Below are 57,177 nucleotides of genomic sequence, written 5' to 3' on the forward strand. Positions count from 1 at the left end.
TGGACCTGTCCCGCTTTCGTGCCGCCCCAAGTGCTCGTTTAAGCCACTTTCCGTTCGAAGGCGACGGGGCTTTTCCAGCCCAGTGCTGAGTGGCGTCGCCGTGGGTTGTAGAAGCCGTTGATGTATTCAAAGATCGCCATCTCAGCTTGCCGCCGTGTTTCCCATGACCTGCGCCAAATGAGTTCAGCTTTGATGGTTTTGAAGAAGGTCTCGACGACAGCATTGTCGTAACAATTGCCCTTGCCAGACATCGACACCTTGAAGCCTTGCTGGCGCAGAAGTTTCTGGTAGTCGTGCGAACAATATTGCGACCCGCGATCCGTATGGTGGATGCAGCTCTTGGGCGGTGCCCTGAACGCAATTGCCATCTTCAAAGCCCGTATTGCCAAGTCTCGTTTCATACGGTTGCTGACCGCCCAGCCGATCACGCGCCTTGAATGCAGGTCGAGGATGACAGCCAAATACAGCCATCCCTCACGCGTCCAGACATAGCTGATGTCACCGGCCCATTTCTGGTTCGGTTGGTCAGCCATAAAATCCCGGTCCAGCAGGTTTGGCGCAATATTGAACTTGTGATCACTGTCTGTCGTCACCTTGTGTTTACGGGTTCGCACCACGGATATGCCGTTCTGGCGCATCAAACGACCCACACGGCGGTGACCGATATTCAGGCCGATCTCCTTCAGTTCTTCTGTCATGCGCGGCCTGCCATAGCTGCCCAGGCTGAGACGGGATTGTTCTTTGATGTGCGCCAAGGTGACCAGATCAGACCGCTGTCTGCGGCTGGCAGGACGGCTTCGGAATGCTCGCAAACCGCGCGAACTGACACCGACAACGTGACACAAGCGGTTCACGGGGAAGTGGCTCCGGTGTTCCTCGACAAACCTAAATCTCATTGCTTTAGGCCCGCAAAGAACTGGGTGGCCTTTTTTAGGATTTCCCTCTCCTCCTTGAGAAGACGGTTCTCGCGCCGAAGTCGCTCATTCTCTTGGGCGAGGCTCAAATCCTCTTTCGACACCACGTCTGTGCCTCGGTGCGCGGTGATCCATTTGTTAAGCGTCGACATGCCAACACCCAGATCGTCAGCCACCTGCTTGCGCGTCAGCCCACTCGTCAGTGCGATACGCACCGCATCCTGGCGGAATTCGTCCGTCCGTTTCAGTCCCATAGTTCATCTCCTTTGTTGCAGTAAATGCTATCAAAGGAGCGGCATCAAACTGCGACAGGTCCAAAGAGAGTCGACAGCCGACAAAGCAGCCTGTCACAAAAAGCTTGCTGAAGGTGTCACGGACGTGACACAATTACAGTCACACGCGGAGTCATGCCGCGGTCGAACGCGTTTTTTCGTTTACTCTCTGGAGGTTGAGGCCTTTTTCTTGGGCCCCTACCGCCGGAGCCAATTTTCTAAGATATTTTAGTACTTACGAGTTAGCCCCTTCGGGGGCTTTTGTCGGTCTCTATATAGAGTAACAGATTTCCCAATAGGTGCCGCTGGCTTGGCTATGTTGGTTATCTGCACAAACGCTGCGATAAATCCGTTCTCAAAGGACTGGGCATAGACTTTCGTAGCCGGTGCCATTGGTCCACCGCTCCACTGCAGAAATTGCGAAAGTCCATCACAGCGGAATGTCCGCCGATTCATGACACACAAAGGCCCCGCGTTGATCACTCTAGATCCTCCCAGCGAGGCAGCGTGTGCACATGAGTTAATTCGGAGTAAAAGTTAACAGACCGCCACGCTACAGATGCTGGAGAGCCACGCGCAGCGGACCTGCGCCCCCGCCACCGTCGAAACCAGCGCGGGAGCAGGGGGCCGCGCAAGACAGCAACTGAAAGCAACGCTACCCGCCATATAGCGCAGCGGCGGTGCCGGACATCAACGCGACCTGATGCGGCGCGTCCTGCGCCGCCTTGGCGGCATCGTCGCGCGATTGGCTGAGATTTGCTCTCGCCAGAAAACATAGATGCCGGAACTCAGAATAATACCGATCCCCAACCAAGTCAGCGCATCCGGGAAATCTGAGAAAAACAGGTACCCCATGGCGGTGGCGCCGATAATCTCAAGATACTGGAACGGCGCCAGCATACCCGCTTCGGCTTTGCGAAAGGCTTCTGCGATCAGGATAAAGCTCGCCGCGGCGAGAGCGCCTGACGCGGCGATCACAGCCCATGCCCAGCTTGGCAGCGTGGTAAATGCGGGTTCGATATGCCCGGTAACGCCAAGGAACAAAGAAACTGCAACGATACCAATACAGGCGTAGAAAGTGGCACCGCATTGGACAGTAAGGCTCGATCTGGTTCCGCTGGCTTTGCGCAGCACGATCATGTTCAGTGCATAGCAGAGCGCGCCCAGCAGGGGCAGCAATGCGGCCAGGCCCAACTCGCTACCGGGCCGGATGATGATAAGCACCCCAAACAGCCCAACCAACACCGCGATCAGCCGACGTGGCCCGACCCGCTCGCCCAGCAGGGGGCCGACCAGCGCCGTTAAAAGCAACGGTTCTGCAAAAAAGATCGCAATGGCCGTGGCGATCGGCATCACAGAGAACGCCCAAGTCAGGCTCGTAAGTGTCACCATCACCAGCCCACCAGAAAGCGCAACAATTGGCGAGAACATGGGCCCCCGCAGGCGGCTGCGCATCAAAAAGGCGATTGGGGCAAGACAGAGACCCTGAGCCAGCAAGCGGACAGTGGTCACCTCAATGGCAGACATATACCCGGTGAGTATTTTGGCTATCGTATCCCCCACCGGCAAAAGCAGCATTGCGATTGCCATGCAGATCATGCCGTTTGCCGAGCTATTCTCAAAAATCCGAGGACGCCGCGGCGTGGTTTGAACATAGTTCATAGTCATCACTCCGGAAGCAGTTGGCCCATATAACGTTGGGCGAGTGATGTCCGGGCGTGCAGGACATGGTGTGAGGTTGAGGATAGATGCGTATCGGCAAGCGACGCCATCGCATAACGCATATGGATCAATTAGGGGGGCGGGCAGGCATAAGTCAATGTGCGATTAGGCGGCTCTGCCGGGGCGATCTGGACATGCGCGATACCGCGTCAGCCGGATTGCCCGCAAGCCGTCAAGCGGCAACAGTAAACGATCCCAGCAAGTGAAAACAAACGCCAATCAGATGAGAGAAAACGCGCAGGCATACACCACCGGATTGACCACAGCGCATTGAAAGTAGTTACATCAACTAAAGTTTGCGCCCCCGGCGGATCACTTTACGTCGTACACCAAATTGTCAGCCGAGGTTAATATGAGTGACACAGCCGCAGAGCCTGCAAAAAATCCCGCTGGAAAGATTGCGCTCATCACGATCATTCTGCTCTTGCTGGCAGTGCTCATCTACACATTGACTGACCGGATGGCGCCGTCTTCTTCGCGGGGCATCGTCTCGGCGCATGTGGTGCAGATCGCCCCCCGCGTCTCGGGCGAAGTTCTGCGGGTCCAGGTGCAAGATGACGCGGTGGTGCAGGCGGGGGATCCGCTGTTTCAGATTGACCCACGGCCCTTCGAGTTGGCGGTGAAACAGGCCGAAGCCAATCTGACCTCGACGGTGCAGAATATCGACGCCTCCGGTGCCTCATTGGTTGCCGCACAGGCTGCTGTGACCCAAGCACGGTCTGCGTTGGAGACAACGCGTTTGCAGGCCGATCGCACCTTTCGCCTTGAGGAACGCGGCCTTGCCACCACGGCGCAGGGCGACACGGCGCGGGGGCAAGTGGCTGACGCTGAAGCACGGCTCGCCTCGGCTGAGGCAAATCTGGAAAGTGCGCGGACGCAACTGGGCTCTCAGGGGCAAGACAACCCGGCGATCTTGGCCGCTCAGGCGCAATTGGAACGGGCGCAGTATGATCTGGCATCCACCCAGATACGCGCGCCGCATTACGGTGTCGTGACAAATGTGCTGCTTGCCGAGGGCCAGTTCGTCGGCGCGGGCAACCCGGCGCTGACCTTTATCGACGCCGATGCCGCATGGGTCACCGTTGACCTGCGGGAAAACCAACTGCAAGAGATCGACGCAGGCGATGAAGTGGGGCTGCTCTTTGACGCGGTGCCGGGAGAGATTTTGGAAGGACGCGTACAAAGCATCGCTTGGGGCATCAATCCGGGGCGCAATGTTCAGGGCGGGCTGGTCGTCAACCAGCCCAGCAACCGTTGGTTTGAACCGGCACGCCGCATCCCGGTGCGGATCGAACTGCTGGGTGGGATGGAGCAATGGCCCCACAAAGTGCGTGTCGGCGGCAAGGTCAACGCGGTGATCTATGCTGAGGGGCGGGGCAATCCGATTGCATGGTTTGCAGGCGCCCTTCAGCGCGTCAAATCCATCACCAGCTATCTGCATTAAGGCCAGCAGATGTATGTCACCCCGCGCCCCGACGTTAACGAAGACCCGCTTTATGCCGTGCGGCTGGGGCTGACAGGAATGCTCGCCTTTGCCGCGATACCGATCTTGAATCCTGCGCTGCCTCCCATCATCGCAGCGCTTCCTTTGGGGCTGATCGCCGCGCAGCGCAAAGCGTTCAATCCGGTGAAGGTCTTCGCCGGGCCGATCGTGATGATCATTATGGTCTATGTCATGACGTGGTTTGTCGAACAATTACGCCCGGTGCCGGTGGTCTATATCGGGGCGATCTGGCTGATCTATTTCATGGCCTTCCGCATGATCCTAAAAACCGGCGCGCAGGTTGGCATGCTGATCATTGTCGTGGCGCTTTTGATGTCGATCATGGGGATGCATGGCACCGCCACGCTGGAAGCGATGCGCGATGGTTTTGCGCAGGCGTCGCTGGTTGCGCTCGTGGTCGGGCCGTTCGTCTATATCCTTTTGCCCGCCCGCACGCGCGAGGTCCATGTCGATAATCCTATACCAAGCGGAGGAAATCTTGAAATCGGTGCCGCCATCCGGGCAACCGTGCTGATGGGGCTGAGCTTTTGGCTTTATTCGGTGATGCAACCCTCAGATATGATGATGGCGATGATCGCGGCGATGGTCGTGGTCTTTCCCTCTCGGCAAAGGGTATGGGACGAGGCGTTCCAGCGGGTTCGCGCGACGGTTTACGGCGTGGCGATGGCGCTCCTTGTGCTGGGGCTGTTTACCCTCTCGTCCCATTTGCCGATCATACTGGGGCTGATCTTTCTGGCTGGTCTCTTCTTCGGCTCGAAGATGCTGAATGGGCGTCACCCCAGCATGGTCTATCAATACGGGTTTTCGGTGACGCTTGCTTTGGTTGCAGGTGCGCTGTCGACCCAAGACCCTGCCTATGCCAGCTTCACTCGGATCGTATTGACACTGACCGGTGCGTTCACGGCAGCGTTTTTAGTGGCCTTGCTTGATGCCGCGACAGGCTGGCACGCCGATCCCGAAGTCCCGTCCACTGCGGCGCAAAATCCTAAGTCTGCCTGAGGGCCGGGACAACGCGATCGGTCGTGTCAGCTCGGGCGTAGCTCACCCAACAATCACAGCCCAAGCGCCGCCAAATACCGTCGCCCACCCCAAGCCACGGACGACCTGAGCACTCGCTAGCGTCCGGGCTGAGGTCACTGCAATCGCTACCCCGGCACCGTGTAGAAGCGCGGTGGATACCACAAAGCCCGCGCCGAATGTCGCCGCGCTCGCCGCGCCCAACTCGCCGCCATGGGCGACACCGTGGAACAGGGCAAAAATACCGACGATTCCCATGGCCGCGGAGGTCGGCAGGCGCATGGACAGCGCGACCACGAGGCCCATTGCAAAGACCGAAGCCAAAATCATCGGCTCGACGAATGGCAAAGAGAAGCCTGCGAGTGCAGCTGCGAACCCGACCACCATAGCGCCGACGAAGGAGGCGGGCAGGGCCCAGACAGCCCGGCCCCCGAGCACGGCTGCCCAAAGCCCCACCGCGACCATGACAAGAAGGTGATCAAGGCCGAAGAGCGGGTGCGAAAGCCCGGCTGCGAAGGATCCGTGCTGCGCCGGCGGCAGATGCGCAAAAGCCGGGGTGGCGAGCATTGTCAGCGGGGCGATTGTGAAAAGGCGTTTCATGGTTTGCTCCTATCTGCGGGTAATCGATGAGTATAAATCCCTATCGGATCGAAAAATTTTGCTGTGGCCGGCGCGGTTGCGGTCAATTCGCGCCGTCCCGGATCAATCGTGAGGATGCGCATGGGCGTGGCTATGGGTATGTTCGTGGCCGTCATCGTGGGCGTGATGGTGCGGGGCCATGGGGCCGGGGTCTTTGGGGATATGCCCCCCCGCGGCATAGGTTTTGCGCATCTCGCGTACCCAGTCGCACAGTTGCTCTACCGTCTCGGGCCGTTTGCGGGATAGGGCGAGCACCGGGCCGCCCTCACGCGCGTTGGTCGCGTCTGAGACCATTTTTTCGACATCCACATCGACATGCTCGCCCAGATCAATCTTGTTGATCACCAAAAGGTCGGCGCCGCTGATGCCCGGACCGCCCTTGCGCGCCACATCGCCACCGCCTGCCACGTCGAGGACAAAGAGCTGCGCGTCCACCAGCGCGGGGGAGAATGTCGCGGTGAGGTTGTCGCCCCCGCTTTCCACCAAGACGATGTCGAGCGGCGCGAAATCGCGCTCCATATCCTCAACCGCAATGAGGTTCATCGTGACGTCATCGCGGATCGCCGTATGCGGGCAAGAGCCTGTCTCAACCGCGCGAATGCGCTCTTCGGGCAGGACACCGGCGGATTTCAAAAACCGCGCGTCTTCGTCGGTGTAAATGTCGTTGGTGATCACCCCTAGCCGGAGTTCATCGCGCAGATGACGGCAGATTGCGGCAATGACAGAGCTTTTGCCCGTGCCAACCGGGCCAGCAACACCCAAGCGCAAAGCGCGGGTTTGGGGCGCGTTCATATCATTCATGTCCGGGTCTCCTTATTAAATAGCCCATGGGGCGCCGAGAGTGTTCAATCCGTCGTGCAACAGGCCCCGCAACGCGAGGCTGTCGGGAGCCACAGCCGAAATCGCAACGCCGGGGCCAGCGAGCGGCGCGCAGACTGCGCTCAGGTCATAGGGCTGCGCGGGGGGAGGGGTGTCGCTCCAATCAGGGTTCACCACGATAACCGAGCCGACGGCCCGATTGCCGCTGAGCACGGCGGCTCCGTCCCAACCCCGTGTCGCGGGGCCGAAGCTCAGCCGTTGGTCATAGAGCGCACGGTTGTCGCGGGTGATCCGCAGGCGGCTGCTGAAGTCACCGGGTTCTTCGCCATGCCGGCCCAAGAGCATCTCTTCGCGCAACACCAGCCGTGCGTCAGCGGCAAGGTTGATCCGCACGTCATGCAGGTGGTGGCAGCGATGCGCCGCGATAATCGGCTCGGCCCACCAAACGAATGTCGCACCGGCTTCGACATTGACGGTGATCGTCATACGCGACTGTTCGCCTCCCACGCCGGGGAGCACCAGCATGGCAGACACCTCTTGCAGCAACAGGGTGCTGCCTTGGCCCACCCGAACATCCAACGCATAGGCGTCACCGCCCAAGGGCCCCGCCGTGCCAGCGGCAAGGGCTACGCGTGCAATGTCTGTCCGGCGATGGGTGAGAGGTTCGGCGCCTTTTGGGTTGCTTTTGCGTAGAACCAGCGGCCCGTCCGAGCGCAGCACATCGGCGTGGCTGCTTCTGCCCGAAAACACGGTGCTGAGACGCGCTTGGGCGAACATCGCACCTGTGGCGAGCTTATCAGGATCACGAAGCGAAGAGTCGTACATCGGACCTCCTGTGATGTTCGGCGGCGATATCTGCCAAAGGGGATCCGGGGGAGGGGAGATCGGCGGCAGGCTCATGAGCAAAACTCGCAGCATAGGCCGCCAGTTCGTCGAGCCGCCCGGTCATACGCGCTAGGATCGCATGGACATTGAACGGGTCGACAGGCATCAGCTTGGCTGCCGCGGCGGCTGCGCCGGAATTGTTTTCGTGCAAGATAGCGAGGGCGGCTGCGGTAGGATGAAGGCCAAGTGCAGCGGCTGCTATGCCCATCACCAGCGGCTGATGCGGGGCAGCCCCCAACTGCACAAAATCCTCATGGGGATGGATGCTTTGCATGGCGCGGCGCAACTGACGACCCAGATCGCGAGAGACTTTGCGCAACTCGGGCGCGGGGATGCGCGCGTCAAGCTCGGCCTCCAATTCCGGCAGATCCGACAAATCCCCTTGGATCGCCCGGGCGCAGACCGCAGCGGTAAAGGCAGCCGCGACGAGACCCGCAGTCTCCGCGCGACCGATCAGGAAAGCCTCAAGATCGGCCATATCACGCACCCGACGCGCCCGCACCGCAGGCTCCAACCCGCCGGAATGGGCGTAGCCGCCAGCTGGCAGACGACCATCCGCGAGCAGCAAAAGCGCCGCTTGTTGCCCTGCTATGCGGTCCAGCATCAGAACAGGAAGTAGCGCTGCGCCATAGGCACTTCGCTGGCCGGTTCATGGTCCGCGATCTCTCCGTCGATCTTGACCGAATAGGTATCGGGGTCGACTTCGATCCGGGGCAGGGCGGTGTTTTCGGGCATGTCCTCCTTACCGCGTCCGCGGGTGTTCTCAATGGCGACGAACTTGCGGTTGGTGTTGATCCGGTCCGCAATGCCGTCGTCAATCGCCGCTTGCGAGACAAAGGCCAGGGAGGTCGCGCCGGAGGCGGGGGAGTGAACGTTGTATCCGGTCCGCTCCATCACCGGTTGCGGTGTCGGGATAGAGGCATTGGGATCACCCAAAGCCGCCGTGGCCACCATGCCGCCGGTAAAGACCGTATGCGGGCGCACGCCAAAGAGGGCGGGTTGCCACATGACGATATCCGCCTTCTTGCCAACCTCGATCGAGCCGATCTCGCGCTCCATCCCATGGGCGACGGCGGGGCAGATCGTATATTTCGCCACATAGCGCCGGGCGCGCATGTTGTCGGCGCGGGTGTCACCGGGGGCCGCGCCGCGCAGTTTCTTCATCTCATGCGCGGTCTGCCAAGTGCGCATGACCGTCTCACCAATCCGCCCCATCGCCTGTGCATCCGACGACATGATCGATATCGCGCCCATGTCTTGCAGGATATCTTCGGCGGCGATGGTGCCCGCGCGCACCCGGCTTTCAGCAAAGGCCAGATCATTCGGCACCTGCGGGTTCAGGTGGTGCGCCACCATGACCATATCGAGATGCTCGGCCACGGTGTTATGGGTGAAAGGCCGCGTGGGGTTGGTCGAGGCGGGCAGCACGTTACGCTCCCCTGCGATGGAGATAATGTCAGGCGCGTGACCGCCGCCAGCGCCTTCGGTGTGGAAGGCATGAAAGGTGCGGCCATCGACGGCTTTCAGCAGGTCTTCGACAAAGCCCGCCTCGTTCAGCGTGTCCGAGTGGATCGCCACCTGCACGCCGGATTCTTCAGCCACCGACAGGCAGGCATTAATCGCGGCAGGGGTGGCGCCCCAGTCCTCATGTACCTTGAAGCCACCAACACCGCCGCGCAACTGTTCCCACATGGCTTCTTTCGACATGGTGTTACCGCGTCCGAGGAACAGCACATTGACTGGCCAAGGGTCGAAACCTTCGAGCATCCGCTCCATCCACCACGCCCCCGGCGTCGCGAGCGTCGCCTTGGAGCCTTCTGTCGGGCCAGTGCCGCCGCCGGTGACAGTGGTAACACCCGCCGCCAGTGCCACCTGCAACATCTGCGGGCCGACGAAATGTACGTGTGTGTCGATGGCGCCCGCCGTGGCGATCAGGCCGTTGCCCGCCATGACTTCTGTCGAAGGGCCGATGACCAGCGCGGGGTCCACACCGTCCATCGTGTCGGGGTTGCCGGATTTGCCGATGCCGACGATGCGCCCGTCACGTACCCCGATATCGGCTTTGATCACGCCCCAATGGTCGAGGATAACGGCCCCCGTAATCACCAGATCAGGCGTGCCATCCGCGCGGGTGTGTGAGGATTGCCCCATCGACTCGCGGATCGACTTGCCGCCGCCAAAGACGGATTCATCACCGCCGCCAGAGCGGTCTTCCTCGACCTCAATCGTCAGGCAGGTATCGGCCAGCCGGATGCGGTCCCCCTTGGTCGGGCCGTATGAGGCGACATATTCGCGGCGATCAATTCTTTGCATTGTCGAGCTCCCCTTTGCACAGTCCGCGCAGACCCAGAACAATGCGCTTGCCTTGAATGGGCACCAAATTCACCTCCGCCACGGCACCGGGTTCAAACCGCTCGGCTCCGCCCGACAGCACCGCAAGGCGTTTGCCCCAAGCGGCATCTCGGTCAAATTCCAGCGCGGCATTCACCTCAGCGAAATGGAAATGCGAGCCGATTTGGATCGGGCGGTCCGATGTGTTGGCGACGCGGATCGTCGTGACCTCTAGCCCGTCGTTGATAATGACATCGCCCTCGCCATAGAGGATCTCGCCCGGAATGATCGGATCAGCGTCATGGTCGAGCGCGTCTTCCGTCTGCCGCCGGGGCGCTTGGCGTGTGCCGCCGCCGGGCCGGCGCGGCTCACTGGGGCCACTTGGGCCGGAGGATTTCGTGCGTTCGTCGGATTCCGCGCTTGTCAGATCATAATCGCGGCCGGGGTCATCCGTCTCGTGACTGGGCCGCTCAGAACTGGCGTTGTCAGACACAAGCTGCGCGAAGGGGTTGAGCTTTTTGGTCATCGGATCGGCTCCATCACTGTCACGAGTTTGGTGCCATCGGGAAAGGTGGCCTCGACCTGAATTTGGGCGATCATCTCAGGCACGCCCTCCATCACGTCATCGCGGCTCAGCACATTACGACCGGATTCCATGAGATCGGTCACCGTCTCGCCGTCTCGCGCCCCTTCGAGGAGGTAGGAGGTCAACAACGCGGTGGCTTCGGGGAGGTTCAGTTTCAGGCCGCGTTCCCTGCGCTCCAGCGCAAGCTTTCCGGCCGTATAGATCATAAGACGCTCTTGTTCGTGCAAGCTGAGTAACATCCGTACCCTCCAAAAACATAAGCTATGCAGCGATACTTGAAATTTTAGACGGCAAAGTCACGCATTATTAAAGGGCAGCGAGGCTTACCTTTGCGGTCGTCAAATCAGGTTTTTGTCAGTTTTATCTGTAACTTAAGCGCTAAGTCACCTGCGCCAATAAGCCGTGCTCATCTGCTGACCCTTGCCGAGGCCAAGCGGGCCCTTAAAGTGGTCGCGCAACGCCTTGGCAGTTGCAAACTCCCCCGCGAAAAAGCCGTAGCCCACGCCAGGGTTGGTCAACTCCCGTGCAACGTCTAACACGCTGTCATCAAAGGTATTCGGTGTCAGACGATGCAGGCGCAGCCTGCTCGGTGGGAGGTAGTCTTCGGCGCGCAGACTGTCGGGCAGGGCCAGCACAACGTCGCCTTTGGTGTCCTGCGGCAGCTTTGCCAGCAGTTGCGCCACTATGGGCAAGCCTGTGCCGTCTGCAGCGATGAAATAAGAAGACGCTTGGGGAAGCGCGCTGAGCCCTACCGGACCCATGGCCCCTATCTTCTGCCCTGCGCGTGCTTCTTGCGCCCACCGAGATATCAGTCCAGCACCGTGACGCACCACGTCGATGTCGACCTCCTCGCGTTCCGGGCGGATGTTTTTGAGTGTCACATAACGGGCATGAAGGGCATCGGCACCCTTGGGCCAAACGGGCGCACCATTGGCCCCCATCACTGGCCAGACCGGCCTGCGGGTTGGATCACAGGGCAGGACCAGCCTTAGGTGTAGCCCCTGTGCTGCGAGCTTGTCGATGTCTGGATAGTGCAGGGTGACGCGTTGCATCCCTTCGAACAGCAGTGTGCTGCGGCGCACGGTGAGCAGACGGAAATTGCTGGGTGCAACCCCAGCCTTTTGCGCAACCCCCTGCCAGCGGATCGTTTCCGCAAGCGCCGGGTCAATCGCCGCGATGTGATGCACCAGACCCTCTTTAGAGAACTGCATCGCATTGTCATTCGGGGCCTGAAGCCGCACATCCAATGCCTGCGCGTGTAGGGCGAATTCGATCCGGTAGCCGTCTTGCTCAAACACATGCCGATCCGCCTTGGTGCGAAAGGCCATGCCGTGATCGTCCCTCAAATGCGACAGGATTTTCGCGGTCACGTCCTGAGGTGCATCAAGGGAGATAGTGGTTTGGGCTGTGGCAGTCATCGGGCGCTTTCTGACGAGGGGACGGAAAACGCGGCGCGCGAGGGACGCGCCGCGTTGAGGCTCACCAGCTATGGGATAGCTTTACCGTGACTTCACGGCCTGGGCTGTAGAAGTCAGCATAGGAACCACCATAGGCAGTGTGCTTTTCGTCAAAGAGGTTGGTGACACTGGCAGACAGCGCGGTCCGTTCAGTTAGGTCGTAATTCACCGCCGCATCCACCACGACAAAGCTGCCGGTCTCGCCCGAAGCATTGGTGTCGCTGTAGTAATAGCCCCCGTTAAACCGCGCACCGAGACCAACAGTCAGATCACCGCGCCCTAGGTTCTCCCACGTCCGGCTGGCCCAGATCGAGGCGATATGCTCAGGCACCAGACCGGGGCGATTGCCAACATTGCCAGAGGTGCCGTTCTCTTTGATCTCGGCATCAAGGTAGCTGTAAGCGCCGGTGAAGGTATATGCCCCGACCTCGGCCTTGGCCTCCAGATCAATCCCGCGCACGCCGATCTCGCCAATGGTTTCAGGCTGGTTGGTCGCCGGGTTGGTGCGGGTGATGTTGGACTTCGACAGGTCATAGACCGAGGCGGTCAGCAGTGCGTTGCTGCCCATCGGTTGCCATTTGCCGCCCAGTTCAAACTGCTCGCCCTCTTCCGGCTCCACGCCAAGGCCCGCCGGCACGGCGGATTGCGCGTAGTTGCCAAAGACAGCGATATTCGGCGTGATCTTATAGGTCAGGCCAAACCGCCCTGTGGTCTCGCTGATCTCGCCTGACTGAACCGTGGCGGCAAGGTTGTTGGTCTCGGTCACATCGATCCAATCGTGACGCAGCCCAAAGGAGGCGATGATCTGTTCGTTCCAGTTAAACATTTGCTGGAGGTAGAGCGCCTTGCCTTCGGTCTCGGTGTCGAGATCGGCATACATCGGCACGCTTATCGGGCGGCCTGTCGGCGTCGGGTTGTCAATATCCACCGAGGGAGCCGCGCCGTAGAAGCGTTGGTCGGACTCGTCGGACCAAGAGAATTCAACCCCCGCTGTCGTGGTGCTGGCCGCGCCGCCGACAAAGCCTTCATAGGTCAGATGCAGGTCTGAGATGAAACTCTCGGCGGTGCCGTCGCTGGCGAAATAGGCACGGTCTACGGTGGTATCATTTGGCGAGTAATCGCTGACATAGGCGTAGCCGAAATCATCAGCGCTGTCGCTGTAGCGCAGCGAGCCTTCGAAGCTCAGCCCGCCGCCGAAATCATGGGCGCCCAACACGGAGACGGTGGTCCGCTCCGTTCCGCGGTAGTTGTAGTCCGGCTCGCCATAGAAAACATCCTCGCGGCTATAGTCCCCGCCCGAGGGGAAACCGCCGCTGCCCGGCACGGAATCGCGGTTCAGATGGTCGATGATAACGGTTAGTTCCGACGCGTCAGAGGGCCGCCATGTCAGCCCGCCCATGGCAAAGGCCTCGTCATTCTCAGCCGTTGGATATTCCAACTCGCCATCGCGCATGAGGCCCGTAAAACGGTAGCTTAGCGTACCTTCTTCATCCAATGTGTCGCCAAAATCGACGCCGGTTTCTACGCTGCCGTAGGAATCGAGCGAGGTATAGACAGAGCCAAACCGCTCTGCGCGGGGACGTTTGGTGACATAGTTGACCGAGCCGCCGGGGTCGGACAGGCCGAAGGTGGCAGAGGATGCTCCTTTGATCACTTCAACCCGTTCAAAGGCAAAAGGCTCCTCACGCACCGCGCCGAAATTCGCGCCGAGTGTTAGCCCATCGCGGTAGGTATAGGCTTCAAAGCCACGCAGGATGAAATAGTCAAAACGGTCGTCCGCGCCATAGCTGTCGGTGGAGGCCCCGGCGGTGTAATTCAACACCTGCTCGACGCTGTCTGCCCCCCGCGCTTCGATCTCGCGGCTGGTGATGACCGAAACGCTGGCTGGAATGTTGATGATCTCGCCCGAGAGCTTGCCGCCGCTGCTCAGCTCGCTTGCCACCACAGTCTGTGCATCCGACGCGCCGGAGGTGCGTGCGCTCGCCTGCAAGATCACATCATCCAGCTGATAGGCTTCTTGCGCCGAAAGCACGCCCGGCACCAAGGCCGTGCAGCACATCAATGCTGTTCTCAAAGGGCTGTGTCCGAAATGGCGCGATAGCGTGGGGGAAAGGGGCATAGGGGTCTCCATAATAACCTAGTGAATCAGTCGGGAATCACTTACAGCCTCAGTTCGAGAGGTGCCAGTATAAACCTTACAAATTTACTAGGTTAATTAAGAGGCCGCTCTAGCTATTTGTTTCTGTGCGGCTTTATGGCGTCCAATAGGGATCATCGCAGGCGTTTGAGAGACCGGGTCCATCACAATGCGGCAGGACAGGCCAAAGACAGTGCGCACCAATTCCTCGGTCAAGACCTGCTCTGGCCTTCCCTCTGCGCGGATACCGCCACTGCCCACTGCGATCAGATGATCGGCGTAACGCGCAGCGAGGTTAAGATCGTGCAGCACCATGACCACCGTGGTCCCCTGCGCGGCATTCAGATCAACCAGCAGGTCCAAAACTTCGATCTGATGCGCCACATCAAGAAAGGTTGTCGGCTCGTCCAGCAACAGCAAATCAGTCTCCTGCGCCAAGGCCATCGCGATCCAGACACGCTGTCTCTGCCCGCCGGACAGGGTATCGAGATCCCGGTCAGCGAGGCCCTCGGTCCCCGTCGCCTTTAGCGCGCGAGACACGGCGCGATCATCCTCTCGCGACCAGCGCGAAAACAGACCCTGATGGGGATGCCGACCGCGCCCGACAAGATCGGCCACGGTGATGCCTTCGGGCACGATTGGCGACTGCGGCAAAAGCCCCATGACCTGCGCCAATTGGCGCGATGGCATATGATGGACCGAAGCCCCATCCAGCAACACCGCTCCCGCCTTGGGCCGCAAGATCCGCGCCAGCGTGCGCAGCAGGGTCGACTTGCCCGAGGCATTGCCCCCCACAATCGCCGTGATCTTGCCTGCGGGAATGGCAAGGCTGACATCGTGCAAAATCACGCGGTTTTCATAGCCCGCGCTGAGATTGCGCGCTTCCAGTCGGTGGTCCAGCGTCATAAAGCGCCCCCATTTTTGTTCACGCGGATGATGAGATACAAAAGAAACGGTGCGCCCACCGCGCCGGTGACGACGCCGACCGGCAACCGCGCAGGCAGTAGGAACTGGCCGATGAAATCACCCACTATCACCAGCACGGCCCCCACGAGACCGGCTGCCCAAAGCAGGCCTTTTGACCCCGGCAACAGCCGAGCGGCGATTGGCCCCGACAGGAAAGCGACAAAGGCAATCGGCCCGGTTGCCGCAGTAGCAATGGCCACAAGTCCGACCGCCGCCAACGTCACCCGCAGCCTTGTGCGGTCAGGGTTAACCCCAAGCGCTTCGGCAGTGTCATCGCCAAGGCGCAGAACCTCCAGATTGCGAGCTGTGCAGGCCAGCAGCCCGCCGAACAGCAAGAGCGAACCCGCGACGGGCAGCGCCTGCGTTAATTGTGCGCCATTCAGGCTCCCGGTCAGCCAGCGCATGGCTTCCGCACGGTCCCAAGCCGGTGCCTCTAGCAGCAGATAGGCGGTCACGCTGTCGAGCATGGCCGAAACCCCGATCCCGATCAGGATCAGCCTTGCGCCCGCGCCGCCCCCACGCGCGGAAAGCGCCCAGATCAGCACCGCTACGCCAAGCCCCGCAGCCACCGCGACCAGCGACACCAGCCAACCATCGAGCGACAGGATAACGATGGCAAACACCGCCGCCGCGCCCGCGCTGGCGCTGATGCCGATAATGTCCGGGCTGGCCAGCGGGTTGCGCAGCATCGTCTGAAAAGCCACCCCGCCAAGGCCAAAGCTGACCCCTGCGAGTAAGCCCAGAACCGAGCGCGGCAGGCGCAGTTCGGCCACCACAAAAGCGCCCTCCGCCCCCGGCGCTCCGGTGAGGGCCAAGAGAACTTGCTCAGGCGACAGGCAACCCCGTCCACAACTGAGCGTCAGGGCGAAGGCGCCAAATGTCAGCGCGGCCAGCAGCGAAAGCACCAGCCGAACGCCCGGCCTGCGCAGTGGGGGGAGCGTGGCAAAGGGCAGGGCGATCATAGCCCGCGCATCCGAAAGCTGCGGGCGGTCCAGATGAAAAACGGCGCGCCGACAAAGGCTGTGACAATGCCAACATCCAATTCATTGGGCCGTGCGATCAGCCGCCCCAGAACATCCGATAGCCCCAGCATAGAGGCTCCGGCTAGTGCTGAAAGCGGCAGAACAAGCCGGTAGTCCACGCCTGCGATCATGCGGCACAGATGCGGCACAACCAGTCCGACAAACCCAATCGGCCCACATAGCGCCGTCGCCGTCCCACAAAGGATCACCGCACCCGCCGCCGCCATCAAGCGGCCCAAGGCCACGCTTTGGCCCAACCCGGTTGCAAGCTCTTCGCCCAAGGCGAGAGCGTTCAGAACGCGGGCCGACGCGAGGCACAGCAACAGACCTACGGCGGCAAAGGGCAGGGCGGGCAGCAGAGTGTCAAAACGCGCACCGCCCACGCCGCCGACCTGCCAAGATTGCACGCTGCCCGCGATGTCGTTGCGCGGCAGCACGACGGCGATGATAAAGGCCGAAACGGCCACCGAAGTCGCCGTTCCTGCCAGTGTCAGTTTCAGGGGCGTTGCACCGCCCTGACCGCCCGCTCCGATCAAATAGACAAAGACCGCGGTGAGCGCTGCGCCCGCGATGCCGAGCCAAAGAAAGCTCTGCGCCCCGCTGATGTTGAACCACGCGATGCCGATGACGACGAACAATGCCGCCCCCGCGTTGACACCCAATATCCCCGGATCGGCCAGAGGGTTGCGGCTGATCCCCTGCATCACCGCGCCCGCCAGGCCCAAAGCAGCCCCGGCCAATAGCGCCAGTCCCGTCCGCGGCAGGCGCACCGCAACGGCGGCGGCGCCGATACTGTCAATCTGCCCGGTCATTCCAGCCCAGACTTCGGCCCAAGGCACCGACCGAGCGCCCAGAGTGAGCGATAAGACAGCGGTCAGCCCAAGCAGCGCCAGCAGAGCCGTAAAGCCATAGAGACGGGGGACGTGCTGCGCCTGCATCAGTCGGCCTGCGCCGCCGCAGCGGCCAGTTGGGTAAGGTAGTCGTCCAGCACATAGTCGATGGAAAGCGGTGTTGGATTGGCCGCAGTACCCATTGGGTCATTCTTCAGCAATACCACTGAGCCCCGGCTGACTGCCGGGAACCGTGCGATAAGCGGGTTTTCGGTCAGACTGTCCAGCCGCGCCTGATCGCCATAGGTCACGATCACATCAACATCGTCAAAAAGATCAATGCGCTCGGCGCTCACCCGGCCTGAGTATTTACCCGCCTCGCTCGCCGTCTGCACGGCCTCTGGTGTGGCCATGCCGAGATCGGTGAGAAATTGCACCCGTTGGTCGGCGGCGGCGTAAAATCCGATGGTGCTTAGGTCGCGCGGATCAAGATGGGTGACAAACATGCCAGTCTTGCCTTCAAGCTGCGGAAACTCCGCGCGGGCCTCGGCGATCCGTGCTTCGATCTCGGCCACCATCTCATCGCCAGCCTCGGCCCGGCCCAGACCGGCGGCGTTCTGGCGGATCATCTCGCGCCATGTGGTGGTCCAAGCGGCTTCGGGGTAGGCGATGACCGGGGCGATGCGGCTCAACGTGTCATAATCGGCGCGGGACAGACCGGAATAGGCGGCGAGGATCACATCGGGCTGGGTGCTGGCCACCGCTTCGAAATCGATGCCATCGCCTTCGTCAAAGAGGACCGGGGTCTCGGCCCCCAAGGCGTCCAACCGCTCGGTCACCCAAGGCAGAAGCCCATCACCGTCATCATCCCCCCATGAGGCGCGGGCAAAGCCTACCGGCACAATGCCCAGAGCCAGTGGCACCTCGTGGTTGGCCCAGCCGACGGAGGCTACGCGTTGCGGCTCTTCTGTCACTGTCGTTGATCCAAAGGCGTGGGGCACCGTGACGGGAAAGTCCTGTGCCCAGACCGCAGGAGCGACGATGGTCATACACAGGATCGAAAGGGGTCTTAGCACGGGGATATTCCTTACCTTAGCGTTTTAGTCAGTTAAATGGGGTAGGGCGCATATCCGGCAGATACAAGTGCTTTTTTGGTTTGGACAGGAAGGCAACGGCGCACATTTAGGAAACGGGTATTGGTTGTCCATCCTCATAAATACTAGCAATAACAGTGGTTTGTATGTCGTACTTGCGCCGTGAATGTTCATCACGCTGCCCCTTGTCATTTCTGACTAAATCAGTCACCTATGCGCAAATCGGCCCATCCCGCACTTCGGTGTGATAAGGGCAAACCAGAACAAAGGACCGACTGATGCGCTTCAAAACGACGACCGCCATCGCGCTTATCTCACTCGCTGCCGCGCCTGTTTTCGCGCAGAGCAAGACGGAGGTGCTTGGCACCTATGCCGATATCGCGCAGGCGGGTTATGCCGATAGCCTAGCCACGGCACAGACGCTGCAACAGGCAGTTGATGCGCTGATCGCAGAACCCTCTGCCGAAGCGCTTCAGGCCGCGCGGGCGGCATGGCTCGCGGCGCGGGTGCCCTACCAACAGACGGAAGTCTTCCGCTTCGGCAATGCGATCGTTGACGATTGGGAAGGCAAGGTGAACGCTTGGCCGCTGGACGAGGGGCTGATTGATTACGTTGACGCGTCCTATGGCGGCGTTTCTGATGAAAACGCTCTCGCGGCGCTTAATGTGGTGGCCAATCCGGTGTTCACACTGGGCGGAGAAGAGGTCGACGCGGCACAGATCACCCCCGCGCTTTTGGAAGGCCAACTGCATGAGGCCGGCGCCATCGAATCCAACGTCGCCACGGGCTATCATGCCATCGAATTTCTGCTTTGGGGGCAGGACCTGAACGGAACGGATTTTGGCGCGGGCAACCGGCCTTGGACCGATTACGCCACCGGCGCTGACTGCACCAATGACAATTGTGATCGGCGCGGGGATTACCTCAAAGCGGCAACTGATCTGCTGGTGAGCGATCTGGTGTGGATGGCAGATCAATGGGCCGAGGGGGGCGCGGCGCGCCAAGCGGTGCTGGAAGATGAAACCGCAGGGATTAACGCGATCCTGACCGGGATGGGGTCGCTGTCCTATGGCGAGCAGGCGGGCGAGCGCATGAAACTCGGCGTGATGCTGAACGACCCCGAAGAGGAGCATGACTGCTTCTCCGACAACACCCACAACAGCCACTATTACGACGGGCTGGGCGTGCGGAACGTCTATCTGGGGGAATACCTACGCGTGGACGGCTCTGTCGTATCCGGACCATCACTGTCAGACCTTGTGGCCGCAGCAGATGCCACGGTCGATCAAGACCTGCGCGACCGTCTGAACACCACAATGGTTGAACTGGCTCAGATCAAAACAGCGGCAGAGGCTGGGTTTAGCTATGACATGATGCTGGCACGCGGCAATGCCGAGGGCGAGGCCTTGATCATGAGCGCGGTTGACGCGCTGGTGGATCAAACCCGCGCGATTGAGCGGGCGGTGACGGTGCTGGGGACAGGCGCGCTTGCGTTCGAAGGCTCCGACAGCCTTGATGACCCGAACGCCGTGTTCGAGTAATTAGTGGGGGCCGGGGCTTGCGAGGCCCGGCCTAACCGACCGGACGCGCAGGCGTCTGTAGGCAAAAAGGCTGACCCGACCATGTCGCGTTTCCGAAAACCGATCCGTTTAAGCGGCCCATCGGTGGCACTGGCCGCCGGGGTGGTGGCAGGCCTCACCGCGCTACCGGGCTTGGCGCTTGAGCCGGGGAGCGACGCGCTGGCCGCGCCCCATTTGAACACAGTGCCACGCAGCGCGGCTGAGCGGGCGCGCATTGCCTCCGTCACCGCGCCGCCCACGCAATTCGACAAGCCCGAACCTTTTGAGACCAACTTGGCAGGCGCCGCCACCGTGCGTGCTCGGACCACCGCCGACGCCTTTTCGCTGCCCTCGGCCAATATCCCCTTTGCGCGGGAGTTGGATTTTAAGGTGGGCAACGGGCTGTTTAGAAAGCTCTGGGTGTCATCGCCGTCTTCCACGCTGGCCTCAGACGGGGTCGGGCCGCTCTATAACGCGCGGTCCTGCCAGCGCTGCCATCTTAAAGACGGGCGCGGGCATCCGCCCGAAGGGCCGCAGGACGACGCCACATCGATGTTCCTGCGCATCTCTGTCCCCGCGTCCCCGCAAGAGGCGATGAGCGAGATCGAAGCGTTTTTGCTCTCTGTCGGGGATGAGCCTCCCCGCACGCGGCCCGACCCGATCTATGGCGGGCAACTGCAAGATGTCGCCGTGCCGGGGCTTCGCGCCGAATACCGCTTGGGGATCAGCTATGAGGAATTTGTGGTCCCCCTGTCAGATGGGGAAACAGCAACCCTGCGCCGCCCGACCTACACGGCAGAAGATCTGGGCTATGGTCCGCTGGCCGAAGGGGCGATGCTCAGCCCCCGCGTCGCGCCGCCGATGATTGGCTTGGGGCTGCTGGAAGCTATTCCCGCCGCAGATATCCTCGCTCTCGCGGATCCTGAGGATGCCGATGGTGATGGAATTTCAGGCCGTGCGCAGGTGGTCTGGTCCTTTGAGCATGAACGGCCAATGCTGGGGCGCTTTGGCTGGAAAGCCGGCGCGCCAACCATTCGGGAGCAATCAGCCAGCGCCTTTGCCGGGGACATTGGTATCTCCTCACCGATTTTCGCTGACCCTTGGGGCGATTGCACTCCTGAGCAAGAAGCCTGCCGCAACGCGCCGCATGGCGACGGGGATGCGCGTGGCACTGAGATTGACGCCGAAGGGCTCGACCTTGTGACCTTCTACAGTCGCAACCTTGCCGTGCCAGCGCGGCGGGACGTCGACGATCCCGAGGTGTTGCGCGGCAAGGCGCTGTTTTATCAAACGGGCTGTTCGGCCTGCCACAGCCCGAAATTCGTAACTCACCGTCTGACAGACCAGCCTGAGCAAAGTTTTCAGTTGATCTGGCCCATGACCGATCTGCTGCTGCATGACATGGGCGACGGGCTGGCCGACAACCGGCCCGAAGGCCGCGCCTCTGGCCGAGAGTGGCGCACCGCACCGCTTTGGGGTATTGGCTTGACCGAACAGGTCAATGGCCACACGCAGTTCCTGCATGACGGGCGGGCGCGGTCGCTTCTCGAAGCTGTGCTGTGGCACGGCGGTGAAGCGCAGGCGTCTCGCGATGCTGTTGTAGAGATGCCCAAGGCCGACCGCGACGCCCTGATCCGTTATCTGGAGAGCCTGTAATGCGCCTGCTTCTGACCGCTGCCTTTTGCCTGTCCCTCACGCCAGCCTTTGCCGGGGTGGAAGAGGTGATCGAAGACCATGCACTTCCCGGTACCGCCGCCTTTGCGCAGGCCGCCGCAGCGCTGGACACCGCCGCGCGCGCGGACTGTACCGCGCCCAGCCTGCGCCCGGCCTATCAAAAGACATTCGACGCTTGGCTCGGCATCGCGCATCTGTCCCTCGGTCCGCTGGAAGAGGCAGGCCGCGGGCTGACCATTGGTTTCTGGCCCGATTCACGCGGCATGGTTGGGCGCACCGTGGCCAAGCTCATCGCGGATAAAGACCCAGCCGCACAGACGCCAGAAGGCTTTGCCGAGGTTTCCGTCGCCGGGCGCGGGCTTTTTGCCTTGGAGCGGGTGCTCTATGACGACGCCTTGGCGGGCTATGCCGAGGGCAGCTACAGTTGCACGCTGGCCCGCGCTATGACGCACGATCTCGCCGTTCTGGCGCGAGAGGTCGACACCGAGTGGCGCGAGGGGTTCGCCCAGAGCCTGCGCAGCGCCGGGGCCGACGGCAACACACGCTTTCTAAGCGAACGCGAGGCCGTACAGGCGCTCTACACGGCGCTGTCGACAGGCCTCGAATTTATCGCGGATCAGCGTCTTGGCCGACCGATGGGAACATTCGACGCCCCCAAGCCGCGGGTTGCCGAAGCCCGCCGTTCTGGCCGATCCCTGCGCAATGTCATCTTGTCACTAGAAGCGCTGCGCGGATTGGCCCGCAGCCTGTCGGATGCGCCCATCCCGCAGACCGAAGCGGCCTTTGCGGCAGCGTTGGACAAGGCAGAGATCTTGGACGATCCGGTCTTCGCAGGCGTTGCTGACCCAGTTGGCCGTTTGCGGGTCGAAGCCTTACAAACGCTTGTGAGCAAAATCAGCAGCGCCGTCGCCCAAGAGATCGCCCCCGCACTTGGCGTGTCCGTGGGCTTTAACGCGACGGATGGCGATTGATGCCCTCGCGCCGCCACTTTCTTGCGGGTCTTGCGGCACTGAGCTTGCCCCGGCCCAGTTGGGCCGATGTGGGAAACCCAGCCTTTCTCGCTGCCGCACGTGAACCAAACGGGCGTTATGCACTGTTTGGACTGGACCCGGCAGGGCGTGATCTGTTTCGCATCGCCTTGCCCAAGCGGGGCCATGCCGCCACCGCCCATCCCACCGCCCCCGAAGCCGTCGCCTTTGCCCGGCGTCCCGGCCGTTTTGCTTTGGTGATCGACTGCCTGAGCGGAAGCCTGCGCCACCAGTTAGACGCGCCCTCGGGCCGTCATTTCTACGGCCATGGCGCGTTCCTTAATGGCGGGGAGATCCTTGCCACCAGCGAGAATGACATCGACAGCGGCACAGGGCGGATCGGGCTTTGGTCGCGGTCGCGGGGCTATGCCCGGATTGGCGAGATCCCCTCGGGCGGGGTTGGACCGCATGAAATCCGGGCGTGGTCTGATGATATCTTGGCCGTCGCCAATGGCGGCATCCGCACCCATCCGGACCGGGGCCGCGAAAAGCTCAATCTGGAGACGATGCGCCCCAATCTATCCTATCTCAAGCTTGATGGGACGCTGCTGGATCAGGTTGAGCTGGCCCCCGAATGGCGGCAGAGCTCGATCCGTCATCTGGCGCTGGCTCCTGATGGGCAGGTGGCTTTCGCCATGCAGTGGCAAGGTGCTCCGGGTGCTGCGGGACCGCTTTTGGGCCTTCATCGACGCGGCAGCCGTCCGGTGCTGGCCGAGGCGGATTTGGTCGAACAACTGGCAATGGACGGCTACGCGGGCAGTGTCGCCTATACGGCCCACGGCGATGCTGTCGGCATCACCTCGCCGCGTGGGGGGCGGTTGCATGTCTTTGATACCGAGGGCCAGTTCAAGGTCGCGCACCGCCGCGCTGACATCTGCGGTCTGGCACCGGGCGCAGAGGGGTTTGTCGCCACAGACGGTCTGGGCGGGCTGCTGCGCGGCGACATGGCGGGGCTTTCACCGCTTGGAAGGGCCGACCGGGCTTGGGACAATCATCTGGTCGCGCTCGGGGGCTGATCGGCCTGTGACCAGCCGGTCATCCTAAAGAGGTAGTTACTTATTGGCGAACACAGCGCAAGCGCAGCCCGCGTCACGCACCGCCGCGCAAAGCCTGTCAGCCGCTGCGCGGTTATTGCGACCAATCCGCGCCATCACAAACCCCTTTTGTCGGCTGGCCCGGTGTTTGATCTTGATGTAATCCGGCTTTTCTCCCGCCAGCGGTGCCTTGCAACGGGCCACGCGCCGGTCATAGGCGGCTTGGGCCTGCGCCCTTGATTTGCCAAAGGCCACCTGTGCGCCCCAAGGTTTCAGTGGCGGTTCCGGCAGTTTCAGCGGGGTCAAGCGGCGGGCCTTGCCCATGGCGTAGCAGGCGGGCAGAAAATCGTCGGATTTGGACAACCGGAAATCGGGGTTTTCGGGCGGTGCATCGCGCCATGTTTCCGCGTCCAACCCGGTGATGATCGGCACATAGGCAATCGTTTCATCCGCCAAACCACCGCCTTGTAAAAAGCCTTCGACCCGGCGCTCGCCGCCGTTGTAGCCGATCGCCGCCAATCCTTCGTTGCCATAGCGGCGCACCATTTCGGCCAGATACTGCGCGGAATGTTCCAGCGCATCTGCGGGGTTGTAGGGATCAGCCAAACCGCGCAGTGCAGCAGTCGAGGGGATGAACTGCGCGATGCCACGGGCGTTAGCGTGGCTAAGGGCGTTGGGGTCAAATCGGCTTTCCTGCCAGATCAGACGGGCAAAGAAGTTTTCGTCCAGTCCATGACGCTTTGAGAATACCGCAATGGCGTTGCAGGTGTCATAGACGAAATGCGCGTTGCGGATACAGTGGGAGTGGCCCCATTTCGTGCTGGAGCAGGAGCGATCCGGCGGCTCGGCCCAAGCAGCCTGCACGCAGAGAAACGTCAAGATGGTTAACCAGACTCTCATCCTTAGGTGGTGGGGTTTGCGGGCGTCTGTGTCAATCGCCTGTCGAAAATGGCAGTGCCTTGGCGCGATCGGCGGTATCAATCCCATCATATTGTTCAACAATACAGACATTCCTGTAGGGCTAAAATGCTCGGATTGTATTGACATTCATCCCCTTGATCAGATTGATGGGCCAAACTTCACGTTGGGGCAGGCACGCGCCGCGCGTGTTTCCACGAACAGACGTGACCACTGCATGACTGAGGGCCTCATGAAAGACTTATCTTCTCCGCAAGTTCTGTCGGTTGAGGGGCTTTCTGTCTCGTTCGGCAAGAGCCGCGTGATCGACAGGCTGAGCTTTTCGGTGGGCAAAGGCCGCACCGTGGCTGTGGTGGGTGAAAGCGGGTCCGGCAAGAGCGTGACCTCTTTATCGATCATGCGTTTGGCCGACCTGACGGGTGCCAGCTACGATGCCGGGCGCATTGTGCTGGAGGGCGAGGGTGGTGAGTTCAATCTGCTTGACCTGACCCAAGACGAGGCCCGGAAAATCCGCGGCAAAGACATCGCGATGATTTTTCAGGAGCCGATGACCTCGCTCAACCCAGTCTATACGATTGGCGAGCAGATTGCGGAAATCCTGATGTTGCACAATGGCTTGTCACGCGAAGCGGCCCTTGCCGAAGCGGCGAAATTGCTCAGCCTCGTGCGCCTGCCCGATGCCGATGCGATGCTCAAGCGCTACCCGCATCAACTTTCAGGCGGCATGCGCCAGCGTGTGATGATTGCCATTGCCGTGGCCTGCCGCCCAAAACTGCTGATCGCGGATGAGCCGACCACCGCGCTCGACGTGACGATCCAAGCGCAAATCCTCGATATCCTGCGTGATCTTCAGGCCGAGATGGGCATGTCAATCATCTTTATCACCCATGACATGGGCGTGGTGGCGGAAATTGCGGATGATGTCGTGGTGATGTGGAAGGGCGAGAAGGTCGAAGAGGGGCCGGTCAAACGCATTTTCGCGCAGCCAGAGCACCCCTATACCCGCAGCCTGCTCTCAGCAGTGCCAAAGCTGGGGTCGACCGAAGGGCAGGACTTTCCCTACAAAACCCCGCTGACGGTGCTGGTCGATGGCCAGCCAGAGTTGGTGGGCGAGACGCGGGTTCAAGACACCGCGCAGACCGATGGTGCGCCGCTGCTCTCGGTCCGCGATATGTCGGTCGATTTCGATATTAAAAAGACATGGTATGGCCGCACGACGCATTACGTCCCGGCGGTGTCGAACGCGACCTTGGACGTCTACCCCGGTGAGACGATTTCGCTGGTCGGCGAAAGCGGCTCGGGCAAGTCCACGATTGCGCGCACCGTGATGCAACTGGTCGAGCCGACCAAGGGCAGGATCACCTTTGACGGGCGCGATATGGCGGCGATGAACCTGTCGGAGCGGCAAAAGCTGCGGCGCGATATTCAGTATATCTTCCAAGATCCCTTCGCCTCGCTCAACCCGCGCCAGACTGTCGGCTGGTCCGTGGCTGAGCCGATCCGCACACATGGGCTGATTGACAACGAGCGCGACACGAAACGCCGCGTGAGTGAGTTGCTCGAACGGGTCGGGATGCCGGCAGATGTGGCCGAACGCTATCCGCATCAGTTCTCTGGCGGGCAGCGGCAGCGGATTTGCATTGCCCGCGCGCTGGCCGGAAAGCCACGTTTGATTATCGCGGATGAGGTGCTTTCGGCCTTGGACGTGTCCATTCAGGCGCAGGTCATCAACCTGTTCATGGACTTGCAAAAAGAAGAGGGCATCGCGTTTCTTTTCGTCAGCCATGACATGGCGGTGGTCGAAAAGATCAGCCACCGTGTGGCGGTGCTTTACCTCGGTCAGATTGTCGAGCTGGGCAGCCGCAGGCAGGTTTTTGAAAATACCGCGCATCCCTACACCCGGCGGCTTTTGTCCGCTGTGCCAAACCCCGATCCAACCGCCAAACGCGAACGGGAGCCGCTGAGCGGCGAGCTTCCCTCAGCCACGAGACGGGCAGGGGACCGCCCCGCGACAGCCGTCTATGACGAAATCGCCAAGGGCCATTTCGTCGCACGCCACTGATGCGATTGACCTTATTCAACGGAGGAAAGACCACATGAAAAAGACACTGACAGCAACAGCGATTGCGCTGGCGCTCACCGCGACCGGCTTTGCCGCGCCCGCGCTGGCCGACGGCAAGATCACCGTATCCTCGCCCCAAGACCCCGGCAGCTGGGACCCCATCGATACCTTCCTGATCAACTGGGCGTCGCTGGCGACCAACGTTTTCGAAGGTCTCACCTATCGTGGCCCGGACATGGAGCTTGTGCCCGCGCTCGCGACATCTTGGGAAACCCTTGATGAAGGCATGCGCATCCGCTTTGAGTTGCGCGAAGGCGTGACTTTCCACAACGGTGAGCCGTTCAACGCCGAAGCCGTGAAATTCACCTTTGAACGTCTGCTGGGCGAAGAGGGTGCCAAGGGGCCGCAGCAGGCCAACTACACCTCGATTAAAGAGGTCGAAATCATCGACGAGACCACCGTCGATTTCCACCTGACCCAGCCTGACCCGGTTCTGCTGACCAAACTGGCCGGTTACGGCGCCATGATCGTGCCGCCGCAGTATATCGCCGAAGTGGGTGATGCGGAGTTCAACATCAAACCGGTCGGCACCGGTCCTTTCAAAATGACCTCCTATTCGCCGAAAGTGGGCGCATCCTTGGCCGCCAACGAAGACTACTGGGGCGGCGCGCCGGAGCTTTCCGAGGTTGACTACCGCTTTATCGCAGAGCCTTCGACAGCGCTGGCTGAGCTTCAGTCCGGCGGCGTTGACGTGGTGATCCCGCCTTCCGTTCCGGTGGGCATGATCCCGACCATCGAAGCGGCTGAGAACCTTGAGATCATCTCGACCCCCGGCCCAACCGTGACCGCGCTGCGGTTCAACACCGGCAATGGCATCACTGCCGATGAAAACGTGCGCAAAGCGCTGATCATGGCGGTAGACCGCAATGCCATCGTGGATACCATTCTGGCCGGGCAAGCCTCGGTCATCGCGTCTTTCCAAGGGGCGCGGTCCTTTGGCTATGACGAGAGCATGGAGCCGCTGCCCTACGATCTTGAAAAGGCCAAGGCGCTGCTCAAAGAAGCCGGTGTCGAACCCGGCGCCAGCGTGGAGATCAACACCCGCGGCAATGACGCCACCTTTAACGAGGTTGCGCAGGCCGTGGCCGCCTATCTGTCGATGGCCGGTGTAAACGCCACGATCAAACCCTATGAGACCAACGTTCTGCTGAACGACATCATTCCGCAGGGCAAAACCGGCGAGATGTTCCAGCAAAGCTGGGGCGGTTGGACCTTTGACTACGACAACACCGCCTATGCGATGTATCACACCGGTCAAAAGTGGAACCCCTACGACAGCGATGCCGAACTGGACGCGATGCTCGAAAAGCAGCGCCCCATGACGGACCAAGCCGAGCGGGAAAAGGTGCTGCAAGAGATCGCCGCCTATGCCGCCGATCGTGCGCTGGAGATGCCGCTCTACAACATGAACGCGATCTACGCGATCAACAAGCGCGTCCAGAACTTTGAACCGGCACCGGACAACCGTCTGCGTCTGGACAAAGTGTCGGTCGAGTAAAGCAAACCACCGCGGCGGGGCAGGTCTGCTGCCGCCGCGGGTCTTCTTCCTAATACCTCGTGGGGTTCTTTCATGGCCGGTTTCCTCTTAAAACGTCTGGCCCAGGCCATTTTCGTTGTCGTCGTTGTCACGCTGATCGTCTCTGTCGCGGTGCGTATGACGGGCGATCCGGCATTGATCGTGGCACAGGGGGCCACGGATATCACCGAGGCCGATCTTGAACGCATCCGCGAGGGGCTGGGCCTGAACGAGCCGTTTCTAAAACAGTATCTGGCGACCCTGTCGGGTCTGTTTACATGGGACTTTGGCCGCAGTTTCCTTGGCGGCACCGAAGTATCGACCCTCATCGCAGGCGCCTTGCCCGCCACGCTGTTGCTGGCCTTTTCGTCGCTGCTGGTGTCGATCGTGATCTCGATCCCTCTGGGTATCCGGGCCGCCATCCGGCGCGGCAAATGGGAGGATCAGGTGATCCGCATCCTGTCGCTGGTCGGCCTGTCCTTTCCGAACTTCTGGCTGGCGACGATGCTGGTGCTGCTTTTCTCAATCACCCTGCATCTGCTGCCCCCCAGCGGCATGACCGGCTGGGCAACTTTGGTGATGCCTGCGCTGACCATGGGGGTCATCCTGACGGCGACCAACGTGCGGCTGGTGCGCACTTCGATGCTCGAAGTCATGCAGTCGCAATATGTGATGGTGGCCCGCGCCAAGGGGCTGTCAGAGCGCAGCGTTCTGTACAAACATGCTCTGCGCAACTCTGCGATCCCTTTGATCACTTTCCTTGGCCTGCAATTCGGCGGCCTGCTGGGCGGGATCGTTGTGGTGGAACGGGTGTTCAACTGGCCCGGCATGGGCAGTCTGGCTTTTGATGCCGTGGCCGCGCGGGACTACCCGGTTCTGCAATCCGTTATCATGATCCTGTCTACGCTGATCGTGATGGTGAACCTTTTGGTCGATATCGCCTACGGGCTGATCGACCCCCGAATTCGGACGGAGTAAGTCCATGACCGCATTTTTCCAATCCCGCTACTGGTCGCTTGAATTCATCCTCGGCGCTGGCCTGACAACCTTTATCGTGATCGGCGTGCTGCTGTCGCGTTGGCTGTTTCCCGATGTGGGCGCCATTGATCTGATGGCGCGTCTGGTGCCGCCGTTCGAGCGGCCCGATCATCTCCTCGGCACCGATCCCTTAGGTCGCGATGTCATGGCGCGGATTTTTGTCGGCGGGTGGATTTCGCTCAAGGTTGGCTTTCTGTCCGTCCTTGGCTCCGTGGTGGTCGGCGTGCTGATGGGGCTGATCGCGGGCTATTACCGAGGTGTCTGGGACATCATCGTCATGCGCTTTGCCGATGTGCAGCTGGCGCTGCCGTTCATCCTTTTGGCGATCACCATCATCGCCATCGTGGGTGGGAGCCTGACCAATACCATCATCCTGCTCATTGTGTCGCAATGGGTGCAATATGCCCGTCTGGTGCGGGCGCAGGTCTTGGCGCTGCGCGACCGGGAATTCGTTCTGGCCGCCCGCGCCATTGGCGTGAAGAACCGCAACATCATCATGAGCCACCTGCTGCCCAATCTGATGGGGCCGGTCGTCGTGCTGATGACGCTGAACGTGGCCAATAACATTTTGCTCGAAAGCAGCCTGACCTTCCTTGGGCTGGGCGTCGATCCAACGATCCCCAGCTGGGGCGGGATGCTGGCGGATGGGCGGACCTATCTGCAGAATGCATGGTGGGTCAGTGTCTTTCCCGGCGTCGCCATTTTGCTGACAGTCTTGGGCCTGAACCTTTTGGGCGACTGGCTGCGTGATACGCTTGACCCCACGGGGAGAACACAGAAATGATCTATCAGTTTTCCGCGCAGCGCACGCTTGATACCTTGGTGGCGCAGGCGCAAGGCCCGTTTGAGGCGTGGACATTTGACGACCGGGCCGCGCGACGTCAGGCTGAAGAACAACTGGCCGCGAGGGGGATCAGCGCGCGGATTCGCAGTGCGTATAAACCGCTGTTGCATTTCTTTCTCGAAGAGGCGCGCCCCGGCTTCACGGCCGCGCATATCCTATGGCCGCATCATGAAGCCGCCGTGCCGAACCGGTTTTTGCTCGAAACCTACCCTCTGGCGGCGCTCTATCCAGATGCCACGATGACCTTTGAAAAGGGCGCGTCTGGCACCTGCTATCAGGTGCGGTTGACCTATCCGGACGGGGAAGAACAGCATGATGTTTTGGCCCCTAACCGACTCCATGCCGATCACGTCGGAGAGCAGGTTTTATCGCCAACGGGCTGGTTGATTGATGACGCAGGCGCAGTGCGGTTAGAGACCGACTACGAACAGTTGTTTCACGGCGCCATGAGCGCCGTCACCGCGCATGACTGGGGCGATCAAGAACCCTATTTTGAAGAGCTGAACATCAGTGCTACAGTCCCGGCGGCGGATTTCGACCTTGGCTATGACGACGAGGTCGTGAGCCTTGTCGAAGCGCTGCATGAGGACCTCTATTTCTCCTGTCTGGAGTTCTTCCAACGCCACTCTGGCCGCGACCTTGGCGACCGCCACCTTCAGCCCGGCCAGATCGTGCCAGAGGTCCAGCAGGGGGACACCGCGCAGATCAGCGTCACAATGCGCCCCTATCACACTGCCGACCGGGGCGGAGTGGCCCAGCCCTTGGAACAGGCGACAGCGCCCCTGTCGATCGCGGAGATCGGAGCAGAGTTGGAAAAGATCGGTGGCGACGCGTTCCGCACGACCAGCCGCGCCGGGCGCGAAGTGCTGGCCCATCACCATGCGGGCCGGGGCAAACCCGTTATGATCTCAGCAGGTCAGCACGCCAATGAAACCACGCCTGTGGTCGGTGCTCTGCGGGCCGCGCATCGCTTGGCGAGAGAGGAGGCGGATTTCGTGATCTCGCCTATGGAGAACCCGGACGGCTATGCCTTGCATGGCAGATTGGCCGCGCTCACCCCGCGTCACATGCTTCATGCGGCACGCTATACGGCGCTTGGCGATGATCTGGAGTACCGCGCGACACCGCGCGCGCTTTATGAAAAGGCCATCCGTCAAGAGGCCGAGCAGCGCTCGGGCGCATTGCTTCATATCAATTTGCACGGCTATCCCGCCCATGAATGGACCCGCCCCATGACCGGCTATATCCCCCGCGGTTTCGCGATGTGGACGGTGCCAAAGGGGTTCTTCTTGATCATGCGCCATCTGCCCGATTGGGCCGGTGTCGCCCGTCAGTTGACCCAAGACGTGACCCAAAGGCTGATGGACGTGCCGGGATTGGCAGACTTCAACAAGCGCCAGATCGATCTTTACCGGCTCCATGCGGGCGAGACCGGTTTTGAGATGATCAACGGCTTTCCCTGCTACATTCACGAGGATGACCGCCATAGCGTGCCGCTGACCTTGATCACGGAATACCCTGATGAAACCCTCTATGGCGCAGCTTTCATCGCCGGTCACGATGCGCAGATGCACACTGTCTTGGCCGCCCATGACGCTTGGCAGCGCTTGGGCAGCGTTTGAGAGGTTAGCTGCGGTTGCAGTCGCTAAAGGCGGCAAGCACCGTGCGTTCAGACTGAGCAAGATAGGTCTCTAGCAGATCGGCGGCCTCGGCCCCCGAGCCGTCTTGAAGGCGTTTGAGGATCGCGCTGTTCATCTCAATATAGGGCATATGCAGCCACCGCGCGGTGCCAAGAGCCACAAAGACCAGCCGCAGTTCCGCCGATAGGTTGCCGTAGAAAGCAGTCAATCGCGGGCTGTCGGCCAAATCCACGATGGCGGCGTGGAAATCCATATTGGCATTGCCCACACCGCGCCAATCCTCCTGGTCCTTGCTGCGCCGCCCGGCCTCAACAGCGGCGGCCATATGGGCGACAGCGGGATGATGCGGATGTGCGGCTTTCAGGACCGGAATCTCAACGCAGCGCCGCACGCGGTAGATGTCGATGATCGCATCGAGCGACGGGGTTGCGACGAACACACCGCGGTTGGCCTCATGGACGAGCAAGCCGTCATGGGTCAGCATCCGGAAGGCTTCTCTGAGCGTATTGCGTGATACGGCCATGCGCTGCGCCTGCGCTTCCTCGGACAGGCGCTGGCCGGGTAAAAGCTCACCCAAGGTCAGTTGATCCCGCAACTGATCCGCCACACGGCTTGCCAATGATGTGACGGGTTTGGACATGAGCAATACCGGAAAGCTGATCAAGGAGGGGACGGAATGTCGTTGTCTCTTGCCTAAAATTTATCTATTTTTCAACCCGATATCGGCATTTGGTGATGCCGTAGGACGCATGCCGGGGCAGCAGAAGCATGCTTGCCACGGTCAGACGCGCCTGATGATGAGAGGTGATAAAGCACAGACCGCCGCAACATGGGCAGGTCCGGTAAAATTTTCAGCCATCCTATTCGGAACGGCACCGGCCATTCAATCGTTAACCACCTGATCGGCCTTGATGTTTCGCAGCAAGGTCACCCCCACGAAGGGAGCCACTGTGGAAAACCTAGCGCGACGCCTCGGCCTCAAGACCGACCCGACCATCTTTTTTATTTCTGCGGGCCTGACCGTTGCTTTTGTCATAGTGCTCATCGCCGCGCCAGATGCCATCGGCAGCGCATTTGCCGCAGGGCGCGCTTGGGTGGTCACCAACCTTGGCTGGTTTTTCATTTTGGGGGTCAATGTCTGGCTGGGTTTTCTGATCTGGGCCGCCATGTCTCAGCATGGTCACATCCGCTTGGGGCCAACCGGATCGACGCCTGAGTATTCAAACCTGTCGTGGTTTACCATGCTTTTTGCGGGCGGGATCGGGACCGTGTTGATGTTCTGGGGCGTGGCGGAGCCGATTAGCCATTTTTCCGCCCCGCCGCTGCCGGGGGTGGAACCCTATTCCGAGCAAGCCGCCAAAGACGCAATCTCAATCGCGATCTATCACCTTGGCCTGCACACTTGGACGATCTTCACGCTGCCCGGTCTGGCCTTTGCCTATTTCATCAACCGCTATGATCTGCCGGTTCGGGTCAGCTCGGTCTTTTATCCTTTGCTGCGCGACCGTATTCACGGGCCGATCGGGAAAGCCATTGATATCGCGTCCATTCTCGGCACGATCTTTGGCGTTGCGGTTTCGCTTGGGTTGGGGTCCTCGCAAATCGCTGCAGGGCTCTCGGCGCTCTTTGGCTGGGACGCCAATACGTTTCTGAAAATCGCGATCCTGTCGGTGCTGACGATGGTGGCGGTGGGGTCCATTGTTGTGGGGCTGGATAAGGGCGTGAAGCTTTTGTCGAACCTCAACATCGGCATGGCGGTGGTCCTGATGATCTTCGTGCTGGTGACCGGCTCCACCTTGTTTTTGCTGCGCGGCATGGTGGAGACCGTGGGGCTCTACCTCGAAAACCTCCCCCGGTTGGCCTTTTGGAACGACATGTTGGCAAACCAAAACCCCTCTAACCAAGATTGGGGCTGGCAGGGGAATTGGACCGTGTTCTACTGGGCGTGGACGGTCACTTGGTCCCCCTTTATCGGGCTTTTCGTTGCGCGTATTTCGCGCGGTCGGACGGTCCGAGAGTTCGTTTTCGGCGTGCTTCTTGCGCCCACGGCCTTCACTTTGGTTTGGTTCTCCATTTTCGGCTGGCAGGCGATGCATTTCGACGGCATCGGCGCTGCCGCCCGTACCGCCTTGGGCGACCAAGCGGGAGAGATCAGCCGGGCGGTATCCGAAAGCGTGCCGCTGGCGATCTTTGCTTTCCTTGAGCACTTCCCCTTTACGCAATTCGTTCAGGGTTTCGCCGTGGTCATTGTTGCCATCTTCTTTGCGACGTCTTCAGACTCGGCATCGCTGGTGGTCGACATGCTCTGCACCGGCCATGCCAAACCCGGCCCGGTGCGTCAGCGGGTGTTTTGGGGCGTGGCCGAAGGGCTTGTGGCGGCGATGTTGATCGTCCTGACAGGCGACGCGGGTTTGACCGCTTTGCAGCAGGTTATCACCGTGGTCGGCCTGCCGATTTTTATATTGGTCTGCATGATGATCCCCTCGCTGATACGCGGCTTTACCAATGAGAATATCGACAATGTTTCAGTAAACGAACGGCCTGAACTGCGCGCGCTGGAGACGAAGAGCGGGGTGGAAACGTGAAGGAGCGCTGAGATTACGCCCCCGCGTCCCCCTCGGTTTCAATCTTGATCGGCTCGCCGCAATGTTTGCAGTGTATCGCATCGGTTTCGTGCCGATTCAGACTGCAAACGGGGCATTTGTATTTGATCTTGGACGGCTGAAAAATCGCTCGCGCCAGCTGCACGAAAAGTGCGACGCCAAAGACCATGATGAAGACAGACAGGAGCTTGCCGCCCGGTGTGGTCATCGTGATGTCGCCAAAGCCGGTTGTCGTCAGCGTGGCCACGGTGAAATAGAGCGCATCGATATAGCCCGCCGGACCCGATCTCGGACCAAAGGCCAAGACAAAGACCAGCGAGGTCGTCACGAAGATAAAGACAAAGAGGTTCACCGCCGCGAGGATCGCGTCTTCGTGTTTCCGGAAAAAGTGGCTCTCATGCCGCAGGTCGCGCAGCAGGTGGTAGGCGTGGATCAGGCGCAAGCCTCTGAGGACCCGTAGAAACGCTAGGTTGCCGGAGATGAAGGGGGCCAGCAGCAAGGACAATACCACCGCGATATCGGCAAGCGTATAGATCCGCATGATCTCGCGCCTCCGGTTATGCGAAATCCAAAGACGGGCAGAGAAATCCATGACGATGACTCCCCCCAGCAGAGCGTTCAGGACAGTCATCGCTGGCGTCTCGGGGAGGGCGACAGTGACGATGAAATAGATGATCGTCACAATGTCGAAACCGATCAGCCCAAAGCGAAACCGCCGTGCGCGGGTGCTGTGGCCCGTGTAGAGCAGGCGGATTTTGTGGTGCAGCTTTTCCATGTTTTGCAGCATGCCACAGGGTTTTGCGCGGGACCATGGTAGAAGCCGCAGAGGGCTGCGTTCATTGACTTTTCCCGAATGGCACGCCTGGCCAGTGCAATGCCTCTGCCCCCCAGCAAGTGGCCGGAGGCAGAGGCGGAGCGTTTAGTCAGCCGCGCCCAAGATGCCGGGCAGGTTCAGGCCGTTTTCACGCGCACAGTCCAGCGCTTCGTCATAGCCCGCGTCGGCGTGGCGCATCACCCCGGTAGCCGGATCGTTCCACAACACCCGCTCAATGCGGCGGTCTGCGTCTTCGGTGCCGTCACAGCAGATCACCATGCCGGAGTGTTGTGAGAAGCCCATGCCGACGCCGCCACCGTGGTGCAGCGAGACCCACGTCGCGCCCGACGCGGTGTTGAGAAGCGCATTCAGCAGCGGCCAGTCCGACACCGCGTCAGAGCCGTCTTTCATCGCTTCCGTCTCACGGTTGGGAGAGGCGACAGAGCCGCTGTCGAGGTGGTCGCGGCCAATGACGATGGGCGCGCTGAGTTCGCCATTGCGGACCATCTCGTTAAACGCCAGTCCCAGTTTGTGGCGCACGCCAAGGCCGACCCAGCAGATCCGCGCGGGCAGCCCTTGGAAGGAGATGCGTTCGCGGGCCATGTCGAGCCAGTTGTGTAGGTGGCTGTCCTCGGCCAAGATTTCCTTTACCTTGGCATCGGTCTTGTAAATGTCCTCCGGATCGCCCGAAAGCGCCGCCCAGCGGAAGGGGCCGACGCCACGGCAGAACAGTGGGCGGATATAGGCGGGGACAAAGCCGGGGAAGTCGAAGGCGTTGTCGAGCCCTTCTTCCAGCGCCATCTGGCGGATGTTGTTGCCGTAATCCACCGTGGGGATGCCTGCGGCGTGGAAGTCCACCATCGCTTTGACATGCACTTTCATCGAGGCGCGGGCGGCTTTTTCGACCGCTTTGGGGTCGCTTTCGCGCTTCTCGCGCCAGTCGGCCATGCTCCAACCCTGCGGCAGGTAGCCGTTCACCGGGTCATGGGCAGAGGTCTGGTCGGTCACGATGTCGGGCCGTACACCACGTTTGACCAATTCGGGGAAGACATCCGCCGCATTGTCCAAGAGTGCCACGGATTTCGCTTCGCCCGCCGCCGTCCAGCGCTCGATCATCTCAAGCGCTTCGTCGAGACTGTCGGTCTTTTCATCAACGTAGCGGGTGCGCAGACGGAAATCGATGCTGTCGGGGTTGCATTCGACCGCAAGGCAGCAAGCGCCCGCCATGACCGCCGCCAAGGGCTGCGCCCCGCCCATGCCGCCAAGGCCGCCGGTCAGGATCCATTTGCCTTTGAGATCACCACCGTAGTGCTGGCGACCGGCCTCGACGAAGGTTTCATAGGTGCCTTGGACGATGCCCTGAGAGCCGATGTAGATCCACGAACCAGCGGTCATCTGGCCATACATCGCCAGACCCTTTTTATCGAGTTCGTTAAAGTGATCCCAATTCGCCCAATGTGGCACGAGGTTGGAGTTGGCGATCAGCACGCGCGGCGCGTCTTTGTGGGTCTGGAATACACCAACCGGCTTGCCAGATTGCACCAGCAGTGTCTGGTCCTCTTCCAGCGCACGCAGGGAGGCGACGATCTGGTCGTAGTCCTTCCACGTCCGCGCCGCACGGCCAATGCCGCCGTAAACCACCAACTCATGCGGGTTCTCGGCCACATCGGGATGCAGGTTGTTCATCAGCATCCGCAGGGGGGCTTCGGTCAGCCAGCTCTTGGCGGTCAGTTCGGTGCCGGTGGCGGGATAAACGTCACGGGTGTTTTTGCGCGGATCGCTCATGTCGTGCCTTTCAGTGTCGGGGCCAGATCGGCCAAGGTTGTCAGGATGGTTTTTAGATGTGCCCGCAGGCGGTCGGCTTTGGCGGTGTCATAGGTCCAAGGGGCGGCCTCGGCGCTAAGGTAGGTGCTTTGCGCCAGTTCCATCTGGATGGCGTGGAACCCCTCGCCGGACCGGCCATAGTGCCGCGTGGTCCAACCGCCTTTGAAACGGCCGTTGGTGGTCGAGGTATAGCCTTCTGCCGCTGCGCAGATGTCTTGCACAGCGGCTTCGATCTCGAGCGCGCAGGTGGCGCCCATATTGGTGCCGATGTTGAAGTCGGGCAGGGTGCCTTCGAACAAAAACGGGATTTCAGACCGGATCGAATGACAGTCATAAAGGATCGCGACCCCATGCAGATCACGCACCCGCGCCATCTCCGCTTCCAGCGCCGCGTGATAGGGCGCGTGGAAGGTCTCGCGGCGGGCCGCAACCTCCGCCTCATCCGGCGCGTCGGTCCAAATGTCGCGTCCTTCAAAGTCGGTGAGCGGCACCAGCCCGGTGGTGTTCTGACCGGGATAGAGCGAGACCCCCGACGGGTCGCGGTTGGCGTCTACCACATAGCGGTGAAACGTTGCCCGCACCGTGGTCGCGCCGGGGAGCAGCCCGTCATAGAGTTGATGGATATGCCAATCCGTGTCATCCAACCCCTGACCGCGCCTGTTCAATTTGGCGATGATCGCCTCCGGCACATAGGTGCCGGTGTGGGGCAGACCCAGGATGATCGGGCTGTCGCCGCGTTGCACCTCGACCGGGGTCATGCGAGCAACTCCGGCATGTCCACGCCAGTTGCGGCCACGATGTCGCCGCTGGCGATCATCTGCGCCGCCTGTTCCAGATCAGGGGCGAGGTAGCGGTCTTCGCCCAATGTCTCCACGTCTTGACGCACCCGCGCCACGACCCGTTGCAACGTGTCGCTGGTGGCCAGCGGGGCGCGGAAATCGATGCCCTGCGCCGCGCAAAGCAGTTCGACCCCAAGGATGCGGTTGAGGTTGTCGGTCATCGGCCCCAAACGCCGCGCACCGTGGGCGGCCATGCTGACATGGTCCTCTTGGTTGGCCGACGTTGGCGTGCTGTCGGTCACACAGGGGGTGGCGAGATGTTTGTTCTCGCTCATCAGCGCGGCGGTGGTCACCTCGGCGATCATATAGCCAGAGTTCAGACCGGGGTTAGGCGTCAGGAAAGACGGCAGGTTAAAGCTCAGCACCGGATCGACAATCAGCGCCACGCGGCGTTGGGCGATGGCACCAATCTCGGCAATGGCGAGCGCGATCATATCGGCGGCGAAACCCACTGGCTCTGCGTGGAAGTTGCCGCCCGAGACGATCACATCAGCATCGATCAGCACCAGCGGATTGTCGGTGGCGGCATTGGCCTCAATCTCCAACGTGCGGGCGGCCTGACGCAGCACATCCATCGCAGCGCCAGTGACCTGCGGCTGGCAGCGGATGCAGTAAGGGTCCTGCACGCGGGCGTCATCGACAATATGGCTCTCGCGGATTTCCGAGCCCGAGAGCAGCGCGCGCATGGTCTCGCCCGCCTCAATCTGGCCGCGATGACCGCGCAGGGCGTGGATTTCCGGTTGCAGCGGGGCGGTGGAGCCCATGATCGCATCCGTCGATAGGGCCGAGGTCACCAGCGCCGAATGTGCCGCACGCCATGCGCCGAAAAGACCCGCCAGTGCAAAGGCGGTGGAGAACTGCGTGCCGTTGATCAGCGCCAAGCCTTCCTTGGGGCCGAACTCAATAGGCGTCAGCCCTGCGGCCTTCAGCGCTTCGCCACCGGGCATGACCCTGCCCTCAAACTCCGCCTCGCCATGGCCCATCATCGCTGCCGCCATATGGGCCAGCGGGGCGAGGTCGCCTGAAGCGCCGACAGACCCCTGTGCCGGGATGACCGGAGTGACGCCCTTGGCGAGCATGTCTTCGATCAGCGTCACAACCTCAAGCCGGACGCCAGACGCGCCGCGTCCGAGGCTCAGCAGTTTGAGCGCCATCAACAGCCGTGCGTGGCGGCGCGGGATCGCAGGGCCAACACCGCAACAATGCGAGAGGATCAGATTACGTTGCAGCGTTGCCGTATCCTCTGCCGCGATCTTGACCGAGGCGAGTTTGCCGAAACCGGTGTTGACGCCATAGACGGCATCGGTGCCGGCCACGGCTTTGGCGATCCGGGCCTGCGCGCGCTCAATGGCAGGATGGCAGGCGGGGTCGAGCCGGACGGCGGCTTCGGTCCAATAGATTTTGGCGAGATCGTCCAGAGTGACGGCGCCGGGGGTGAGGGTCAATGTGGTCACGCGGTACCTCCGAAAATGCGAGAGTGAAGCGGGTTGAAACCGATGCGGTAAGCCAGTTCCGCCGGGTGTTTGACATCCCAGACCGCGAGATCGGCACGCATACCGGGGGCGAGGGTGCCGCAGTCTTTCAGGCCCAGAGCGCGGGCGGCATGTTGGGTCACGCCGCGCAGTGCTTCTTCGGGTGTCATGCGGAACAGGGTGCAGCCCATGTTCAGCGTCAGCAGCAGGGAATTGAGCGGCGAGGAGCCGGGGTTAATATCCGTCGCCAGCGCCATTGGCACACTATGTTTGCGCAGCAGCGCGATGGGCGGGGCTTGGGTCTCGCGCAGAGTGTAAAAGGCGCCGGGCAGGATCACGGCGACAGTGCCCGCCTCGGCCATGGCTATGACGCCCTCCTCGTCGAGATATTCGATATGATCCGCCGACAGAGCGCCATAGGAGGCCGCGAGCTTGGCACCGCCAAGGTTTGACAGTTGCTCGGCATGGAGTTTGACCGGCAAGCCCAATTCCCGCGCCACATCAAAGACACGCGCAATCTGCGCGGGTTGAAAGGCAATGCCCTCGCAAAACCCGTCAACCGCATCGACCAGCCCTTCGGCATGGGCGGCACGCATGGCAGGGATGCAGACCTCATCGATATAGGCGTCATCGCGCCCGGCATAGTCCGCCGGGGTCGCATGGGCGCCGAGGAAGGTGGTTTTCACGCGGATCGGGCGTTTGGTGGCAATGGCGCGGGCGGCCCGCAACATCCGTAGCTCGGTGTCGGTATCCAGACCGTAGCCAGATTTGATCTCAAGCACCGTCACACCTTCGGCGATCAGCACATCGACGCGGCGCAGAGCGTCGGCCAAGAGGTCATCTTCGCTCGCGGCGCGGGTGGCTTTGACGGTAGAGACAATGCCGCCGCCCGCGCGTGCGACCTCTTCGTAGCTGGCCCCATTGAGGCGCATCTCAAATTCAACCGCCCGGTCGCCGCCGTGGACAATATGGGTGTGACAATCGATCAAGCCGGGGGTGACAAGGCGGCCTTCAAGGCTGCTGCGCGGCAGGTCGCTATGCGCTTCGGGTAGCGCCGCGACTGGGCCGACCCATGCGATTTGCTCCCCCTGCACCACGATGGCGGCGTCTTCGATCATCCCATAGGGGGTGTCCGCTGATTCCATCGTCGCGGCCTTAAGATCCGTAAAGACTCTGCTGTTTTCGGCCATATCCGTTCCCTCCCGACGATAATTTCACTTTTCTAGTACGATCAAACGTGCTTTATGTCTATACATAAAAACGAGGGGTCGCCGTTATGATTTTCGCCAAACAAGCCAAACTGCCCGATGGTTGGGCGTCAGATGTGCGTATTTCGCAGTCAGAGGGGCGCATCACGGAAGTGGACGTGGATCAAAAGCCTCAAGCGTCTGATCTGCGGGTCGACACGCTCTTGCCCGCCCTTGGCAATCTGCACAGCCACAGTTTTCAGCGGGCCATGGCCGGGATGACAGAGTACCGCATGGCGGGCAAAGACAGCTTTTGGACATGGCGCGAACTGATGTACCGCTTTACCGAACATCTGACGCCAGAGCAGATCGAAGCGATTGCGGCCTTTACCTTTATGGAAATGCAGGAGGCGGGCTATGCCGCTGTGGGGGAGTTTCACTACCTCCATCACCAGCCCGGCGGTGCGGCCTACGACGATCTGGGCGAGCTTTCCGCTCGGATCGCAGCGGCTGCGCAGACCACCGGGATCGGGCTCACGCATCTTCCCGTACTTTATACCTACGGCGGGGCTGGGCAGCAGGCTTTGCAACCGGGGCAGGCGCGGTTTGGCAATGGGGTGGCGCAGTTCAATGCTTTGGTGGCGCGGGCAAAGGCACAGGTGTCACAGCTTCCTGCGGATTGTCAGGTGGGTATCGCGCCTCATTCTTTGCGCGCCACATCGCCTGATGACCTTGCTGCGGTTTTAACGGCGCATCCGGACGGGCCAATTCATACCCATATCGCGGAGCAGCCGCAGGAGGTGCGTGACATTGTAAGCTGGCTCGGCGCGCGGCCGGTGGCGTGGTTGTTGGATCATGTCGATGTTTCTTCCAGATGGTGTCTGATCCACGCGACCCATATGACCACGGCGGAGACCAAGCAGATGGCCCAATCCGGCGCGGTGGCGGGGCTTTGCCCGGTGACCGAGGCGAACCTTGGCGACGGGCCGTTTAATGGGCCTGCCTACCTTGAGGCAGGCGGAGCCTTTGGTGTTGGGTCGGACTCCAATGTCTTGATCGGCTTGGCCGAAGAATTGCGAATGTTGGAATATTCGCAGCGTCTGCGCGATGTGGCGCGTAATGTGATGGTCACGGCAGAGGGTTCTGTCGGTGAGGCGCTCTATACCGGGGCCGCACGGGGCGGGGCGCAGGCGCTTGGGCGCGGCGCGGGAGAGATCGCGGTGGGCGCATGGGCCGACCTGTTGGCGATTGACAGCACCACACCCGCGCTTTGTACGCTGCGCCAAGACCAGCTGCTCGACGGGCTCGTTTTCGCCGCCAAGGCGGATGTGGTGACGGATGTCTGGTCCGCCGGACGCCACGCGGTAGCGGGCGGTCGGCATAGGGACCGAGACGCGATCACCAGCGCCTACAGGGCCGCCCTGCAAACGCTGATGGCTGCGGTTTAGACCCCGTCCTCGCTAGTAGCGCAGGGGCCTGCCCGGCATCAGATCGTTGACCTTGCGCAGGATCGCTTCGGCGTCGATCCCATGGTGGCGGTAAAGATCAGCGATGGTCCCGGTCTGGCCGAAATGCTCAACCCCCAGCGGGATGGTGCGGTGGCCGGAGACCGAGCCGATCCATGACAGCGTGGTGGGGTGGCCGTCGATAACCGTCACAATCCGGCAATGGCGGGGTAGGTCTGCGGTGAGCCGTTCGATCAGCGATTGCGCATCGCTCTGGCCTTGGGCGCGGGCATTCTGCGCGGCCGTCCATCCCGCGTTTAACCGATCCGCCGAGGTGACGGCCAACACCCCCACATCGCGGCGGTCTTCGGCCAGCAAGCCTGCCGCGCGGATCGCCTCGGGCGCGACGACACCTTGATAGGCAATCACCACGTCGCAGTTGGGGCCCGGCTTGCGCAGCCAGTATGCGCCGTCCGTGACCCCTTGGCGGAACGCAGCGCTGTCGCGTGGGCCGGGTTGTTCGATGGGGTTCGTCGTCAGCCGCAGATACACCGAGCCACCCGCTTCGTCGCGCAGCCACGTCGGTGGGTGATTGTCCGCCTCCGGTCCGGCTTCGGCCACGGGCGTATCACTCCCGTCGCGCTGGATATAGTCGAAGGCCCATTCCATGATGATCGCCAATTCATCCGCAAAGGCAGGCTCGAAAGCCGCCAACCCGTCCTGAGACATGCCAACCAACGGTGTGCCAATGGACTGATGCGCCCCGCCTTCGGGAGAGAGGGTGATGCCGGAAGGAGTGCCGACAATCATGAAACGCGCATCTTGGTAGCAGGCATAGTTCAGCGCATCGAGGCCACGGTTCACGAAAGGATCATAGACAGTGCCGATGGGGATCAGCCGCTTGCCGAAGAGGCTGTCAGCAAGCCCCGCTGCGCCCAAGAGCAGAAACAAGTTCATCTCGGCGATGCCCAACTCGATGTGCTGGCCGTCTGGCGTAAACTCCCATTTCGCGGTGGAAGGGATGCGGTGTTCGATAAAGGCATCCGACATCTCGGCCCGCGCAAAGAGCTTGCGGCGGTTCACCCATGGGCCAAGGTTGGTCGTGCCGGTTACGTCAGGCGAGGTGGTGACAATCCGCTCGGCCAATTGCGTGTCGCCCTTGCTCAACCCGTCAAGGATTTTACCAAAGGCGGCTTGGGTCGAGATTTCCGCGTCCTGCGGCGCGGGCAGGGCAGGGACGTCGATCTTGTCATCCTCGAACCGACGGCGGCCCTTGGCAAAGAAGGGCACATTGTCGAGGTACGCGCGCAGGCTTGCTTCGTCCTCCACCGTGGCAAAGGGCTCCCACTCCGCGCCTTCGGGGACGCCCATGTGGTCCTGCCATTTCTGCATCTGCGTGGAGTTCATCAGCCCGCCGTGGTTGTCCTTATGCCCGGCAATCGGCGTGCCCCAGCCTTTGATCGTATAGGCAAGGAAACAGGTCGGGTCGTCATGGTCGATGGCGGCGAAGGTCTCGGCCATGGTTTCCACGCAGTTGCCGCCGAGGTTCTCCATCAACGCGGCGAGTTCCGTGTCACTGCGCCGCTCAATCAGCGCGGTGACGTCGCCTTGGTCGCCGAGATCGTCCATCAAACGTTTGCGCCAGACCGCCCCACCCATAAAGGTGAGCGCTGCGTATTCTTGGTTTGAGCAACTGTCGATCCAATCGCGCAGACGTTCGCCGCCCGGCTCTTTGAACGCAGCCCGTTGCAGCGCCCCGTATTTGACGCGGACAACCTTCCACCCGAAGGCGTCAAAGATTTTCTCGACCCGTTCAAACAGCCCTTCGCGCACGATCCCGTCGAGCGACTGACGGTTATAGTCGATGATCCACCAGCAGTTGCGCAGATCGTTCTTCCAGCCTTCCTGTAGGGTTTCATAGACGTTGCCCTCGTCCAGTTCCGCATCGCCCACAAGTGCGACCATCCGGCCCATTGGCGCGTCTTTGCCCCAGGATTTGGCCTTAATGTAATCCTGCACCAACGACGCGAAGGAGGTGATCGCGACGCCCAAACCAACCGACCCGGTGGAGAAATCCACATCGTCCACGTCCTTGGTGCGGCTGGGGTAGGATTGCACACCGCCATAGCCGCGAAAGTTCTCCATCCGCGCCCGGTCGAGATTGCCCATAAGATATTGCATGGCATGAAAGATCGGGCTGGCATGGGGTTTGACCGCCACCCGGTCCTCAGGCCGGAGAGCCGAGAAATAAAGCGCGGTCAGGATCGACACCATAGAGGCAGAGCTGGCCTGATGCCCGCCGACCTTAATCCGGTCCGGAGACTCGCGGATATTGTTTGCATGATGGATCATGTAGTGGGACAGCCACAGCAAACGCTGTTCGATGGTCTTTAGGTGGGTGGTCTGCTCGGTCACGCTGTGTCTCCTTTTTCTTGGGGGCATCCTATGCCGCTTTGCGCTTCATTTCTTGGCAAACCTCATGGTACTTCAGCATTTCTGCGCCGGAATTTCACGCAAAAGGAGCTTTCGTTGATGGAAAAGAGCAAAGGCATGGGGACGCAGTTGGACGAGATTGACCGGCGGATACTGCGCGAATTGCACCGCGACGGGCGTCAGACTCATCAAGAGTTGAGCGAGCGCGTGGGCCTGTCGCCATCCCCCTGCGCCCGGCGCATCCGCCAGTTGGAGGCACGCGGGATTATCACGGGTTACCGCGCTGGGATTGATGAACAGGCGCTGGGCTTTGGGTTTTCGATCTTTGTCTCCGTCAAACTGGACCGGCAGGTGGATGACCGGCTGGTGTCTTTTGAAGAGCAGTTGATGGATTGTCCCGAAATCGTGGATTGCTGGCTAATGACCGGCAGCTTTGACTATCTGCTGCGGATCGCCGCGCGGGATTTGCAGGAGTATGAGCAGTTTTTGACCGGGCGGCTGACCAAATTTAACGGTGTGGCTTCGATCGAATCCTCGATCCCTATCCGGCGGATCAAGGATCAGGCGACGCGGTTGGAGTGAGCGTATCCGGTCAGTCACCACAACAACTGTACGGTCAGATAACAACCGCATGATATGGGGCAAAACCGCATCCGTAAGGCTTGCAATCCCCCCTCGGTATGTCAGGTTGTCGGCGAATTAATGCTCAATAAATGGTAAAGGCTATGATGCGCATCACAACGTTATTCCTTGGGGCGGCCGCGTTGACCGTCGCCGGTTGCACCGCACCCACACAAGAAACGCAGCGTCCGGGTAAGGTCGGCAACCTGCCCGCGAATGTGGCCAGCTTGGCTGCGCCGAACCAAGACCTCAGCACGGCGCATCTTCGGTCGGAGGATGGTTGTTACTGGTATCAGCATAGCGGGCCGGTTGAAACGACGATGGTTCCGCTCCGGGCGGTCGGCGGCAACCCGATTTGCACAAGAAGTGCGGCCTAACGGTTGTTCGAGAGGCGCGTGATCCGCGCCTCTCATTCATGCTTGCGTTAGCTGCGGGCCACAACACTGTCTTCGGCAGAGTAGAGATAGGCCGTAGAGCCAATTTTTACCCGCGGATACAGATGGTTCACATGGGCCATAATCATGCGCACACAGCCAGAGCTTGCCCGTCCCCCAATGCTGCGCGGCTCCGGCGTGCCGTGGATACGCAGGTAGGTGTCACGGTTGCCTTCAAACAGATAAAGCGCGCGCGAGCCTAATGGGTTGGTCGGACCGGGTGGGACGCCATCCGCAACCGCGCCATAGAGTTCAGGGTCGCGGGCGATCATGTTTTGGGTCGGCGTCCATGTCGGCCATTCCACTTTGCGTTTGATCGTATAGGTGCCGGGCTCATAAAGATTGCCGCGGGCAATCGCCACGCCGTAGCGCATCGCCGTACCGCCTTCTTCAATGTGGTACACGTATCTGGCAACCGCATCGACATGGACATCGCCGGGCTTGAGCTTGTCATCTGCGACCACCCGCTGGGCCAGAAAACGCGGGTGGATGCCCCAAGGGTTTGAGGTCATGGGATCAAAGTTGGGCGGCGTCACCTGCGCGTCCCAAGCCGCCTTTTGTGCACTGGTCGGGCGGGCGGCGGCCAAAACAGGGGTCGCAATGGCGCCTGAAAAAAGAGCCGTGGTTGTCTGGATGAAATGTCGTCTTGTTAGCATTGTATCGCTCCGTCGTTGGTTCAATAAAGCAGCTGAACCGTTTGGATGTATGCTATACCAACCGCCTCGCTTGCGGAAAGTTCAGCAGAAGGACCGGTCGTACAACATAATGTGATCTTTTTGCCGCCTTTGCCGTGTCGCGACCCTTCTTGCGGGGGCCGAGGGGCGGCGTTCGCGATGGGTCTCGCGGTTTACTGCCGTCTTCGACGCCATACCAAATGGCCGCATGGTCAGCAGCCAGCGGAGGTTTTAGACTGCCAGACAAGCGTTCCACCCCGAGAGGTTATTTATGAACCGACGTCAGTTTCTCGTCAGCTCCGCTCCAGCAGCGGCGCTTCCGCTTGCAGGCCACGTGGGGCAGGCGCCTTTGCAACTGCGGACCGAAGCTGTCACGCGGGAGGTTCTGCTCAAAGGCGATGGGGTGACCGCCGTGCTGGGGTTCTAGGGTTTCCGGAGGGACGGTGGCTATGACACTTGTCAATGACACCACGTTTCAGCATGACATCCATCTGCAGGGCCATCACTTTAAAAAGTTGGCACAGGATGGCAGCCTTGCCGATTTGCGCGATGCAACTTTGGTGGCGGCGGGCGACAGTCAGCATATGATCGGTGTGTCTGAAAATCCCGGCAACGGGTTGATCCATTGCCATATGCTAAAACACGCTATCGAAGGGATACGCGCATGGAGCGTTGTCGCATGAAATGGATGTTTGCCGCCTTTCTGTTCAGCGCCGGGGCCGGGGCCGCGGATCACGAGTTGAATGATCGCGACATTGCCGCAGGCAAGGCGCTTTATGCCGAACAATGCGCCGCTTGCCACGGGGCAAAGCTCGAAGGGCAACCCGATTGGCGGACGCCGAACGCCGACGGCATCCTGCCTGCGCCACCTCATGATGAGACGGGGCATACGTGGCATCACGACAATAGGCTGCTGTTTGACTATACCAAATTGGGCGGGCAGGGCGCTTTGGCTGCGCGGGGGATCGAGGATTTTGCCAGCGGTATGCCTGCCTTTGACGGGGTGATTTCGGATGACGAGATTTGGGACATCCTCGCCTATATCAGGTCCACGTGGTCTGCCCGCGCACAGGAAAGCCAAGCCAGCCGCAACCCCGCGCATTGAGCGCCGAACGGCAGCGTCAAAGATAGTTCAACGCGGCGGCGGCCAGCAGCAGATAGCGCCCGCCCTTTGCGATGGTCACAATCACAAGAAAGCGCCATAGCGGTTCTTTCAGCACCCCGGCGGCGAGGGTCAGCGGGTCTCCGATGATGGGCATCCAGCTTGCCAGCAGGCTCCAATAGCCCCAACGCTGATACCACTGGGACGCACGCTGCACCTGCGCGGACGAAAAGGGAAACCAGCGTCGTGCTGCGACATGGGCCAGATAGCCGCCCAACAGCCAGTTGACCACCGACCCCAAGACATTGCCCGCTGTCGCCACCAGTAACAGCAGCGCGACAGGATGGGCATCGGCCCAGATCAACCCCAGCAATACCGCTTCGGATTGCGCCGGGATCAAGGTGGCGGCAAAGAACGCCGCGGCAAAGAGGCTCGACAGGGCCAGCATCGGCGCTCCTTTAGGGGTTCCGCTTTGGGGGCGGCGCTCAGCCCGCCATAATTGCCCGCGTCGCCTCAATCGTGAGCGGGGCAACTTTGGCGGCAAAGGCTTCGGGCGTCCACTCCGACAGCGAACCGCCGATGTGAATGGCGCTCAGCGGTTTGCCCTCCCGGTCCGTGATTGCCACGCCAAGCGCGATTTCGCCTTGCACAAACTCGTCACAGATCACCGCAAAGCCGCGCTCGCGGGCTTCGTCAATGGCGCGCATCACGGCATCGCTGTCGGTTTCGGTCTTGGTGGTAAAGGCGTGCAGCGGGGCGCGGTCTAGGATCGCACGCGCCTCTGCGCGGGGCAATTGCGCCAGAACCGCCCGGCCCCCGGCGGTGCAATAGGTCGGCACACTATGGCCCACCAGACTGGCATAGAATGTTTCACGTTTGCTCTGCATCCGCAGGGCATAGATCAACCGGGTCTCGTCATAAAGGCTCAGGTCCACCCGTTCGCGCAGGGATTTGCGCAGTTCCAGCAGCACCGGGGTCGCCTTTTGAACGATCGGATCAAGCCGCAGCAGGTCGAGCGTATGGTCCAGCAGCCGGATACCGGGCAGATAGCCACGGTCATCGGCGCTGCGTCGGATGTAGCCCAAACGCGTTAGCGTATGCACCAGACGTTGCGCTGCGGAGCGGTCGATCTGTGCCTCAGCCGCAATGCTCGACAGGCTCAGTGGGCCGGTGGCCTTGTGAAAGGCGCTTAGCACCTGCATCGCGCGACCTGCGGCGCGGATGAACATGCGATCATCTTCTGCCTGAATATCAAGCGGCTGGGGCGGATCGGCTCGCAAAATACTACTCACGTTAATCTCCTGCTTGACGAATCTCAGACCAGCCGCCTAGGCTTGCAGAGCGATATAGTCATATCGCCACGCGATACACAAGATGTGCTGGGCAGGATTGACCTGAGGTCATTCTGCTCTGCGACAACGCCAGCCTGAGGTTGGCATGATGCGGGAGCCTGACGTGCAAGACCTTCCTCGGATGAAAGTGGCGCTTGCCGGATTTCTGCACGAAACCAACACCTTCGCACCTCAACCAGCGGACCTTGAGGCGTTCCGCCTTGGCGGTGGTTATGTGCCAATGGCGCGCGGCGCCGCGATGTGGGAGGCTTTTGCCAGCGTTAACCTTGGCATGTCCGGTGCTTTGCAGGTGGCGCGTGACTGCGATTGGGAGACAGTGCCGGTGCTCTGGGCCGGTGCGATCCCTTCGGCCCATGTCACGCGGGATGCCTATGAGCAGATCACCGAAGAGATCATCGCAGGGATCACTGCGGCAGGGCCGCTGGATGGCATATTTCTTGATCTGCACGGCGCGATGGTGGCCGAACATATCGACGATGGAGAAGGCGAACTGCTGCGCCGTTTGCGGGCGGCAGTGGGACCGGATGTCCCGATCACGGCGGCGCTTGATCTACATGGCAACATATCGTCTGACTTTGTGGCGCAGATCGACGCCCTCGTCGGTTTCCGCACCTATCCGCATGTCGATATGGCCGATACCGGAGCGGCGGCGGCGCGGATGCTCGACCAGATCATGCGCAGCGGGGAGCGGCCTGCCAAAGCGTTCCGGCAGATGTCTTATTTGGTGCCGATCCCCTTTCAATCGACAGAGATGGAGCCCGGCAAGGGGCTTTATGAGCACGTTGCCACCTGCGAAGCCGATGGCGCACAATCGGCCAGCCTGTTCATGGGCTTCCCGGCAGCGGATATACCCGATTGCGGCCCGGTGGCGGTGGCCTTTGCGGAGACACAACAGACGGCTGATGCGGCGGCGGATAAGATCGCAGCAGCCTATGAGGCCGCAGCGCCAGATTTTCTGACCCACCGCGCCTATACGGCGGCTGAGGCCGTGGCCGAAGCACAGATACGCGCCGCTCAACCCGGTAAGGGGCCGGTTGTGATCGCAGATACGCAAGACAACCCCGGCGCGGGCGGCGTCTCGGCCACGACTGGCTTGCTGGGCGCCTTGGTCGCGGCGGAGGCAGAGGGCGCGGCGCTTGGATTGATCGTTGACCCGGCCTCGGCCAATGCGGCCCATGCGGCTGGCGTCGGGGCGCAGATCTCTGTTTCACTGGGCGGACACACAAGCGTGTCGGGCGATGCGCCGTTCGAGACAACCGCCACTGTGATGCATCTGTCTGACGGCAAGTTGCAGGCCACTGGCCCCTATTACGGCGGCACCGGGCTCGATCTTGGCCCGTCGGCCTGTCTGCGTATCGGCGGCGTCGATGTTGCTGTTACCTCGCGTATCGCGCAGATGGCGGACCGTGAGATGTTCCGTTTCGTTGGCATCGTGCCAGAGGATATGGCCCTTCTGGTGGTGAAAAGCTCGACCCATTTCCGGGCCGATTTCGCGCCGATCGCGCGTGATATCCTCGTGGCCTGCGCGCCGGGTCCGATGCCGCTCAATCCAGCCGATTTGCCCTTCACCCGTCTGCGTGCTGGGCTGAAGCTGGCCCCTGATGGTCCCCGTTTCGGGGCCGACCGCGCCGCTGCGGCGCGTCCTGACCGTGGCGGTCTCACTGCCGCAGTCCAACAATAAGATCACGACCTATACCAACAAGGGAAATGCACATGTTACCTCTACGATCCGCTTTGAAACAGACCCGCGGCCTTGCCGCCGCCTTTGCCGCGACCACGGCATTGCTGGCCCCCGCAAGCTTGGCCGCGCAGGAAGGCGAAACCACGATCACCGCTGTCATGCACTCCGGCCTGCGGGTGCTCGATCCGGTCATCACCACCGCCCATATCACCCGCAACCACGGCTATATGATCTATGACGTGCTGACCGCCGTAGATGCGAATTTTGAGCCGCAGCCGCAGATGGCAAGCTGGGAGATTTCCGAAGATGGGCTGACCTATACCTTCACCCTGCGCGATGGGCTCAAGTTCCATGACGGCGCGCCGGTGACCGGCGAAGATGTCGTGGCCTCGCTCAAACGCTGGGGCGAGCGGGACAGCGGCGGGCAGTTGATCTTTGACGTCACCGAAAGCCTTGAGGCCACTGATGACAAGACAGTCGTCTGGACCTTGACCGAAGCCTTCGCGCCGCTGCTGACCGTGATCTCCAAGCAATCCGCCGTGCCGCCGTTCATCATGCCCAAGCGCGTAGCCGAGACCTCGCCCGATGAAACGATTACGGAATACATCGGCTCCGGTCCCTTCGTCTTTAATCAGGATGAATACGAGCCCGGCGTGAACGTCACCTACGAGAAATTCGACGACTACGTGCCGCGCGACGAAGAAGCCTCTTGGATGGCGGGCGGCAAGGTCGTCAATGTCGACCGCGTGGTCTGGACCACGATGCCCGACGCGCTGACCGCGATCAACGCGCTCTCGGCGGGGGAGATCGACTACCTCGAACAGGTGCAGATTGACCTGCTGCCGATCCTCGAATCCAGCCCAGATGTGACGGTCGAGACCCGCGATGAGCTTGGCTATGTCACCATTGGCCGCCCGAACCACCTGCACCCGCCGTTCGACAACAAACTGGTGCGCCAAGCGGCCATGGCGGCGCTGGATCAGGAGAGCATGCTTCAGACCATGCAAGGCGATCCGGCCTACTATAATGTCTGCGGCGCGATCTTTGGCTGTGCGACCCCCTTGGGCGACGAAGCGGAATCTGAGATCGTGACAGGCGGCGCGGATATCGAAAAGGCCAAGGCGCTGCTCGAAGAGGCAGGCTATGACGGCACGCCGATCACGCTGATGGCGCCGACTGATGTGACCACTTTGATCAACCAGCCCGTGGTTGCGGCGCAGGCACTGCGCGAAGCGGGGTTCGAGGTCGATATGCAGTCGATGGACTGGCAGTCGGTTGTCCAGCGCCGCGCCCAGCAAAGCCCGGTGTCTGAGGGTGGGTGGAACCTGTTCTTCACCAACTGGATGGTGCCGGAAATCTCGGACCCGCTGATCAACGTGATGGTCAATGGCCGGGGTGACGATGCGTGGTTCGGCTGGCCAGATGATCCTGAGATCGAAGAGCTTCGCAAGAAGTTCATGAAGGCCGAGGGGGCCGAGGCACAAAAAGCTGTCGCGGTGGAGATCCAGAAGCACGTGATGGACAACGTCAACTACATCATGATGGGTGAATATCTGATCCCGCAGGCCCGCCGCAATGCGATCCAGAATATGATCCCGTCGCCGGTGCCGGTGTTCTGGAACATGACCAAAGAGGCGGAGTAATCCAGCCCTCGGAGAGCGCGTCTGTCGCGCTCTCCACCTCTCCCAGTTTCGCCCGCGGTTTGACCCGCGCGGCTTGCCTTCATTCCGTCGAAAGGGACTTTCCGGAACATGCTCGTCTATATCCTGAAGCGCGTGCTGGCCACGATCCCGGTGATGCTGATCGTCGCCGTCTTCGTGTTCTTGCTGCTGCGTCTAACCCCCGGTGACCCCGCCGCGATCCTCGCTGGTGACGCCGCCACCCCCGCCCAGTTGGAGCGTATTCGCGACCGTTTGGGTCTCAACGATCCGCTGCTGACGCAGTTCTTCACGTGGATGGGCCAATTGCTGCGCGGGGACTTGGGCGTGTCGCTGCTGTCCAACACCTCCGTCGCGGGCATGTTGGGTGACCGTTTGGGGCCGACCCTCAACATCGCGCTGATGACCATTACCATCTCTGTTCTGCTCGCCGTGCCAATGGGTGTGATTGCCGCGTGGCGGCACCGCACATGGGTCGATTTTCTGGTCATGTCCTTCTCGGTGCTGGGCTTTTCGGTGCCGGTCTTTGTGATTGGTTATATCCTGATCCAAATTTTCGCGATCGAACTGCGGTGGGTGCCGGTACAGGGATACAAAGCACCCTCTGAAGGGTTCGGTGCCTTCTTCTCCCGCGCCATTCTGCCCTCGCTGACACTGGCGACGATCTATGTCGCACTCATTGCCCGCATGACCCGCGCGTCCATGCTCGAAGTTCTGGGCGAAGACTACATCCGCACCGCCCGGGCCAAGGGCGTGCGGGAGAACGTCGTGCTGTTCCGCCACGCGCTGCGCAATGCCGCCGTGCCGATCCTGACGATCATCGGCACCGGTTTCGCGCTGCTGATCTCGGGCGTGGTGGTGACCGAAAGCGTCTTTAACATCCCCGGCATCGGGCGGCTGACCGTCGATGCGATCCTCGCCCGCGACTACCCCGTCATTCAGGCGATGATCCTGCTGACCGCCGGCATCTATGTCTTCGTGAACCTCTTGGTTGACGTTTCCTATTCATTCTTCGACCCAAGGATCCGGTACTGACATGATCGAGCAACCCCAATCCCGCCACAGCGCTTTTCAGGTGTTGACCGGTCTGCTGTCGCTGCCCGCAGGCGCGAGGGTCGGCATCGGCCCGATACTTGCGGCTCTGACGCTCGTGGCCATCGTGCTGGCCTCCATTCTGGCACCGCTCTACGTGCCCTATGATCCGCTGGCGATGAACGCAGCGGCGCGGCTCAAACCCCCGTCCGATGAGTTCCTTCTCGGCACCGACCCCTACGGGCGTGACACATTCTCCCGCGTGATGGTCGGCGGGCGCGTGTCGCTGCTGATTGGCGTCGGCGCGGCGCTGGTGAGTGTCGCGGTGGGGCTGGCCATCGGCCTTGTGGCGGGGTTCTTCCGCACAGCCGACAGCATCATCATGCGGATCATGGACAGCCTGATGGCGATCCCCGCGATCCTGCTGGCGATTGCGCTGGTGGCGCTGAACGGGCCGTCGCTCGGCTCGGTCATCATCGCCATCACCGTGCCCGAGGTGCCGCGCGTGGTGCGGCTGGTGCGCTCGGTCGTGCTCTCGGCGCGGGAAGAGCCTTACGTCGAGGCCGCCATCGCGCTTGGCTCCTCCATGCCCAAAATCCTGATCCAACATTTAATGCCCAACACCATGGCGCCGCTGATCGTGCAAGGCACCTATATCTGCGCCTCGGCGATCCTCATTGAGGCGATCCTGAGCTTTCTCGGTGCAGGCGTGAGCACCGAGATCCCCACTTGGGGCAACATCATGGCCGAAGGGCGGACCTATTTTCAGATCAAACCGGGGCTGATCTTCTGGCCGGGGCTGCTGCTGTCGCTTTGCATCCTGTCGATCAACCTCTTGGGCGACACCGCCCGCGATCTGCTTGATCCGCGCATGAAGAAACGGGAGGGCTAAGCGATGCAATTCAAGAACAAGGACTTCTCAAACGCCCGTGAGGTGTTGAACGTCAGAAACCTGCGCATCGGTCTGACCGGGCGACCGCAGGCCCAACCGGTGATTGATGGGATCGACTTGACCATCCGCGCGGGCGAGACGCATTGCTTGGTCGGTGAATCCGGCTCGGGCAAATCCGTGACCTCGCTCGCCGCCATGGGCCTGCTGCCGAAATCTGCTTTAGAGGTGCAAAGCGGCAGCATTATGCTGGATGATTTCGAGATCACCTCCGCCAGCCACTCCCAGATGCGGCAGCTGCGTGCGCGGCGCATTGCGATGATTTTCCAAGAGCCAATGACCGCGCTGAACCCAGTGCTGCGGGTGGGCGAGCAGATCATGGAAGTGCTGAATATGCACAGTGATCTGAGCCAAAGCGAGGCTAAGAAGCGCACGCTCGACATGATGGATCAGGTGCATTTGCCGGATGTGAACCGCATCTTCTCGGCCTTCCCGCACCAGCTTTCCGGCGGGCAGCGCCAGCGCATCATGATCGCCATGGCCCTGATCCTCGACCCTGATCTGCTAATCGCGGATGAGCCGACGACGGCGCTCGATGTGACCACGCAGCTGCAAATCCTCAAGCTCATTGCCGAGATGCAGGAGCGCCATGGCACCGCCGTCCTCTTCATCACCCATGACATGGGCGTGGTGGCCGAGATCGCGGATACCGTCACGGTGATGCAGCAGGGGCAGATCGTCGAACGTGCGCCCATTGCTGAACTGCTGACCAACCCGCAAAAAGAGTACACCCGCACCCTGCTGACCGCGGTGCCGAACCTCACCCCGCGCCCGGCGCGGCCGGCGGCAGCGCAGAGCGAGGTGGTACGGGTCGCAGGGCTCGACATGACCTATGGCGGCGGCGGCTTCCTGCGCCGCAGCGAAGGGGTCAAGGCCGCGCAGGATGTGAGCTTTACCATCAAACCGGGGCGGACACTCGGCATCGTGGGCGAATCCGGCTCAGGCAAATCCACCGTCGCGCGGGCCATCATGCGGCTGATTGACCCGACAGCGGGCAGCGTGAACGTCGCGGGGACCGAGATCGCGCAGCTCTCGCGCCGCCAATTGCGCGACCACCGCAAACATCTGCAAATCGTGTTCCAAGACCCCTACCGCTCGCTTAACCCGCGTTGGACCGTGGCGCGCAGCCTCTGCGAAGGGCCGATCAACTTCGGCGTGCCGCGTGCCGAGGCGATGCGCCATGCGGCCGAGTTGATGGAACTGGTGGACCTGCCGCGGGATGCGCTCGACCGCTATCCACATCAATTCTCGGGCGGGCAACGTCAACGTATCGCCATTGCGCGGGCGGTGGCGATGAAGCCCGATCTGCTGGTCGCGGATGAGGCTGTCTCGGCGCTTGACGTAAGTGTTCAGGCGCAGGTGCTTGATCTGCTGGACGATATTCAGGAGCGTTTCGGCGTGGCCATGCTTTTCATCACCCATGACCTGCGCGTCGCGGCGCAAATCTGTGACGAGGTGCTGGTGATGCAGCGCGGGGTGGTCGTCGAATACGGCCCCGCCGGAGAGGTGCTTGCCAACCCGCGCCACGACTACACCCGCAACCTCATTGAGGCCGCACCGGGCCGCCACTGGGATTTTGCCAACTACCGCGCACTCGACAGCGCCGCCATGACGACAGGAGCAACCGCATGACCGTCCTTCCCAAAATCGAAGCCTTTGCCGCGGACCTCACCGCCATTCGCCAAGACATTCACGCCCACCCCGAACTGGGGTTCGAAGAGGTCCGCACCGCGGGGATCGTCGCGGAAAAGCTGCGCGCTTACGGCGTCGATGAAGTCCACGAAGGATTGGGCGGCACCGGGGTCGTTGGTATCATCAAAGGGGCAGGGGGCGGCAACCGCCGTGTGGGCCTGCGGGCCGATATGGACGCGCTGCCGATTATCGAGGATTCCGGCGTGCCCTATGCCTCTACCAACCCCGGCCGGATGCACGCCTGCGGGCATGATGGCCACACCACCATGCTCTTGGGCGCGGCGCGCTATTTGGCGGAGACGCGAGATTTCGACGGCACCGTGGTGCTGATCTTTCAACCTGCCGAAGAAGGCTTGGGCGGTGCGCGGCGGATGCTCGAAGAAGGGCTGTTCGAAAAATTCCCCTGCGACGAAATCTACGGCATGCACAACGATCCGAACTCGGAGCCGGGCAAGGTCAGCGTGACCCCCGGCGCGGCGATGGCTGGGGCGGCCTTTTTTGACATCACCGTCAAAGGCACCGGCAGCCATGCCGCCATGCCACACCAATCCCGCGATCCGATCGTCATCGGCACCGCGCTGGTGCAGCAGTTGCAATCCGTCGTCAGCCGCAACACGCCGCCGACCAAGCCGATCGTACTCTCAGTCACCAAGTTCAACGCAGGCTCGGCCTATAATGTCGTGCCAGACACGGCGACCATCGCGGGGACGATCCGCTATTTCCACGAGGATGTCATTGAGATGGCCGAGGCCCGGATGCGCGAACTTTGCGCGGGCATGGCCACGGCCTACGGGATCGAGATTGAGGTCGACATTCGCAATGTCTTTGACGTGCTGATGAACGACCCCGAATTGACCACCGCCTATGTCGAAGCCGCCGCCAGCGTCGTGGGGGCCGAGAATGCGCGTGAGTCGACCGAACAGGCGAGCGGGTCCGAAGATTTTGCGGACATGCTAAAGGTCGTGCCGGGTGCCTATTGCCGGGTCGGCCATGCGGGCAATGTGCCGCTGCACAATCCGGGGTTTGTCCTGGATGACGGTATCTTGCCCGTCGGTGCGTCGATCTATGCCCGTATCGTGGAAACCCGTTTGCCCAAAGCGGGCAGCTAAACTGTCGCAATTGCGGCTCTCATACACAGCCCTGCGTCCGGCATTGACCGCGCGGGGGCAAGGAACTTGCATATGACAAACCCTCTTCATTTACCCTTTGATACCGATGAAATGCTCGCCGGGCTGCGCCCTTGGATCGAGACCGAAAGCCCCACCTTCGACGGTGCCGCCGTGAACCGCATGATGGATGTCGTCCAACATGACCTCGCGGTGCTCGGCGCGCGGATTGAGCGTATCCCCAGCCCTATGGGCCTTGGCGACAGCTTGCGGGCGACCCTGCCGCATCCGCGTCAGGGCGAAGGCGGCATTCTGCTGCTCGGCCATATGGACACGGTGCATCCCATCGGCACCCTGAGCAAGCTGCCCTACAAGCGCGAAGGCGATATCTGCTACGGCCCCGGTCTGATGGACATGAAGGGCGGCAATTACGTCTACCTCGACGCGTTGCGCAAACTGCTGGCCGCGGGAGTGGAGACGCCGCTGCCCGTGACGGTGCTGTTCACCCCGGATGAGGAAATCGGCACCCCCGCTACCCGCGCGTTGATCGAGAGTGAGGCCAAGCGCCACAAATATATCCTCGTGCCAGAACCCGCACGGCCCGATGGGGGCGCTGTGATCGGGCGTTACGCGATCGCGCGGTTCAACCTTCAGACGCGCGGGCGGCCCAGCCACGCCGGATGGGCGCTTT

At 61.3% G+C, this 57,177-nt stretch carries 52 protein-coding genes (1 of these 52 only partly in view); 26 read left to right on the plus strand and 26 right to left on the minus strand.

All coding sequences use genetic code 11. From position 1 onward, the window contains the following. Window positions 1-38: 38 nt before the first annotated feature. A protein-coding gene (locus tag HTT03_RS17665; RefSeq protein ID WP_174858008.1) for an IS3 family transposase occupies window positions 39-1,168 on the minus strand; the annotation gives its coding sequence in 2 pieces (ribosomal slippage) (window positions 39-925 and window positions 925-1,168; 1,131 coding nt in all). Window positions 1,169-1,876: 708 nt separating this feature from the next. Then, window positions 1,877-2,848: a DMT family transporter gene (locus tag HTT03_RS17670; RefSeq protein WP_246253589.1), complete on the minus strand. Its 972-nt coding sequence runs from the start codon at window positions 2,846-2,848 to the stop codon at window positions 1,877-1,879. A gap of 412 nt (window positions 2,849-3,260) precedes the next feature. Here HTT03_RS17670 and HTT03_RS17675 point away from each other — a divergent pair, with 412 nt between their 5' ends. Both HTT03_RS17675 and HTT03_RS17680 read left to right on the plus strand, forming a co-directional pair. Then, the gene (locus tag HTT03_RS17675; protein ID WP_174861093.1) at window positions 3,261-4,352 is read left to right on the plus strand and encodes an HlyD family secretion protein; all 1,092 of its coding nucleotides are present in this window, start codon (window positions 3,261-3,263) and stop codon (window positions 4,350-4,352) included. Between the two features lie 9 nt (window positions 4,353-4,361). After that, window positions 4,362-5,411, plus strand: coding sequence for an FUSC family protein (locus HTT03_RS17680; RefSeq protein WP_174861094.1), 1,050 nt, complete (start codon window positions 4,362-4,364; stop codon window positions 5,409-5,411). Window positions 5,412-5,453: 42 nt separating this feature from the next. Here HTT03_RS17680 and HTT03_RS17685 read toward each other — a convergent pair whose 3' ends face one another. The 13 genes from HTT03_RS17685 to HTT03_RS17745 form a co-directional block, all read right to left on the minus strand. Next, window positions 5,454-6,029 (minus strand): HupE/UreJ family protein, encoded by a 576-nt coding sequence (locus HTT03_RS17685; RefSeq protein WP_174861095.1) that lies wholly within the window; start codon window positions 6,027-6,029, stop codon window positions 5,454-5,456. Between the two features lie 102 nt (window positions 6,030-6,131). Next, window positions 6,132-6,869: an urease accessory protein UreG gene (gene ureG, locus HTT03_RS17690; RefSeq protein WP_217482854.1), complete on the minus strand. Its 738-nt coding sequence runs from the start codon at window positions 6,867-6,869 to the stop codon at window positions 6,132-6,134. Between the two features lie 15 nt (window positions 6,870-6,884). Next, complete coding sequence (locus tag HTT03_RS17695) at window positions 6,885-7,712, minus strand: urease accessory protein UreD (RefSeq protein WP_174861096.1); 828 nt, start codon at window positions 7,710-7,712, stop codon at window positions 6,885-6,887. Then, window positions 7,690-8,376, minus strand: coding sequence for an urease accessory protein UreF (locus HTT03_RS17700; protein ID WP_174861097.1), 687 nt, complete (start codon window positions 8,374-8,376; stop codon window positions 7,690-7,692). The genes HTT03_RS17695 and HTT03_RS17700 overlap by 23 nt, the downstream gene beginning before the upstream one ends. Next, the gene (locus tag HTT03_RS17705) at window positions 8,376-10,085 is read right to left on the minus strand and encodes an urease subunit alpha (RefSeq protein WP_174861098.1); all 1,710 of its coding nucleotides are present in this window, start codon (window positions 10,083-10,085) and stop codon (window positions 8,376-8,378) included. Before HTT03_RS17705 ends, HTT03_RS17700 begins: the two co-directional genes overlap by 1 nt. Then, complete coding sequence (locus HTT03_RS18775; RefSeq protein ID WP_343035878.1) at window positions 10,072-10,392, minus strand: urease subunit beta; 321 nt, start codon at window positions 10,390-10,392, stop codon at window positions 10,072-10,074. The genes HTT03_RS17705 and HTT03_RS18775 overlap by 14 nt, the downstream gene beginning before the upstream one ends. A 233-nt stretch (window positions 10,393-10,625) precedes the next feature. Further along, the gene (locus HTT03_RS17715; protein ID WP_174861100.1) at window positions 10,626-10,928 is read right to left on the minus strand and encodes an urease subunit gamma; all 303 of its coding nucleotides are present in this window, start codon (window positions 10,926-10,928) and stop codon (window positions 10,626-10,628) included. 144 nt (window positions 10,929-11,072) lie between these two features. Further along, window positions 11,073-12,107 (minus strand): siderophore-interacting protein, encoded by a 1,035-nt coding sequence (locus tag HTT03_RS17720; RefSeq protein WP_174861101.1) that lies wholly within the window; start codon window positions 12,105-12,107, stop codon window positions 11,073-11,075. A 61-nt stretch (window positions 12,108-12,168) separates the two neighbouring features. Then, a complete protein-coding gene (locus HTT03_RS17725; protein WP_174861102.1) occupies window positions 12,169-14,265 on the minus strand; it encodes a TonB-dependent siderophore receptor in 2,097 nt (698 codons plus the stop codon). Between the two features lie 96 nt (window positions 14,266-14,361). Continuing rightward, window positions 14,362-15,189 (minus strand): ABC transporter ATP-binding protein, encoded by an 828-nt coding sequence (locus tag HTT03_RS17730; protein WP_174861103.1) that lies wholly within the window; start codon window positions 15,187-15,189, stop codon window positions 14,362-14,364. Beyond that, window positions 15,186-16,211 (minus strand): FecCD family ABC transporter permease, encoded by a 1,026-nt coding sequence (locus HTT03_RS17735; RefSeq protein ID WP_174861104.1) that lies wholly within the window; start codon window positions 16,209-16,211, stop codon window positions 15,186-15,188. Before HTT03_RS17735 ends, HTT03_RS17730 begins: the two co-directional genes overlap by 4 nt. Next, window positions 16,208-17,209 carry a FecCD family ABC transporter permease gene (locus HTT03_RS17740; RefSeq protein ID WP_174861105.1) on the minus strand — a complete coding sequence of 334 codons (1,002 nt, stop codon included), beginning with the start codon at window positions 17,207-17,209 and terminating at the stop codon, window positions 16,208-16,210. The genes HTT03_RS17735 and HTT03_RS17740 overlap by 4 nt, the downstream gene beginning before the upstream one ends. After that, a complete protein-coding gene (locus HTT03_RS17745; RefSeq protein ID WP_174861264.1) occupies window positions 17,209-18,150 on the minus strand; it encodes an iron-siderophore ABC transporter substrate-binding protein in 942 nt (313 codons plus the stop codon). The genes HTT03_RS17740 and HTT03_RS17745 overlap by 1 nt, the downstream gene beginning before the upstream one ends. Window positions 18,151-18,473: 323 nt before the next feature. Between HTT03_RS17745 and HTT03_RS17750 the strand changes: the two genes are divergently transcribed. The 4 genes from HTT03_RS17750 to HTT03_RS17765 all read left to right on the plus strand — a co-directional run bounded on the left by HTT03_RS17750 (window position 18,474) and on the right by HTT03_RS17765 (window position 23,472). Beyond that, entirely contained in the window at window positions 18,474-19,736 is a 1,263-nt protein-coding gene (locus HTT03_RS17750; RefSeq protein WP_174861106.1) for an imelysin family protein, read from the plus strand. Window positions 19,737-19,817: 81 nt separating this feature from the next. After that, window positions 19,818-21,410: a di-heme oxidoreductase family protein gene (locus HTT03_RS17755; protein WP_174861107.1), complete on the plus strand. Its 1,593-nt coding sequence runs from the start codon at window positions 19,818-19,820 to the stop codon at window positions 21,408-21,410. After that, window positions 21,410-22,399, plus strand: coding sequence for an imelysin family protein (locus HTT03_RS17760; RefSeq protein ID WP_174861108.1), 990 nt, complete (start codon window positions 21,410-21,412; stop codon window positions 22,397-22,399). The genes HTT03_RS17755 and HTT03_RS17760 overlap by 1 nt, the downstream gene beginning before the upstream one ends. Beyond that, window positions 22,399-23,472, plus strand: a complete 1,074-nt coding sequence (locus HTT03_RS17765; protein WP_174861109.1) for a DUF1513 domain-containing protein — start codon at window positions 22,399-22,401, stop codon at window positions 23,470-23,472. The genes HTT03_RS17760 and HTT03_RS17765 overlap by 1 nt, the downstream gene beginning before the upstream one ends. A gap of 36 nt (window positions 23,473-23,508) precedes the next feature. Here the strand turns inward: HTT03_RS17765 and HTT03_RS17770 are convergent, their stop codons facing one another. Next, window positions 23,509-24,390, minus strand: coding sequence for a lytic transglycosylase domain-containing protein (locus HTT03_RS17770; RefSeq protein ID WP_174861110.1), 882 nt, complete (start codon window positions 24,388-24,390; stop codon window positions 23,509-23,511). Window positions 24,391-24,640: 250 nt separating this feature from the next. On the opposite strand from HTT03_RS17770, the gene HTT03_RS17775 reads away from it, so the two are divergent. From HTT03_RS17775 to HTT03_RS17795, 5 genes are all read left to right on the plus strand, one after another. Then, a complete protein-coding gene (locus HTT03_RS17775) occupies window positions 24,641-26,470 on the plus strand; it encodes an ABC transporter ATP-binding protein (RefSeq protein WP_174861111.1) in 1,830 nt (609 codons plus the stop codon). A gap of 34 nt (window positions 26,471-26,504) precedes the next feature. Next, the gene (locus HTT03_RS17780; RefSeq protein WP_174861112.1) at window positions 26,505-28,028 is read left to right on the plus strand and encodes an ABC transporter substrate-binding protein; all 1,524 of its coding nucleotides are present in this window, start codon (window positions 26,505-26,507) and stop codon (window positions 28,026-28,028) included. A 72-nt stretch (window positions 28,029-28,100) separates the two neighbouring features. Next, complete coding sequence (locus HTT03_RS17785) at window positions 28,101-29,024, plus strand: ABC transporter permease (protein WP_174861113.1); 924 nt, start codon at window positions 28,101-28,103, stop codon at window positions 29,022-29,024. Between the two features lie 4 nt (window positions 29,025-29,028). Further along, entirely contained in the window at window positions 29,029-29,868 is an 840-nt protein-coding gene (locus HTT03_RS17790) for an ABC transporter permease (protein ID WP_174861114.1), read from the plus strand. Continuing rightward, on the plus strand, window positions 29,865-31,550 hold the full coding sequence (locus HTT03_RS17795) for a M14 family metallopeptidase (protein WP_174861115.1): 1,686 nt from the start codon (window positions 29,865-29,867) through the stop codon (window positions 31,548-31,550). The genes HTT03_RS17790 and HTT03_RS17795 overlap by 4 nt, the downstream gene beginning before the upstream one ends. A gap of 4 nt (window positions 31,551-31,554) precedes the next feature. Here HTT03_RS17795 and HTT03_RS17800 read toward each other — a convergent pair whose 3' ends face one another. Next, window positions 31,555-32,208: a GntR family transcriptional regulator gene (locus HTT03_RS17800; RefSeq protein ID WP_174861116.1), complete on the minus strand. Its 654-nt coding sequence runs from the start codon at window positions 32,206-32,208 to the stop codon at window positions 31,555-31,557. On the opposite strand from HTT03_RS17800, the gene HTT03_RS17805 reads away from it, so the two are divergent. Together HTT03_RS17805 and HTT03_RS17810 are read left to right on the plus strand one after the other, a co-directional pair. Further along, the gene (locus HTT03_RS17805) at window positions 32,207-32,470 is read left to right on the plus strand and encodes a hypothetical protein (RefSeq protein WP_174861117.1); all 264 of its coding nucleotides are present in this window, start codon (window positions 32,207-32,209) and stop codon (window positions 32,468-32,470) included. The two genes, HTT03_RS17800 and HTT03_RS17805, sit on opposite strands and share 2 nt — an antisense overlap. Window positions 32,471-32,518: 48 nt before the next feature. Continuing rightward, the gene (locus HTT03_RS17810; RefSeq protein ID WP_174861118.1) at window positions 32,519-34,153 is read left to right on the plus strand and encodes a BCCT family transporter; all 1,635 of its coding nucleotides are present in this window, start codon (window positions 32,519-32,521) and stop codon (window positions 34,151-34,153) included. Window positions 34,154-34,166: 13 nt separating this feature from the next. Here the strand turns inward: HTT03_RS17810 and HTT03_RS17815 are convergent, their stop codons facing one another. The 5 genes from HTT03_RS17815 to hutI all read right to left on the minus strand — a co-directional run bounded on the left by HTT03_RS17815 (window position 34,167) and on the right by hutI (window position 40,310). After that, window positions 34,167-34,958, minus strand: a complete 792-nt coding sequence (locus HTT03_RS17815) for a potassium channel family protein (protein ID WP_246253591.1) — start codon at window positions 34,956-34,958, stop codon at window positions 34,167-34,169. Window positions 34,959-35,090: 132 nt separating this feature from the next. Then, window positions 35,091-36,770, minus strand: coding sequence for a urocanate hydratase (gene hutU / locus HTT03_RS17820; RefSeq protein ID WP_174861119.1), 1,680 nt, complete (start codon window positions 36,768-36,770; stop codon window positions 35,091-35,093). Further along, window positions 36,767-37,567, minus strand: a complete 801-nt coding sequence (hutG, locus tag HTT03_RS17825; protein WP_174861120.1) for an N-formylglutamate deformylase — start codon at window positions 37,565-37,567, stop codon at window positions 36,767-36,769. The genes hutU and hutG overlap by 4 nt, the downstream gene beginning before the upstream one ends. Next, entirely contained in the window at window positions 37,564-39,102 is a 1,539-nt protein-coding gene (hutH, locus tag HTT03_RS17830) for a histidine ammonia-lyase (RefSeq protein ID WP_174861121.1), read from the minus strand. The genes hutG and hutH overlap by 4 nt, the downstream gene beginning before the upstream one ends. Then, window positions 39,099-40,310 carry an imidazolonepropionase gene (hutI, locus tag HTT03_RS17835; protein WP_174861122.1) on the minus strand — a complete coding sequence of 404 codons (1,212 nt, stop codon included), beginning with the start codon at window positions 40,308-40,310 and terminating at the stop codon, window positions 39,099-39,101. The genes hutH and hutI overlap by 4 nt, the downstream gene beginning before the upstream one ends. Before the next feature lie 86 nt (window positions 40,311-40,396). Between hutI and HTT03_RS17840 the strand changes: the two genes are divergently transcribed. Further along, entirely contained in the window at window positions 40,397-41,755 is a 1,359-nt protein-coding gene (locus HTT03_RS17840; protein WP_174861123.1) for a formimidoylglutamate deiminase, read from the plus strand. Window positions 41,756-41,767: 12 nt separating this feature from the next. Here the strand turns inward: HTT03_RS17840 and HTT03_RS17845 are convergent, their stop codons facing one another. Continuing rightward, complete coding sequence (locus HTT03_RS17845) at window positions 41,768-44,167, minus strand: transketolase (protein ID WP_425506331.1); 2,400 nt, start codon at window positions 44,165-44,167, stop codon at window positions 41,768-41,770. Between the two features lie 135 nt (window positions 44,168-44,302). On the opposite strand from HTT03_RS17845, the gene HTT03_RS17850 reads away from it, so the two are divergent. Then, window positions 44,303-44,767, plus strand: a complete 465-nt coding sequence (locus HTT03_RS17850; RefSeq protein WP_174861266.1) for an Lrp/AsnC family transcriptional regulator — start codon at window positions 44,303-44,305, stop codon at window positions 44,765-44,767. A 143-nt stretch (window positions 44,768-44,910) separates the two neighbouring features. Then, on the plus strand, window positions 44,911-45,183 hold the full coding sequence (locus HTT03_RS17855) for a hypothetical protein (RefSeq protein ID WP_174861125.1): 273 nt from the start codon (window positions 44,911-44,913) through the stop codon (window positions 45,181-45,183). Between the two features lie 47 nt (window positions 45,184-45,230). Here the strand turns inward: HTT03_RS17855 and HTT03_RS17860 are convergent, their stop codons facing one another. Next, window positions 45,231-45,896 carry a L,D-transpeptidase gene (locus tag HTT03_RS17860; protein WP_174861126.1) on the minus strand — a complete coding sequence of 222 codons (666 nt, stop codon included), beginning with the start codon at window positions 45,894-45,896 and terminating at the stop codon, window positions 45,231-45,233. 289 nt (window positions 45,897-46,185) lie between these two features. On the opposite strand from HTT03_RS17860, the gene HTT03_RS17865 reads away from it, so the two are divergent. Genes HTT03_RS17865 through HTT03_RS17875 form a run of 3 tightly spaced genes read left to right on the plus strand, consistent with a single transcriptional unit; the run spans window position 46,186 to window position 47,019 of the window. Further along, window positions 46,186-46,341 (plus strand): hypothetical protein, encoded by a 156-nt coding sequence (locus tag HTT03_RS17865; RefSeq protein ID WP_174861127.1) that lies wholly within the window; start codon window positions 46,186-46,188, stop codon window positions 46,339-46,341. Window positions 46,342-46,363: 22 nt separating this feature from the next. Continuing rightward, complete coding sequence (locus HTT03_RS17870) at window positions 46,364-46,597, plus strand: multicopper oxidase domain-containing protein (protein WP_174861128.1); 234 nt, start codon at window positions 46,364-46,366, stop codon at window positions 46,595-46,597. After that, on the plus strand, window positions 46,594-47,019 hold the full coding sequence (locus tag HTT03_RS17875; protein ID WP_174861129.1) for a c-type cytochrome: 426 nt from the start codon (window positions 46,594-46,596) through the stop codon (window positions 47,017-47,019). The genes HTT03_RS17870 and HTT03_RS17875 overlap by 4 nt, the downstream gene beginning before the upstream one ends. 16 nt (window positions 47,020-47,035) lie before the next feature. On the opposite strand, the gene HTT03_RS17880 is transcribed toward HTT03_RS17875, so the two are convergent. Continuing rightward, window positions 47,036-47,464: a YqaA family protein gene (locus tag HTT03_RS17880; protein WP_174861130.1), complete on the minus strand. Its 429-nt coding sequence runs from the start codon at window positions 47,462-47,464 to the stop codon at window positions 47,036-47,038. A gap of 37 nt (window positions 47,465-47,501) precedes the next feature. Continuing rightward, window positions 47,502-48,308: an IclR family transcriptional regulator gene (locus tag HTT03_RS17885; protein ID WP_343035875.1), complete on the minus strand. Its 807-nt coding sequence runs from the start codon at window positions 48,306-48,308 to the stop codon at window positions 47,502-47,504. Between the two features lie 163 nt (window positions 48,309-48,471). On the opposite strand from HTT03_RS17885, the gene HTT03_RS17890 reads away from it, so the two are divergent. From HTT03_RS17890 to HTT03_RS17920, 7 genes are all read left to right on the plus strand, one after another. Further along, window positions 48,472-50,049, plus strand: coding sequence for a M81 family metallopeptidase (locus HTT03_RS17890; protein ID WP_343035876.1), 1,578 nt, complete (start codon window positions 48,472-48,474; stop codon window positions 50,047-50,049). 32 nt (window positions 50,050-50,081) lie between these two features. Continuing rightward, complete coding sequence (locus HTT03_RS17895; protein ID WP_174861131.1) at window positions 50,082-51,692, plus strand: ABC transporter substrate-binding protein; 1,611 nt, start codon at window positions 50,082-50,084, stop codon at window positions 51,690-51,692. A 108-nt stretch (window positions 51,693-51,800) separates the two neighbouring features. Then, a complete protein-coding gene (locus tag HTT03_RS17900; protein ID WP_174861132.1) occupies window positions 51,801-52,742 on the plus strand; it encodes an ABC transporter permease in 942 nt (313 codons plus the stop codon). A gap of 1 nt (window position 52,743) precedes the next feature. Beyond that, window positions 52,744-53,631: an ABC transporter permease gene (locus tag HTT03_RS17905; RefSeq protein ID WP_174861133.1), complete on the plus strand. Its 888-nt coding sequence runs from the start codon at window positions 52,744-52,746 to the stop codon at window positions 53,629-53,631. Window positions 53,632-53,634: 3 nt separating this feature from the next. Then, window positions 53,635-55,320, plus strand: a complete 1,686-nt coding sequence (locus HTT03_RS17910) for an ABC transporter ATP-binding protein (RefSeq protein WP_174861134.1) — start codon at window positions 53,635-53,637, stop codon at window positions 55,318-55,320. After that, window positions 55,317-56,489: a M20 aminoacylase family protein gene (locus tag HTT03_RS17915; RefSeq protein WP_174861135.1), complete on the plus strand. Its 1,173-nt coding sequence runs from the start codon at window positions 55,317-55,319 to the stop codon at window positions 56,487-56,489. The genes HTT03_RS17910 and HTT03_RS17915 overlap by 4 nt, the downstream gene beginning before the upstream one ends. A gap of 72 nt (window positions 56,490-56,561) precedes the next feature. Beyond that, window positions 56,562-57,177 carry the 5' portion of a M20/M25/M40 family metallo-hydrolase gene (locus HTT03_RS17920; RefSeq protein ID WP_174861136.1) on the plus strand. 521 nt of this gene lie beyond the right edge of the window, so only the first 616 of its 1,137 coding nucleotides appear in the window; the start codon lies at window positions 56,562-56,564; its stop codon lies beyond the right edge, outside the window.

Origin of the sequence: Sulfitobacter maritimus, from assembly GCF_013346665.1 — a bacterium.
In the GTDB taxonomy this organism is placed as follows: Bacteria; Pseudomonadota; Alphaproteobacteria; order Rhodobacterales; family Rhodobacteraceae; genus Sulfitobacter; species Sulfitobacter maritimus.

Excerpts from the sequence above, each read along its gene's own strand:
- HTT03_RS17705 (WP_174861098.1), bottom strand. The coding sequence starts at position 10,085 with ATGCAAAGAATTGATCGCCGCGAATATGTCGCCTCATACGGCCCGACC.
- HTT03_RS17675 (WP_174861093.1), top strand. The coding sequence starts at position 3,261 with ATGAGTGACACAGCCGCAGAGCCTGCAAAAAATCCCGCTGGAAAGATT.
- HTT03_RS17735 (WP_174861104.1), bottom strand. The coding sequence starts at position 16,211 with ATGATCGCCCTGCCCTTTGCCACGCTCCCCCCACTGCGCAGGCCGGGC.
- HTT03_RS17670 (WP_246253589.1), bottom strand. The coding sequence starts at position 2,848 with ATGAACTATGTTCAAACCACGCCGCGGCGTCCTCGGATTTTTGAGAAT.
- HTT03_RS17770 (WP_174861110.1), bottom strand. The coding sequence starts at position 24,390 with ATGAGAGTCTGGTTAACCATCTTGACGTTTCTCTGCGTGCAGGCTGCT.
- HTT03_RS17905 (WP_174861133.1), top strand. The coding sequence starts at position 52,744 with ATGATCGAGCAACCCCAATCCCGCCACAGCGCTTTTCAGGTGTTGACC.
- HTT03_RS17860 (WP_174861126.1), bottom strand. The coding sequence starts at position 45,896 with ATGCTAACAAGACGACATTTCATCCAGACAACCACGGCTCTTTTTTCA.
- HTT03_RS17760 (WP_174861108.1), top strand. The coding sequence starts at position 21,410 with ATGCGCCTGCTTCTGACCGCTGCCTTTTGCCTGTCCCTCACGCCAGCC.
- HTT03_RS17725 (WP_174861102.1), bottom strand. The coding sequence starts at position 14,265 with ATGCCCCTTTCCCCCACGCTATCGCGCCATTTCGGACACAGCCCTTTG.
- HTT03_RS17790 (WP_174861114.1), top strand. The coding sequence starts at position 29,029 with ATGACCGCATTTTTCCAATCCCGCTACTGGTCGCTTGAATTCATCCTC.
- HTT03_RS17865 (WP_174861127.1), top strand. The coding sequence starts at position 46,186 with ATGAACCGACGTCAGTTTCTCGTCAGCTCCGCTCCAGCAGCGGCGCTT.
- HTT03_RS17730 (WP_174861103.1), bottom strand. The coding sequence starts at position 15,189 with ATGACGCTGGACCACCGACTGGAAGCGCGCAATCTCAGCGCGGGCTAT.
- HTT03_RS17720 (WP_174861101.1), bottom strand. The coding sequence starts at position 12,107 with ATGACTGCCACAGCCCAAACCACTATCTCCCTTGATGCACCTCAGGAC.
- HTT03_RS17785 (WP_174861113.1), top strand. The coding sequence starts at position 28,101 with ATGGCCGGTTTCCTCTTAAAACGTCTGGCCCAGGCCATTTTCGTTGTC.
- HTT03_RS17870 (WP_174861128.1), top strand. The coding sequence starts at position 46,364 with ATGACACTTGTCAATGACACCACGTTTCAGCATGACATCCATCTGCAG.
- HTT03_RS17780 (WP_174861112.1), top strand. The coding sequence starts at position 26,505 with ATGAAAAAGACACTGACAGCAACAGCGATTGCGCTGGCGCTCACCGCG.
- HTT03_RS17895 (WP_174861131.1), top strand. The coding sequence starts at position 50,082 with ATGTTACCTCTACGATCCGCTTTGAAACAGACCCGCGGCCTTGCCGCC.
- HTT03_RS17900 (WP_174861132.1), top strand. The coding sequence starts at position 51,801 with ATGCTCGTCTATATCCTGAAGCGCGTGCTGGCCACGATCCCGGTGATG.
- HTT03_RS17740 (WP_174861105.1), bottom strand. The coding sequence starts at position 17,209 with ATGCAGGCGCAGCACGTCCCCCGTCTCTATGGCTTTACGGCTCTGCTG.
- HTT03_RS17700 (WP_174861097.1), bottom strand. The coding sequence starts at position 8,376 with ATGCTGGACCGCATAGCAGGGCAACAAGCGGCGCTTTTGCTGCTCGCG.
- HTT03_RS17805 (WP_174861117.1), top strand. The coding sequence starts at position 32,207 with ATGAGCAATACCGGAAAGCTGATCAAGGAGGGGACGGAATGTCGTTGT.
- HTT03_RS17910 (WP_174861134.1), top strand. The coding sequence starts at position 53,635 with ATGCAATTCAAGAACAAGGACTTCTCAAACGCCCGTGAGGTGTTGAAC.
- HTT03_RS17800 (WP_174861116.1), bottom strand. The coding sequence starts at position 32,208 with ATGTCCAAACCCGTCACATCATTGGCAAGCCGTGTGGCGGATCAGTTG.
- HTT03_RS17815 (WP_246253591.1), bottom strand. The coding sequence starts at position 34,958 with ATGCTGCAAAACATGGAAAAGCTGCACCACAAAATCCGCCTGCTCTAC.
- hutU (WP_174861119.1), bottom strand. The coding sequence starts at position 36,770 with ATGAGCGATCCGCGCAAAAACACCCGTGACGTTTATCCCGCCACCGGC.
- HTT03_RS17715 (WP_174861100.1), bottom strand. The coding sequence starts at position 10,928 with ATGTTACTCAGCTTGCACGAACAAGAGCGTCTTATGATCTATACGGCC.
- HTT03_RS17855 (WP_174861125.1), top strand. The coding sequence starts at position 44,911 with ATGATGCGCATCACAACGTTATTCCTTGGGGCGGCCGCGTTGACCGTC.
- ureG (WP_217482854.1), bottom strand. The coding sequence starts at position 6,869 with ATGAATGATATGAACGCGCCCCAAACCCGCGCTTTGCGCTTGGGTGTT.
- HTT03_RS17680 (WP_174861094.1), top strand. The coding sequence starts at position 4,362 with ATGTATGTCACCCCGCGCCCCGACGTTAACGAAGACCCGCTTTATGCC.
- HTT03_RS17750 (WP_174861106.1), top strand. The coding sequence starts at position 18,474 with ATGCGCTTCAAAACGACGACCGCCATCGCGCTTATCTCACTCGCTGCC.
- hutI (WP_174861122.1), bottom strand. The coding sequence starts at position 40,310 with ATGGCCGAAAACAGCAGAGTCTTTACGGATCTTAAGGCCGCGACGATG.
- HTT03_RS17880 (WP_174861130.1), bottom strand. The coding sequence starts at position 47,464 with ATGCTGGCCCTGTCGAGCCTCTTTGCCGCGGCGTTCTTTGCCGCCACC.
- HTT03_RS17755 (WP_174861107.1), top strand. The coding sequence starts at position 19,818 with ATGTCGCGTTTCCGAAAACCGATCCGTTTAAGCGGCCCATCGGTGGCA.
- HTT03_RS17875 (WP_174861129.1), top strand. The coding sequence starts at position 46,594 with ATGAAATGGATGTTTGCCGCCTTTCTGTTCAGCGCCGGGGCCGGGGCC.
- HTT03_RS17695 (WP_174861096.1), bottom strand. The coding sequence starts at position 7,712 with ATGTACGACTCTTCGCTTCGTGATCCTGATAAGCTCGCCACAGGTGCG.
- HTT03_RS17775 (WP_174861111.1), top strand. The coding sequence starts at position 24,641 with ATGAAAGACTTATCTTCTCCGCAAGTTCTGTCGGTTGAGGGGCTTTCT.
- HTT03_RS17765 (WP_174861109.1), top strand. The coding sequence starts at position 22,399 with ATGCCCTCGCGCCGCCACTTTCTTGCGGGTCTTGCGGCACTGAGCTTG.
- hutG (WP_174861120.1), bottom strand. The coding sequence starts at position 37,567 with ATGACCCCGGTCGAGGTGCAACGCGGCGACAGCCCGATCATCCTGGGT.
- HTT03_RS17915 (WP_174861135.1), top strand. The coding sequence starts at position 55,317 with ATGACCGTCCTTCCCAAAATCGAAGCCTTTGCCGCGGACCTCACCGCC.
- HTT03_RS17745 (WP_174861264.1), bottom strand. The coding sequence starts at position 18,150 with ATGACCATCGTCGCTCCTGCGGTCTGGGCACAGGACTTTCCCGTCACG.
- HTT03_RS17850 (WP_174861266.1), top strand. The coding sequence starts at position 44,303 with ATGGGGACGCAGTTGGACGAGATTGACCGGCGGATACTGCGCGAATTG.
- HTT03_RS17840 (WP_174861123.1), top strand. The coding sequence starts at position 40,397 with ATGATTTTCGCCAAACAAGCCAAACTGCCCGATGGTTGGGCGTCAGAT.
- HTT03_RS17685 (WP_174861095.1), bottom strand. The coding sequence starts at position 6,029 with ATGAAACGCCTTTTCACAATCGCCCCGCTGACAATGCTCGCCACCCCG.
- HTT03_RS17795 (WP_174861115.1), top strand. The coding sequence starts at position 29,865 with ATGATCTATCAGTTTTCCGCGCAGCGCACGCTTGATACCTTGGTGGCG.